The organism is Dyadobacter sp. SRI_021, assembly GCF_057586235.1.
Map to the genome: position 1 here is coordinate 56,498 of NZ_JBYCZM010000012.1, position 56,807 is coordinate 113,304.

56 protein-coding genes (2 of these 56 running past the window's edge) are annotated in these 56,807 nt (G+C 48.8%); 33 read left to right on the forward strand and 23 right to left on the reverse strand.

Features of this window, described 5'->3' with window-relative positions; all coding sequences use genetic code 11:
• The 3 genes in view from AC2YIT_RS27310 to AC2YIT_RS27320 are tightly spaced (at most 22 nt apart) and all read right to left on the reverse strand, a layout consistent with a single transcriptional unit that may run on beyond the window.
• Positions 1-299 carry the 5' portion of a hypothetical protein gene (locus AC2YIT_RS27310; protein WP_430846159.1) on the reverse strand. 106 nt of this gene lie to the left of the window's left edge, so 299 of the gene's 405 nt are visible here — the first part of the coding sequence; the start codon lies at positions 297-299; its stop codon lies beyond the left edge, outside the window.
• A 22-nt stretch (positions 300-321) separates the two neighbouring features.
• The gene (locus AC2YIT_RS27315) at positions 322-750 is read right to left on the reverse strand and encodes a hypothetical protein (RefSeq protein WP_487281302.1); all 429 of its coding nucleotides are present in this window, start codon (positions 748-750) and stop codon (positions 322-324) included.
• Positions 747-1,049, reverse strand: coding sequence for a hypothetical protein (locus tag AC2YIT_RS27320; RefSeq protein ID WP_487281303.1), 303 nt, complete (start codon positions 1,047-1,049; stop codon positions 747-749). The genes AC2YIT_RS27315 and AC2YIT_RS27320 overlap by 4 nt, the downstream gene beginning before the upstream one ends.
• Before the next feature lie 318 nt (positions 1,050-1,367).
• On the opposite strand from AC2YIT_RS27320, the gene ispG reads away from it, so the two are divergent.
• The 3 genes from ispG to AC2YIT_RS27335 are packed head-to-tail and all read left to right on the forward strand — an operon-like array spanning position 1,368 to position 3,915.
• On the forward strand, positions 1,368-3,371 hold the full coding sequence (gene ispG, locus AC2YIT_RS27325) for a (E)-4-hydroxy-3-methylbut-2-enyl-diphosphate synthase (protein WP_487281304.1): 2,004 nt from the start codon (positions 1,368-1,370) through the stop codon (positions 3,369-3,371).
• Positions 3,372-3,379: 8 nt separating this feature from the next.
• A complete protein-coding gene (locus AC2YIT_RS27330) occupies positions 3,380-3,559 on the forward strand; it encodes a DUF6728 family protein (RefSeq protein ID WP_090379576.1) in 180 nt (59 codons plus the stop codon).
• Complete coding sequence (locus AC2YIT_RS27335) at positions 3,556-3,915, forward strand: MmcQ/YjbR family DNA-binding protein (protein WP_430846152.1); 360 nt, start codon at positions 3,556-3,558, stop codon at positions 3,913-3,915. The genes AC2YIT_RS27330 and AC2YIT_RS27335 overlap by 4 nt, the downstream gene beginning before the upstream one ends.
• 50 nt (positions 3,916-3,965) lie before the next feature.
• Here AC2YIT_RS27335 and gldC read toward each other — a convergent pair whose 3' ends face one another.
• Both gldC and AC2YIT_RS27345 read right to left on the reverse strand, forming a co-directional pair.
• Positions 3,966-4,307 carry a gliding motility protein GldC gene (gldC, locus tag AC2YIT_RS27340; protein ID WP_106595357.1) on the reverse strand — a complete coding sequence of 114 codons (342 nt, stop codon included), beginning with the start codon at positions 4,305-4,307 and terminating at the stop codon, positions 3,966-3,968.
• A 35-nt stretch (positions 4,308-4,342) separates the two neighbouring features.
• The gene (locus tag AC2YIT_RS27345) at positions 4,343-5,068 is read right to left on the reverse strand and encodes a DUF4197 domain-containing protein (RefSeq protein ID WP_487281305.1); all 726 of its coding nucleotides are present in this window, start codon (positions 5,066-5,068) and stop codon (positions 4,343-4,345) included.
• Between the two features lie 107 nt (positions 5,069-5,175).
• On the opposite strand from AC2YIT_RS27345, the gene AC2YIT_RS27350 reads away from it, so the two are divergent.
• From AC2YIT_RS27350 to AC2YIT_RS27370, 5 genes are all read left to right on the forward strand, one after another.
• Positions 5,176-6,447 (forward strand): competence/damage-inducible protein A, encoded by a 1,272-nt coding sequence (locus AC2YIT_RS27350; protein WP_487281306.1) that lies wholly within the window; start codon positions 5,176-5,178, stop codon positions 6,445-6,447.
• A 64-nt stretch (positions 6,448-6,511) separates the two neighbouring features.
• Entirely contained in the window at positions 6,512-7,813 is a 1,302-nt protein-coding gene (locus AC2YIT_RS27355; RefSeq protein ID WP_487281307.1) for a dihydrolipoamide acetyltransferase family protein, read from the forward strand.
• Positions 7,813-8,346, forward strand: coding sequence for a 5' nucleotidase, NT5C type (locus AC2YIT_RS27360; protein WP_430846144.1), 534 nt, complete (start codon positions 7,813-7,815; stop codon positions 8,344-8,346). Before AC2YIT_RS27355 ends, AC2YIT_RS27360 begins: the two co-directional genes overlap by 1 nt.
• Complete coding sequence (locus AC2YIT_RS27365) at positions 8,343-9,020, forward strand: response regulator (RefSeq protein ID WP_291202765.1); 678 nt, start codon at positions 8,343-8,345, stop codon at positions 9,018-9,020. The genes AC2YIT_RS27360 and AC2YIT_RS27365 overlap by 4 nt, the downstream gene beginning before the upstream one ends.
• A 3-nt stretch (positions 9,021-9,023) precedes the next feature.
• Positions 9,024-10,406, forward strand: a complete 1,383-nt coding sequence (locus AC2YIT_RS27370) for a sensor histidine kinase (RefSeq protein ID WP_430846142.1) — start codon at positions 9,024-9,026, stop codon at positions 10,404-10,406.
• Between the two features lie 356 nt (positions 10,407-10,762).
• On the opposite strand, the gene AC2YIT_RS27375 is transcribed toward AC2YIT_RS27370, so the two are convergent.
• The 3 genes from AC2YIT_RS27375 to AC2YIT_RS27385 all read right to left on the reverse strand — a co-directional run bounded on the left by AC2YIT_RS27375 (position 10,763) and on the right by AC2YIT_RS27385 (position 13,180).
• Complete coding sequence (locus AC2YIT_RS27375) at positions 10,763-11,509, reverse strand: acyl-CoA desaturase (RefSeq protein ID WP_430846140.1); 747 nt, start codon at positions 11,507-11,509, stop codon at positions 10,763-10,765.
• A gap of 130 nt (positions 11,510-11,639) precedes the next feature.
• The gene (locus AC2YIT_RS27380; protein ID WP_430846138.1) at positions 11,640-12,299 is read right to left on the reverse strand and encodes a DUF4159 domain-containing protein; all 660 of its coding nucleotides are present in this window, start codon (positions 12,297-12,299) and stop codon (positions 11,640-11,642) included.
• A gap of 173 nt (positions 12,300-12,472) precedes the next feature.
• On the reverse strand, positions 12,473-13,180 hold the full coding sequence (locus AC2YIT_RS27385) for an RsmE family RNA methyltransferase (RefSeq protein ID WP_430846136.1): 708 nt from the start codon (positions 13,178-13,180) through the stop codon (positions 12,473-12,475).
• Positions 13,181-13,574: 394 nt separating this feature from the next.
• Between AC2YIT_RS27385 and AC2YIT_RS27390 the strand changes: the two genes are divergently transcribed.
• Positions 13,575-14,588, forward strand: a complete 1,014-nt coding sequence (locus AC2YIT_RS27390; RefSeq protein WP_430846134.1) for a glutamine synthetase beta-grasp domain-containing protein — start codon at positions 13,575-13,577, stop codon at positions 14,586-14,588.
• A 118-nt stretch (positions 14,589-14,706) separates the two neighbouring features.
• Here the strand turns inward: AC2YIT_RS27390 and AC2YIT_RS27395 are convergent, their stop codons facing one another.
• Together AC2YIT_RS27395 and AC2YIT_RS27400 are read right to left on the reverse strand one after the other, a co-directional pair.
• Positions 14,707-15,258: a hypothetical protein gene (locus tag AC2YIT_RS27395; RefSeq protein WP_430846132.1), complete on the reverse strand. Its 552-nt coding sequence runs from the start codon at positions 15,256-15,258 to the stop codon at positions 14,707-14,709.
• Positions 15,259-15,288: 30 nt separating this feature from the next.
• A complete protein-coding gene (locus tag AC2YIT_RS27400) occupies positions 15,289-17,475 on the reverse strand; it encodes a glutamine synthetase III family protein (protein WP_430846130.1) in 2,187 nt (728 codons plus the stop codon).
• A gap of 148 nt (positions 17,476-17,623) precedes the next feature.
• On the opposite strand from AC2YIT_RS27400, the gene AC2YIT_RS27405 reads away from it, so the two are divergent.
• On the forward strand, positions 17,624-19,459 hold the full coding sequence (locus tag AC2YIT_RS27405) for an LTA synthase family protein (protein WP_487281308.1): 1,836 nt from the start codon (positions 17,624-17,626) through the stop codon (positions 19,457-19,459).
• A gap of 36 nt (positions 19,460-19,495) precedes the next feature.
• Positions 19,496-20,824 carry a tRNA (N(6)-L-threonylcarbamoyladenosine(37)-C(2))-methylthiotransferase MtaB gene (gene mtaB, locus AC2YIT_RS27410; RefSeq protein ID WP_487281309.1) on the forward strand — a complete coding sequence of 443 codons (1,329 nt, stop codon included), beginning with the start codon at positions 19,496-19,498 and terminating at the stop codon, positions 20,822-20,824.
• A gap of 203 nt (positions 20,825-21,027) precedes the next feature.
• On the opposite strand, the gene AC2YIT_RS27415 is transcribed toward mtaB, so the two are convergent.
• The 3 genes from AC2YIT_RS27415 to AC2YIT_RS27425 form a co-directional block, all read right to left on the reverse strand.
• Positions 21,028-22,347 (reverse strand): ammonium transporter, encoded by a 1,320-nt coding sequence (locus AC2YIT_RS27415; protein ID WP_309985261.1) that lies wholly within the window; start codon positions 22,345-22,347, stop codon positions 21,028-21,030.
• Positions 22,348-22,407: 60 nt separating this feature from the next.
• Positions 22,408-23,604, reverse strand: a complete 1,197-nt coding sequence (locus AC2YIT_RS27420) for a porin (RefSeq protein WP_487281310.1) — start codon at positions 23,602-23,604, stop codon at positions 22,408-22,410.
• A gap of 346 nt (positions 23,605-23,950) precedes the next feature.
• The gene (locus AC2YIT_RS27425; protein ID WP_083769031.1) at positions 23,951-24,298 is read right to left on the reverse strand and encodes a 4Fe-4S binding protein; all 348 of its coding nucleotides are present in this window, start codon (positions 24,296-24,298) and stop codon (positions 23,951-23,953) included.
• A 129-nt stretch (positions 24,299-24,427) separates the two neighbouring features.
• On the opposite strand from AC2YIT_RS27425, the gene AC2YIT_RS27430 reads away from it, so the two are divergent.
• Complete coding sequence (locus AC2YIT_RS27430) at positions 24,428-25,453, forward strand: acyl-CoA reductase (RefSeq protein ID WP_487281311.1); 1,026 nt, start codon at positions 24,428-24,430, stop codon at positions 25,451-25,453.
• On the opposite strand, the gene AC2YIT_RS27435 is transcribed toward AC2YIT_RS27430, so the two are convergent.
• Positions 25,450-26,220 (reverse strand): alpha/beta hydrolase, encoded by a 771-nt coding sequence (locus tag AC2YIT_RS27435; protein WP_487281312.1) that lies wholly within the window; start codon positions 26,218-26,220, stop codon positions 25,450-25,452. The genes AC2YIT_RS27430 and AC2YIT_RS27435 overlap by 4 nt on opposite strands.
• Before the next feature lie 151 nt (positions 26,221-26,371).
• On the opposite strand from AC2YIT_RS27435, the gene AC2YIT_RS27440 reads away from it, so the two are divergent.
• The 7 genes from AC2YIT_RS27440 to AC2YIT_RS27470 all read left to right on the forward strand — a co-directional run bounded on the left by AC2YIT_RS27440 (position 26,372) and on the right by AC2YIT_RS27470 (position 33,838).
• On the forward strand, positions 26,372-27,085 hold the full coding sequence (locus AC2YIT_RS27440; protein ID WP_430846118.1) for an esterase family protein: 714 nt from the start codon (positions 26,372-26,374) through the stop codon (positions 27,083-27,085).
• 26 nt (positions 27,086-27,111) lie between these two features.
• Complete coding sequence (locus tag AC2YIT_RS27445; protein ID WP_487281313.1) at positions 27,112-28,443, forward strand: ATP-grasp domain-containing protein; 1,332 nt, start codon at positions 27,112-27,114, stop codon at positions 28,441-28,443.
• 28 nt (positions 28,444-28,471) lie between these two features.
• A complete protein-coding gene (locus tag AC2YIT_RS27450) occupies positions 28,472-29,572 on the forward strand; it encodes a carboxylate-amine ligase (RefSeq protein ID WP_487281314.1) in 1,101 nt (366 codons plus the stop codon).
• A gap of 122 nt (positions 29,573-29,694) precedes the next feature.
• Entirely contained in the window at positions 29,695-30,537 is an 843-nt protein-coding gene (locus tag AC2YIT_RS27455) for a type 1 glutamine amidotransferase (protein ID WP_487281315.1), read from the forward strand.
• Positions 30,530-31,723 (forward strand): hypothetical protein, encoded by a 1,194-nt coding sequence (locus AC2YIT_RS27460; RefSeq protein WP_487281316.1) that lies wholly within the window; start codon positions 30,530-30,532, stop codon positions 31,721-31,723. The genes AC2YIT_RS27455 and AC2YIT_RS27460 overlap by 8 nt, the downstream gene beginning before the upstream one ends.
• Before the next feature lies 1 nt (position 31,724).
• Entirely contained in the window at positions 31,725-32,954 is a 1,230-nt protein-coding gene (locus AC2YIT_RS27465; protein ID WP_487281317.1) for an aspartate aminotransferase family protein, read from the forward strand.
• Between the two features lie 5 nt (positions 32,955-32,959).
• Entirely contained in the window at positions 32,960-33,838 is an 879-nt protein-coding gene (locus AC2YIT_RS27470) for an aldose 1-epimerase family protein (RefSeq protein WP_487281318.1), read from the forward strand.
• Between the two features lie 115 nt (positions 33,839-33,953).
• Here AC2YIT_RS27470 and AC2YIT_RS27475 read toward each other — a convergent pair whose 3' ends face one another.
• The 5 genes from AC2YIT_RS27475 to AC2YIT_RS27495 form a co-directional block, all read right to left on the reverse strand.
• Positions 33,954-34,349, reverse strand: a complete 396-nt coding sequence (locus AC2YIT_RS27475; protein WP_430846104.1) for a type II toxin-antitoxin system HicB family antitoxin — start codon at positions 34,347-34,349, stop codon at positions 33,954-33,956.
• A gap of 4 nt (positions 34,350-34,353) precedes the next feature.
• Positions 34,354-34,539, reverse strand: coding sequence for a type II toxin-antitoxin system HicA family toxin (locus tag AC2YIT_RS27480; protein ID WP_487281319.1), 186 nt, complete (start codon positions 34,537-34,539; stop codon positions 34,354-34,356).
• Positions 34,540-34,648: 109 nt separating this feature from the next.
• Complete coding sequence (trxA, locus tag AC2YIT_RS27485; protein WP_090157505.1) at positions 34,649-34,981, reverse strand: thioredoxin; 333 nt, start codon at positions 34,979-34,981, stop codon at positions 34,649-34,651.
• A gap of 85 nt (positions 34,982-35,066) precedes the next feature.
• The gene (gene dnaE / locus AC2YIT_RS27490; RefSeq protein WP_487281320.1) at positions 35,067-38,717 is read right to left on the reverse strand and encodes a DNA polymerase III subunit alpha; all 3,651 of its coding nucleotides are present in this window, start codon (positions 38,715-38,717) and stop codon (positions 35,067-35,069) included.
• Between the two features lie 57 nt (positions 38,718-38,774).
• Entirely contained in the window at positions 38,775-39,446 is a 672-nt protein-coding gene (locus AC2YIT_RS27495; RefSeq protein ID WP_430846097.1) for a DUF2461 domain-containing protein, read from the reverse strand.
• A 116-nt stretch (positions 39,447-39,562) separates the two neighbouring features.
• Between AC2YIT_RS27495 and AC2YIT_RS27500 the strand changes: the two genes are divergently transcribed.
• From AC2YIT_RS27500 to AC2YIT_RS27525, 6 genes are read left to right on the forward strand one after another with little or no spacing between them, the layout of a single operon-like run.
• Positions 39,563-39,784, forward strand: coding sequence for a hypothetical protein (locus tag AC2YIT_RS27500; RefSeq protein ID WP_430846095.1), 222 nt, complete (start codon positions 39,563-39,565; stop codon positions 39,782-39,784).
• Positions 39,781-40,074 carry a type II toxin-antitoxin system RelE/ParE family toxin gene (locus AC2YIT_RS27505; RefSeq protein ID WP_430846093.1) on the forward strand — a complete coding sequence of 98 codons (294 nt, stop codon included), beginning with the start codon at positions 39,781-39,783 and terminating at the stop codon, positions 40,072-40,074. Before AC2YIT_RS27500 ends, AC2YIT_RS27505 begins: the two co-directional genes overlap by 4 nt.
• A 14-nt stretch (positions 40,075-40,088) precedes the next feature.
• Positions 40,089-41,066 (forward strand): tryptophan--tRNA ligase, encoded by a 978-nt coding sequence (trpS, locus tag AC2YIT_RS27510; RefSeq protein WP_430846091.1) that lies wholly within the window; start codon positions 40,089-40,091, stop codon positions 41,064-41,066.
• On the forward strand, positions 41,063-41,641 hold the full coding sequence (locus AC2YIT_RS27515; RefSeq protein WP_487281321.1) for a phosphatase PAP2 family protein: 579 nt from the start codon (positions 41,063-41,065) through the stop codon (positions 41,639-41,641). The genes trpS and AC2YIT_RS27515 overlap by 4 nt, the downstream gene beginning before the upstream one ends.
• A gap of 38 nt (positions 41,642-41,679) precedes the next feature.
• The gene (locus tag AC2YIT_RS27520) at positions 41,680-42,624 is read left to right on the forward strand and encodes a ribose-phosphate pyrophosphokinase (RefSeq protein WP_430846087.1); all 945 of its coding nucleotides are present in this window, start codon (positions 41,680-41,682) and stop codon (positions 42,622-42,624) included.
• A gap of 35 nt (positions 42,625-42,659) precedes the next feature.
• Positions 42,660-43,226, forward strand: coding sequence for a 50S ribosomal protein L25/general stress protein Ctc (locus AC2YIT_RS27525; protein ID WP_430846085.1), 567 nt, complete (start codon positions 42,660-42,662; stop codon positions 43,224-43,226).
• Between the two features lie 60 nt (positions 43,227-43,286).
• On the opposite strand, the gene AC2YIT_RS27530 is transcribed toward AC2YIT_RS27525, so the two are convergent.
• Complete coding sequence (locus tag AC2YIT_RS27530) at positions 43,287-44,300, reverse strand: 2-hydroxyacid dehydrogenase (protein ID WP_487281322.1); 1,014 nt, start codon at positions 44,298-44,300, stop codon at positions 43,287-43,289.
• 8 nt (positions 44,301-44,308) lie between these two features.
• Here AC2YIT_RS27530 and pdxA point away from each other — a divergent pair, with 8 nt between their 5' ends.
• From pdxA to AC2YIT_RS27565, 7 genes are all read left to right on the forward strand, one after another.
• Positions 44,309-45,415: a 4-hydroxythreonine-4-phosphate dehydrogenase PdxA gene (gene pdxA, locus AC2YIT_RS27535; RefSeq protein ID WP_487281323.1), complete on the forward strand. Its 1,107-nt coding sequence runs from the start codon at positions 44,309-44,311 to the stop codon at positions 45,413-45,415.
• A 33-nt stretch (positions 45,416-45,448) separates the two neighbouring features.
• Complete coding sequence (locus AC2YIT_RS27540; RefSeq protein WP_430846079.1) at positions 45,449-46,336, forward strand: YicC/YloC family endoribonuclease; 888 nt, start codon at positions 45,449-45,451, stop codon at positions 46,334-46,336.
• Complete coding sequence (locus tag AC2YIT_RS27545; protein WP_430846077.1) at positions 46,336-46,959, forward strand: DNA-3-methyladenine glycosylase; 624 nt, start codon at positions 46,336-46,338, stop codon at positions 46,957-46,959. The genes AC2YIT_RS27540 and AC2YIT_RS27545 overlap by 1 nt, the downstream gene beginning before the upstream one ends.
• Before the next feature lie 70 nt (positions 46,960-47,029).
• Positions 47,030-48,832 carry a tetratricopeptide repeat-containing sensor histidine kinase gene (locus AC2YIT_RS27550; RefSeq protein ID WP_487281324.1) on the forward strand — a complete coding sequence of 601 codons (1,803 nt, stop codon included), beginning with the start codon at positions 47,030-47,032 and terminating at the stop codon, positions 48,830-48,832.
• A 70-nt stretch (positions 48,833-48,902) separates the two neighbouring features.
• Positions 48,903-50,087 (forward strand): class I SAM-dependent methyltransferase, encoded by a 1,185-nt coding sequence (locus AC2YIT_RS27555; RefSeq protein WP_487281325.1) that lies wholly within the window; start codon positions 48,903-48,905, stop codon positions 50,085-50,087.
• 72 nt (positions 50,088-50,159) lie between these two features.
• Complete coding sequence (locus tag AC2YIT_RS27560) at positions 50,160-52,481, forward strand: efflux RND transporter permease subunit (protein WP_487281326.1); 2,322 nt, start codon at positions 50,160-50,162, stop codon at positions 52,479-52,481.
• Between the two features lie 131 nt (positions 52,482-52,612).
• On the forward strand, positions 52,613-53,995 hold the full coding sequence (locus AC2YIT_RS27565) for a M20/M25/M40 family metallo-hydrolase (RefSeq protein WP_487281327.1): 1,383 nt from the start codon (positions 52,613-52,615) through the stop codon (positions 53,993-53,995).
• 95 nt (positions 53,996-54,090) lie between these two features.
• On the opposite strand, the gene AC2YIT_RS27570 is transcribed toward AC2YIT_RS27565, so the two are convergent.
• Positions 54,091-54,813 (reverse strand): proteasome-type protease, encoded by a 723-nt coding sequence (locus AC2YIT_RS27570; protein ID WP_487281328.1) that lies wholly within the window; start codon positions 54,811-54,813, stop codon positions 54,091-54,093.
• A 106-nt stretch (positions 54,814-54,919) separates the two neighbouring features.
• On the opposite strand from AC2YIT_RS27570, the gene AC2YIT_RS27575 reads away from it, so the two are divergent.
• Positions 54,920-55,741: a maleylpyruvate isomerase N-terminal domain-containing protein gene (locus tag AC2YIT_RS27575; protein WP_487281329.1), complete on the forward strand. Its 822-nt coding sequence runs from the start codon at positions 54,920-54,922 to the stop codon at positions 55,739-55,741.
• A 72-nt stretch (positions 55,742-55,813) separates the two neighbouring features.
• Here the strand turns inward: AC2YIT_RS27575 and AC2YIT_RS27580 are convergent, their stop codons facing one another.
• A complete protein-coding gene (locus tag AC2YIT_RS27580) occupies positions 55,814-56,137 on the reverse strand; it encodes a 2Fe-2S iron-sulfur cluster-binding protein (protein ID WP_430846063.1) in 324 nt (107 codons plus the stop codon).
• 2 nt (positions 56,138-56,139) lie between these two features.
• Positions 56,140-56,807, reverse strand: the 3' portion of a protein-coding gene (locus AC2YIT_RS27585; protein ID WP_430846061.1) for an NAD(P)/FAD-dependent oxidoreductase. It continues 337 nt past the right edge of the window; only the last 668 of its 1,005 coding nucleotides appear in the window; the start codon falls outside the window, past its right edge; it ends in the stop codon at positions 56,140-56,142.

Genomic DNA, 56,807 nt, shown 5'->3' on the forward strand with positions numbered 1-56,807 from the left:
TAAGACATGGGCGATGAAAGCGACGGATTTTCAAAAGCGAGGTAATACTTATCTCGATACTGATATACCGCGACCCGTAACGGCCCCTGCTTGGGAACCTGGAAAAAGGCCAGTTGATCTTTTATCCAAGGCTCTGTTTCAAGCGACTCCTTTGTGAAGCACGATTCACCCGTCTCGAATTCCTTAATTTCAGTTTCTGTACAAGACGCGCCGATCAACAGAAGTGCAATCTTTATGAAGGCCACCGGCCTAATTATTAACGCATTCCGCCATATTTCAAATAGTCCTAATGCTTTCATAACTTTTGATTTTTAGTGTAGCTTAATGGTTTTTAAGATACTCCGTTAACTTACTCAGCAACAGTTCGATGAGATGCGGTTCCCGCGTAATCAGTCTTTCCCGAAACGCATTAATACGGTCCGCATCATAACTGCTTTCCAATATGTCAACACCTAATGAAAGCATCACCTTATCAAAGATGTAAGCACTAACCGCATCCGAAATGCCGCCAAATACATCCCGATACCGTTGCTTAATGGTCAACTGAGCATACAGTCGCTTCAAAAAGTCAATCCTCTCTTGTGTAGACAGTTGATTCAAAAGCGCATTATCGCTTATCATAATCTCTAAACCAATCCATTTCAGGGAATACGCACCCATTTCCGCGCTATCCGCAAAGGCCTCCATCTTGCTAAAATCTTCCCTGAAATAGATTTCGCAAGCGGCCTTCATTGCGTCAGGCCGCTTCATGAATTCTTCGAACCCATTGAACCCTCCAATGCAAATGCTGACCCTTCCAACGGACTGTCATGTGCTACATAGCTCCGAAAAAACGGATGCTCCATCGTAATCAGCAGCAATTCCTCCGTACTCAGCGTTTTCAGATCAATTCCCGTGATCTGGCAGGCATTCTGCCGTTCGGCGACAGACGTAAGCGCATTCCAGCATTCGGTTCCCGGCTTGCAGGGATAATTCCATTGCAAAGGTGTTTGCGCGGCGAGGCTGAATGAAATCAAAATAATGATCAGGCATAAACTGATTTTTTCCATATAGCTCTGGTTTACATGAGGAATAATACATGCGAGTGTCGCCCTCATTGGGGCGGGAAAACCGGAAAGTTGAGCTATTGATTTGCCGTAGACTGGCGGTGCCTGGCGTGACAAATATTTAACTTTTCAAATACAAAACATAACCATTCTTATCACCAATGAATAACCGGCTCGAATTAATATGGGAACGGTAATAAGATCGAATACCTACTACGCTTATCAGCAACGGTTACAAAGCCGACAGTGAAAATTGAAAAATGCACCATTGGCATTCCAATTGTGTTTTAGTTTTAAGACCTTTGTCGATATGACCATTCAATGACCGTGATCACAGCTTCTGAACAAAAAACCAATATTTACTGCCCATCGCTGACCGCCTATGAACGGCGCAAGACGATCTCCATTCATATCGGCGATATCCCGATGGGCTCCGATTACCCGATCCGCGTGCAGTCGATGACGACAGTGGATACGATGGACACGCAAGGCTCCATCGACGAGGTGATCCGGATGGTGGAATCGGGTTGCGAGTATGTACGCATCACGGCGCCGAGCGTGAAAGAGGCCCAGAATCTGGAAAATATCCGCAACGGACTGCGTAAGCTGGGCATTCAGGTGCCGCTCATCGCCGATATACATTTCACGCCCAATGCCGCCGAACTGGCCGCCCGCATTGTCGAAAAGGTGCGCATTAATCCGGGTAACTATGCCGACCGCAAGCGTTTCGAGGTGATCGATTATACCGATGCTTCCTATGCCGCCGAGCTGGAAAGAATCCGGGAGAAGTTTATACCCCTGGTCAAAATCTGCAAGGAATATGGCACTGCCATGCGCATTGGAACAAACCATGGATCGCTTTCGGACCGTATTTTGAGCCGTTACGGCGATACGCCGCTGGGCATGGTGGAATCGGCGCTGGAATTTTTGCGGATTTGTGAAGAATTCCATTATTACAATATCGCGTTGTCGATGAAGTCGAGCAACACGCAGGTAATGGTGGAAGCCTACCGCTTGCTGGTACAAAGGCTCGACGAGGAGGGTTTGAAGCCTTACCCGCTGCATTTGGGCGTTACCGAGGCTGGCGAGGCGGAAGATGGCCGCATTAAGTCGGCGGTCGGGATCGGGACTTTGCTGGAAGATGGCCTGGGCGATACGGTACGCGTTTCACTGACCGAAGCACCGGAAAAAGAGGCTCCCGTGGCCCGTGCGTTAATCGAACGGTATACAACGCGTGCGACGCACGCGCCCATAGAGCCGATCGACCATTGCCCGATCAACCCATTCCAGTATACGCGCCGTGATACCGGGGAAGTTTACAATATCGGTCATTTGAATGTGCCACGTGTGATTGCCGACTATTCCAATATCGAGGTCCAGCAATTGGATGACCTCAAAAGCATTGGCCACTTCTTCCTTCCGGTCCCTGATAAATGGGCCATGAACGACCAGGGGGCCGACTTCATTTACACAGGCCGAAAACCGGTGCCTTTCATGCTACCCAATGGCCTGCGCGAAATTCTTGACTATCCCCAGTGGCAGGTACACGTTGAAAAGCACATTAAATTCCCACTATTCGATGCAGCGGAATGGAATTCGGCAACGGAAGTTTCTTCCGAACTCAATTTTATTAAAGGAGATATCCACGCATTCGACGAAGCATTTCTAAATGCTATTTCAGACAAAAACAACATTGTACTCGTGCTTCACACGCATAATGCGCATGCGATGCCGGAAATGCGGAGGTTCTTCTATAAACTGACAGAGCTTCGCATTAAAACGCCGGTAATCATTAACCGGAGCTATGAAACAGACCTTGGCGACAAACTGACATTATATTCCGCAACAGACATCGGTGGTTTGCTCGTGGACGGTTTCGGTGATGGAACGTTACTTTCGCCTGAGTTTGCGGAAGGCACGGAGCACGCCGATAAACTGAAAGCCGCCGCTTCCTATAACAGCATTGCATTCGGTATTTTGCAGGCGGCGCGCACGCGGATGTCAAAAACGGAATACATTTCCTGCCCTTCCTGCGGACGTACCTTGTTCGATTTGCAGGAGACTACGGCGATGATCCGCAAGCATACGGAGCATTTGAAAGGTGTGAAAATCGGTATAATGGGCTGTATTGTAAACGGCCCGGGCGAAATGGCCGATGCAGACTACGGTTACGTAGGTATGGGCAAGGACAAAATTGCGTTGTACCGCGGGCAGGAAGTGATCAAGCGGTCGGTGCATTCATCCAAAGCGGTGGAAGAGCTGATCGAGCTGATCCGGGAAGATGGCCGGTGGATTGAGCCGGAGGAACGTGAAATTTTGGTTTAAACAATACAATGAAAAAATACTTTCAACTGGGCGAAGTGTTTTCCTACTTCATTCGCGTCTTCAAAAAACGCGACCCGAATAACCCCGATTCGTTCAACCTGCGCATGATGCACGGGATCAACCGTATCTCGATCGTCATGTTCCTGATTTGTGTCATTATCATGATTGTCAGAGCCTTAACACGATGAACCTTGAAACGCTGCGGGACTACTGCCTGAAATTACCCGGCGTAACGGAAGAACTGCCGTTCGGTCCGGACACACTGGTTTTTAAAGTAATGGGAAAGGTCTTCCTGCTCACACCGCTCGACACGCCGCAGCATCAGTTCAATGCGAAATGCGACCCGGAAAAGGCCGAAGAACTAAGAGAAAAATATCCCGACGTGAAGCCGGGATATCATATGAATAAAAAGCATTGGAATACCGTGTATGTGACGGGCAGCATTCCGAGTGATGAGCTGTTCAGCTGGGTGAAAGATTCCTATGACCTGGTAGCGGCCAGTTTGCCCAAGAAAACGCAGGAAGAATTGAAAAACATTGGCTGACAAACCTTTCCTACGGTGCGGAGCACCGCAATAATTGTGGTTGCAATTATCTATTTCGCCGCCTTCATCTCCTCATCCAGGCGCTTGCTCAAAGTATCGCAAACCCCTTCGATCATGTCAGCCATGCCGCGGTCGTTGGTAGCCGTCAGCAAAGTGTCCGCGATACCGCTCATAAGTTCGATATAGAAGCGCTTCATTTCAAAAACTTCCATATCCTTGGTCCAGAGGTCGATTTTCAGCGTTCCGCGGTGGTAATGGTCCCACACACCGATCGCGATCGCGCGGGTGTCGTTGATACCCTCGTTCGGGTTGTCGGTAGCGTCCCAAAAGATCTTTTCCGGTATATTTTTTTCGTCAAGTTCAACGGTGAAATGTATTTCTGACTTTTTCATATTGAGGTGTTAATTTTTACAAAAGTAAGCAAAACTCATTTGCCTGCCTGCTTGAACACTTTTTTCAGCAAATCGGTCACCCGGGCACCCGGATTTTCGCGGATTTTCTTTTCCTCCTGTGCAATCAGTACGTACAGGCCGTCGATCGTCTTTTGTGTAGCATACTGTTTCAAATCAGGATTCACCTTTTTGACCAATGGGATCTGGTTGTAAGTTTTGACTATGTCGGCGTAGTATTCAGTGGCCTTATTGAGATTCAAAGTACTGTCGACAACCGGAAAGAACGTTTTGAAAAGCTCATCGTTGGTCGATTTCTTCAAATACTGCGTGGCAGCATCGTCCTGGCCTTTCAAAATGCTCAGCGCGTCGGGTACCGTCATCGAAGTAATCGCTTTCACGAAAATCGGTTTGGATTTCTTGGCGGCATCTTCGGCAGCGCGGTTGAGCGACAATGTAAATTTATCGACCTCGGCACCAAGGCCCATTTTGCGCAATGCATCCGCAACTTTCTGCGCTTCCGGCGGTACCGCGATTTTGATCAGCTCGTTTTTAAAGAAGCCATCCACTTTTGAAGCCGACTCCGAACCGTTGCTGATGCCTACATTCAATGCCTCTTTCAAACCCAGAACAATCTCATTCTCACTGAGTCCGTCACTCTTTCCACTACCCTTGCCGAGCAGCTTTCCGAGGTTGAACTGAGCTTGTGAGGTATGTCCTAAAATGAGCCAAAACAGCGTTAACGAAAGGATTTTGTATTTCATTACAATAGAGTTTGTTAATATTTCACTACGGTTCAAACGTACTCAATAACGATTAATTTTACTTATTTTTGGGAAAATAACGGTCCCATTTAACCTGTTCTCAACCTATGATTTCCTCTGCCAGGGCTGAAATAATCACGATCGGTGACGAGATTCTTTTTGGTCAGATCGTCGACACGAATACACAATGGATTGGCACCCAACTCACTGACATCGGCATCCGTCCGGCAAGGAAAACATCCGTTGGCGACAATAAGCAGGACATTCTCGACGCGCTCACGCAGGCGAGCCAGCGGGTGAATGTAGTGATCGTAACGGGCGGCCTCGGGCCCACGCGTGACGATATTACCAAGCATACTTTCTGCGAATACTTCGGCACAGAACTGGAAATCAACCCGGAGGCCCTTGCATTGGTCACCGAGTTCTTCGCTAAACGCGGCCGCGCCATGACCGAAATGAACACTCAGCAGGCAGCTCTCCCCAAAAATGCTACCTACATCCCGAACCTTTGGGGTACCGCCCCAGGCATGTGGTTCGAAAAAGATCAGGTCATTTACGTTTCGCTGCCCGGCGTGCCTTATGAAATGAAGAACTTAATGGAGTTTGAGATTCTGCCAAGACTGAAAGCGCGGTTTTCGACCCATATTATCCAGCACAAGCAAATCCGCACAATTGGCATCGGCGAATCCTTCCTCGCCGAGAAAATTTCCGCCTGGGAAGACGCATTGCCCGAGCATATTAAGCTGGCCTATCTGCCCCATTTCGGCCAGGTAAAGCTCCGGCTTACCGGCACCGGAACGGACCAGGCCGTTTTGGAAAAGCAGCTGGACGAACAAGTAGCATTGGTACTCCCGCTGATCGAAGAATATGTTTTTGGCTATGATTCGGATGAACTGGAAACGGTGATAGGAACATTGCTGATGAGCAATAATGCAACCATCGGTACCGCGGAAAGCTGCACAGGCGGATATGTAGCCAATCAGATTACGAGCATTCCGGGCTCATCGCGCTATTACGAAGGCTCGGTGGTAAGTTACAGCAATGATGTAAAAATGAGTGTGCTCGGTGTCTCGCGCGAAACGCTGGAAGCCTATGGCGCGGTGAGCGAACAAACTGCCCGCGAAATGGCCGAAGGTGCAAGGCGTGTACTGAATACGACATTCGCTATTTCCACAACCGGTATCGCCGGCCCCGATGGCGGCACGGCGGAAAAGCCGGTGGGTACGGTATGGATCGCCTGCGCGACGCCGGAGGAGACATTTACCCAGCTCCTGACACTACGGAACAACAGAAAAATCAATATAGAACTAACCTGTTCTTACGCACTCAATCTGCTGAGAAAAACCATTTTAAAGACTTCTCTCGCGGTAAAAGGATAAACGAAGATCAGGACCACAGAGGTAACGAAAGCATGTTTTCCTTACCTTCGAAAAAACACCCAGTATGAAAATAGTTGAAATGGTAATGCCTCCGATGGGGGAAAGCATCATGGAATGCACCGTGCTACACCTGCTTGCAGAAGAAGGTGCAAAGGTGCGCATCGATGACTCCATCCTGGAAGTGGCTACCGATAAAGTAGATACCGAAGTCCCCTGCCCTTACGAGGGAACACTCACCAAATGGCTTGTCAAAGTCGACGACGTGGTGCCGATCGGCAGCGCTGTAGCACAAATTGAAGTGGCCGATGACGTAGTTGCACAGGATGCAGGCTCACCGGTGCTGGTAGGTGTAGAAGAAGACATTGACGTGGCTGCGACGGTAACCGCACTTGAAAAAGATTTCCAAACGGCTGTTAGCAGAACGCCAGAGCCGGCTTATGAATATGCTCCGGCCAATTCTGAAGTCAATTCGTTCTATTCTCCACTTGTGCTAAGCATTGCGCGTGAGGAACAGATTCCAGTCGATGAACTGAAGGTAATTAAAGGAACCGGGCTCGAAAACCGCGTTACAAAGGACGATATTCTGTCGTATGTCGAACATCGTCGAAAAAAAGGCCCTGCGATTCCCCCAGCTCCGACCACTTCGCTGAACGGCAGCAATGAGATCATCGAAATGGACCGTATGCGGAAGATGATTTCGCAACGGATGGTGGAGTCGAAACGGATTTCGGCGCACGTTACTTCATTCATCGAAACGGATATGACGCCGGTGGTAGGCTGGCGCGAGCACGTGAAGACCGAGTACCGCAAGAAGACTGGCGATAGCATCACCTTCACTCCTATTCTGATCGAAGCGGTGGTGAAGGCGATTAAGGATTACCCGCTGATCAACATTTCGGTGGAGGGCGACAAGATCATTAAAAAGAAAGACATTAATATAGGAATGGCTGTGGCCTTGCCGGATGGAAACCTCATCGTGCCGGTCATTCACAATGCCGACCGGTACGATCTGCCAGGTCTCGCGCGCAAGGTGAACGACCTCGCCAAGCGCGCACGGGAGAACCGCCTGAAAGCCGACGACCTTGCCGGAGGAACTTACACCGTTTCCAACATCGGTGCGTTCTCGAACCTGATGGGCACGCCGATTATCGTGCAGCCGCAGGTGGCAATAATGGCATTTGGGGCTATTAAAAAGAAACCTGCCGTGATTGAAACACCCCAGGGCGACCTGATCGGTATCCGCAGCATGATGTTCGTCTCGCATTCGTACGACCACCGCGTGGTGGACGGCTCGCTGGGCGGCTTGTTCCTTAAACGTGTGAACGATTACCTCGAAAATTTCGACATTAGCCGAACCATAATCTGATGCTGAGATTGACCCTCGACATGGACGATGTGCTGGCGAACACCCACGAAAAGCTGGTCGACATTGTCCTTGCCGATTTTTCGACCACATTGCACCGCGAGGATTTTCAAACCAAAGGTTTGCGGGAATTGCTGCATCCGAAACAGCTTTCGAAGCTGCATAAGATCATGGATACGCCCGGTTTTTTCGCAGATATCGAGGTAAAGGAAGGGGCTATTGAAACGGTTCACAAGCTTTCAAAGTACTATGAATTGTTCGTGGCGACGGCCTGCATGGAATTTCCGAACTCGTTCCGCGACAAGTTCGATTGGCTCAAAAAACACTTTCCATTTATCCCGTGGACGAATGTGGTTTTTTGTGGGTATAAAAGCATTATCCAGTCGGACTACCTGATAGACGACCATGTACGCAACCTGGCGGCGTTCAAAGGGAAAGGCATTCTTTTTTCATCCCCGCACAACCTCCGTGAAACAGCCTACAAGCGCGTTTCAAACTGGAAGGAAGTGTCGGAATTATTTTTGCACAGCGTATGAAACTGTTACTGATCGAGGACGAGCCAAAAACACTGCAGTCGATACGGCAAGGGCTGGAAGAGAATGGGTATGAAGTCGATATTGCCTACGACGGGCTGATTGGAAAACAGCTCGCGCGCAGCAACGTTTATCAGCTCATTATCAGCGACATTATCATTCCCGGTATTAACGGCATAGAACTTTGCCGCGAAATCCGCAGCTGGGGCGACGAGACGCCGATATTAATGCTCACCGCCCTCGGTACGACCGACGATAAAGTAACGGGCCTCGACGCCGGCGCGGACGATTACCTCGTCAAACCATTTGAATTTAAAGAACTCCTCGCACGCGTACGCGCCCTCACGAAGCGCGGCTCGACCGTTTCTCACACAGCGCAGGTGTTGCGTTTTGCAGACCTGGAAGTTTCGCTGGATGCGAAAACCGTTTATCGCTCGGGGAATAAGATCAATCTGACGGCGCGGGAGTTCAATCTGCTGGTGTATCTCATCCGTAATCAGGGAAGGGTTATCTCAAAGGTCGAGATCGCCGAGCAGGTCTGGGATATCGGTTTCGACACGGGTACCAATGTCATTGAAGTATATGTAAATTACCTTCGCAAGAAGATCGACAAAGATTATCCCGTGAAACTCATCCACACGCAATTTGGAATGGGTTATGTGCTCAAAGTAGAATAAGCTATGCAAATACGCACCCGACTTACGGTTCAGTTTTCCTTGCTGGTAAGCGGTATTTTGCTGGTCACCTTTCTGGCCGTCTACTTTTTTACCTATTATAATGTTACCGAGGACTTTTACGACCGGCTCCGCTCGAAAGCGAAGTCGCAGGCAGAACTTTTGCTAAAAGTACAGGTGCCGCTCATCAATGCGGAAGTACTCAAAGCCCTCGACGAAACCAACCGCGACCTCATTTACGACGAAAACATCTTCATTTTCGACGAAAAGAACCGGCTTATTTACAGTAACTCCACGACCCCGCAGCTCAAAGCACTGCACGTTTCCAATTACTGGCTCGACGAAATCCGCAAAGCCGGCCAGATCCGCTATAATGACGGCGATTATAAAGTGGTAGGACTTTACTACAAATACCCTTTCAACAAAGCCGTGGTTATGCTCGGGGCCAAGGACTTGTACGGGCAGGCGAACCTTTCAAACCTCAAAACGCTGCTTACCGTATTATACCTTGTCGTAACGTTCGTAGTGGCAATCGTGGGATGGATATTCTCCAAACGTGCATTAAGGCCTATTTCAAAGGTAATGAATGCGGTGGAAGGCATTTTGCCCCAAAAACTCGACACCCGCCTCAATGTACCCAACCAGAAAGACGAGATCGGACGGTTGACCATCACTTTCAATAAGCTCCTCGACCGCATTGAAACAGCTTTTCAAATGCAGAAAATCTTTGTCGCGAACGTCTCGCACGAACTGAAAAATCCGTTGACAAAGATTAAATCACAGCTGGAAGTGAGCATGCTCAAAGAGCGAAACCCGGCCGAGTACCAGATGACGATCCGCTCCGTATTGGAAGATATTCAGGAGTTGGGGCAGCTTTCCAATACACTGCTAGAACTTGCAAAAGTCAGCGAAGACCAGCGTGACCTGCTCACGGAGCTCATCCGCGTCGACGACCTCCTTCTCGACTGCCGCATGAACCTCGCCCAGGCTAACCCGACCTACAACATCCAGCTCAATTTCGACGAACTTCCGGAAGACGACACCTGGCTCGAAATCACCGGCAATTCAACGCTGCTTAAAACCGCGTTCCTGAACCTGATGGACAATGCTTGCAAATTTTCGGACGACAATGCTGTGACCGTCTGCCTGCTACCCTCCCGTGGACAACTGGGGCTTACGTTTTCGGACAGCGGGAAGGGTATTCCCGATAAAGACAAGAGTCTCGTTTTCCAGCCATTCTATCGCAGCGACAACACGGCGAACATCAAAGGCTACGGCATCGGACTTTCACTCGTAGAGCGCATCGTAAAGCTGCACAATGGCAGTATCAGCATTCAATCCAACGTTCCGAAAGGCACGACATTTCGCTTAACTTTTTTGCGCCTCTAAGGAAATTCTAACTTATTATTAACGCCTTTCTAAGTATTGTTGATCTTATTTGTAATGTCGACAGGGCGAAACAACCGCCGGACGACAAACTCAAAGGATTTCATTTTTTGTGGTGTTAATAAGCAAACTTGGCAGGTGTCTCTCACGCCTGCCAATTTTTTTGTCATTTGTGGTCAGGTGTTGTCATTGGGAGTCAGGTGTGGTGATTGATATAAAAAGAGAGGAGAAACTGGCCGACTGACCAAATTCTCCTCCCAACCTTTCAATGACTATTATATGATTATCAATGACAATACATGACTACCAATGACAACACCTGACCACTTCTGACCACAAAACGATCAGAACATCATGCATTAGTGCTTCTTTCGGATTTCGATAATCTTCAACTTGTTCAACAGCTTGATCACCGGGTAAGTCGGGTCGACTTCGAACCACTTGGAACCGAAGTTGATCGAATTCGGGCGCTTGTGGTGGTTGTTCTGGAAGAGCTCACCCATCATCAGGAAGTCGAAGATCAGGGAGTTTTTAGACTTATCGTCGTTATCGAAATTCTGGTAACCATATTTGTGTCCGCTCCAATTGACGATCGCTCCATGGATCGGGCCCATCAGGAAATGGATCGGCAGCAGGAAGAAAAACGCCCAGTGCATATCCAGATAGATGTAAGCCAGCACATAGAACACGATGTACAAAATACCCCAGCCCACTCTCGAAATCCAGGAATCGCCCAGCTTTTCTACAAAATTCCATTCAGGATAATTACGCTCGAAACGGCTCTCGATGGCACGCTTGCGGTTCAATACGGCATTGTAAATGTTTTTGGTCTCCCACATCATCGTGAACACGTTTTTCGTGTGGTGCGGTGAATGCGGGTCTTTATCGGTATCGCTGAACGCATGGTGCATGCGGTGCAGGATCGCATAGGCACGGGGGCTCAGGTAAGAAGAACCTTGTGAAAGATAAGTAAGCAAATAGAAGAACCGTTCCCACGGCTTGCTCATGATGAACATTTTATGAGCGGAATAACGGTGCAGGAAAAAGGTTTGACAGAATAGTGACAAATACCAATGTACAACAAATACAATCAGGACTATATACATGGAATGGCGGAAAATGATAATATGCTAAACTTTGCACAAAAGTAAGTGCCAAAGGTTAGAAAACCGAAATTTCCCAAACTAAATTTGGAATATAACCATAGAACTTGCTCCGTTTGTAACCGTCACGCACCTACTCGACCATAAAAGCGTAACTAAGGAGGTTAGCACCCATTTGCAGTGCCTTGCGGCGCATTTCCTCGGGGTCGTTGTACACGCTCTGATCCTCCCAACCATTACCCAGATCGGTTTCGTAGCTGTAATAGCAAATCAGCCGGCCCTGCCAGATCAATCCGAAGCCCTGTGGCTGTTTGCCGTCATGCTCATGAACTTTCGGCAGACCGTCGGGAAAATTGTACTTCATATGGTAAACCTGGTGATCATACGGAAGCTCTACGAATGACAGTTCGGGAAAGACTTTTTTCATTTCCCGGCGGATAAACTGGTCGAGGCCGTAATTGTCGTCCACATGCAGGAAACCGCCCGAAAGCAGGTAATTCCTCAGGTTTTGTGCCTCCGCGTCGCTGAAAACGACATTCCCATGCCCGGTCATATGAACAAACGGGTAGGAGAAAATATCCGGACTGCCTACTTCGACCACATCCTCTACCGGGTTAATGTTCATTTTCAACTCCGCATTACAGAACTTAATCAGGTTCGGCAGCGAGGTTTTATTGGCATACCAGTCGCCGCCGCCGCCGTATTTCAGCTTCGCGATTTTGAGCGACGACTGCGCAAACGACACACTCGAGGCGCACAGTAATAGGGCAATAACGAGGAGGCGGATGCTCATATCAATGATTGAATGATTGAATGATTGAATGATTGAATGTGTGATAGAAAAGTCAAATGTGGTCAGGAATGGTCAGATATTGTTCAACGATTCCCACGAATTCTATGACTACTTCTGACGCAATGACTATAAAACCTATTCAGTCATTCAGTCATTCAGTCATTCAAAACCCATTATAAAACCTGCGCCAGGTTAATCGCATGGCAACCTGCAACCGCAGCCGTTTCAGTACGGAGCCTTGTTGGACCTAACGACACCGTTTCGAAACCGCTTTCCAGCGCTAATCCCACTTCCTTGGGGCTAAAATCACCTTCCGGACCGATTAGTAGCGTCGTATCGCTGCCCTTTTTTATTTTACTGAAAACGTGTTCCACCATATTTTGTTCCGGAACGTAAGCGATAAGCCGGACTGCGTCGCCCACGTTTTTAATAAACGGCTCGTACCTGTTATTTACTGTAATGACCGGCATATAATATTGCTGCGACTGCTTCATGGCAGCGGCGGCAATACGGTTCAGCCTTGTCAGGTTCACCACGCGGTTCAAAGTTTCGGGGTTGGTATGCTCGGTCACAACGAAATCAATACGCTCCACACCGATTTCGGTCATTTTCTCCACCATCCATTCGTTTCGCTCGGCCTTGCGTGTGGGCGCGATAGCCATATGGACGGCGAAATTTCTCCGGTCCGTCATTTTGGATTCTATCACTTCGTAACCTACTTTTCGTCCGTGAACGTTGAGCCGGCATTTTTGGAGCAATCCCTGGCCATTTGTGACGTAAATCATGTCGCCGGTACCCAGCCTCAAAACCTTCGAACTATGCCTTGCTTCCTCCTCGTCGAGTTCAAAAACGTGAGGGTCAGGCTGGTAAAACAAATGCATTTTTCCAATATTGTGATAATGTGAGCAAATACCGCTGAAGCCTCCAAAAATATACAAAATATCGGCAACGGCACAAAATTTAAAATCCCCGCAGAATTCTATCCAGTCGCGACTCCAAAAATGACAGTTTATTGGATATTCTCGGTATTTTATGTTTTCAAAGGCATATTTTTAACCTGTTTCAGACTTTTTAGCAAAAAAATTTCACAAAACGCCATTTTTTGAATCTCACTCATTTTATTGGAATAGTACATTTTTTACTGACAATACTACCACGAACACAATAATATTTTGTCGATGGCTAATTTTTCCTAACATTTATTTTTTGTAAATACATTTTTGCATTAATATTGTGCCGTTATAATTATTCGTCACCACTTTATCTAGTACTATTATGTCAAAGTCCAAGCTGGAATATATTTGGTTGGATGGCTACAAGCCGACCCAAAGTTTACGCAGCAAAACCAAAATTGAAAACGATTTTAGTGGAAAACTGGAAGATTGCGCAATGTGGTCGTTTGATGGCTCGTCAACTGAGCAGGCTCCTGGCGGTTCTTCCGACTGTTTGCTGAAACCGGTTTACATTATCCCCGATCCACAGCGCAAAAATGGCTACCTGGTAATGTGCGAGGTATTGAACGCTGACGGAACTCCTCACGAATCAAACGGTCGCGCAACTATCGAAGACGACGATAACGACTTCTGGTTCGGATTTGAACAAGAATATTTCCTTTGGGACAACGAAACCAACAAACCGCTTGGCTTCCCTGCCAATGGCTACCCAGCTCCACAAGGACCCTACTATTGCTCAGTAGGCGCGAAAAACGCTTTCGGTCGTGAAATCATCGAAGAGCATTTGGACGCTTGCCTCGATGCCGGCCTGAACGTTGAAGGTATCAACGCTGAGGTGGCAGCAGGACAGTGGGAATTCCAAATCTTTGCAAAAGGTGCGAAAGAAGCTGGTGACCAGATCTGGTTGGGCCGTTACCTTCTCGAAAGAATCGGCGAAAAATACGGTGTATCTATCAACTGGCACTGCAAGCCGCTCGGCGCGCTTGACTGGAACGGTTCAGGTATGCATGCTAACTTCTCGAACTCTACTTTGAGAACTGCCGGAAGCAAAGATACTTTCGATAAAATCTGCGAAGCATTCCGCCCGGTAGTGAAAGAGCACATCGAAGTTTACGGTGCTGACAACCACCTGCGTTTGACTGGAAAGCACGAAACTGCTTCTATCCATGATTTCAGCTACGGCGTTTCTGACCGTGGTGCTTCTATTCGTATCCCTGTTGTCGTTCCTGCAAAAGGATGGAGCGGATACCTCGAAGACCGTCGTCCGAACTCTGCTGCTGATCCTTACAAAGTGGCAGCCCGTATCATCAAGACTGTAAAATCTGCTGTTATCTAATCCGCAGAATGTCATAATAAGCAAAACGACCACCCAAAAGGTGGTCGTTTTGCTTATTATGACATTCTGTAACCCAGCCTTTAAAGGCTGGGTAGGCCAGGGCCAGTATCTGTACCGATCAATCTTCGTCCTCGCTGCCCATGAAAGAGTATAAGGTGGGATCAAGCTGCACATTGCCTGATGTATAGGCGTTGATGAAGTCGCTGATCACCTGCTCATCGATCTCCGTTTTATTCAAACCTACTTCCAGGCCCACGCCGTACTCAAACTGATCGTCTACTTCGATGTGCTCACGGACGGTAATCTCCTCCCCTTCTTCGATTTCTTCGATAAACTCGGTGAGCAGCAATTCGGCTTCGTCCTCCTGCTCGTCGGAGATCTTATAGTTGGCCGGACGCTCATCCGGCGACAAATAGCCCGGCATTTCCTTTTTCAACCGTTCCAGCGCCTCGTCGTACACGAGCGTTGAATGGTGCAGGCGCAAAGTGTAAATCAAGGCATCATAAATAACCTCCTGATTTTTATAAGTACCGACAAACTGCACGTGTGCGTGCTCGTTATTGTCTCCTTCATCCTCAAATTCGTCCTCTACATATATAAAGTTCGAATTCTCGGCCTTGCATTCGGCTTTGAGCTGCGCGATTTCTTCTGGATCAAATCCGGGATTCATATTCTTCTGTTGTTTGATTCAACTGTAAAACTACTCTAAAAATAGCATTTCGCGGTATTTAGCCAATGGCCAGTCCTCGTCGTCGATCAACAATTCCAGTTTATCGACGTGGTAACGGATCTCGTCAAAATGCCCCTTCACCTCTGAACCGTAGCATTTCGCACGCTCGAAAAGCTCCTCGATGTTGTTGGCCTTCTTACGGCTTTCGGTCATTTCGTGCACCAGCTTTTTGATGACTACCACATGCGAAGAAATATCGCGGATAATCTCTTTGATCGGCTCGGCTTCTTCGAGCATTTCCAGATCGGTTAGCGAGCGGGCGGTTTGTGCGAGTTTGAACTGGTATTTTACCACCGTAGAAACAATGTGGTTCAATGCCAGGTCACCGATCACGCGCGATTCGATCTGCAATTTTTTCACATAGTTTTCCAGTTCGATCTCGTAACGCGCGTGCAGTTCGCGCGAGCTCAACACGCCTGTTCTTTCAAAAACAGCAATGGTTTTATCAGTCTTATAGGCATACAACGCATCGAAAGTCTCGCGGATATTACTCAAACCACGCTTGGCCGCTTCCTCGATCCATTCGTCGGAATATCCGTTTCCTTCAAAAAGGATGTTTTTAGATTCGAGGTAGTAGCGTTTCAAAATCTCCACGGTCGCCACTTTCTTCTCTTCACCCGCTGCCAGGCGTTCATCCATTTCGCGTTTGAAGTCAATCAACTGATTTGCTACGATCGTATTCAGGATGATCATCGGCGAGGCGCTGTTTTGCGAGCTTCCCACGGCGCGGTATTCGAATTTGTTTCCGGTAAAACAGAATGGCGACGTTCGGTTACGGTCGGTGTTATCGCGTTGAAGGTTCGGAATGCGGGAAATACCGAGTTTATAATAGAAGTTCTCGCCTTTTTCCAGCGTGATCTCTCCCTTGCTTACAAGCTCTTCCAGCATATTAGTAAGGTCCCCCCCTAGGAATACCGACACAATCGACGGCGGCGCCTCGTTCGCGCCCAGGCGATGCTCGTTACCTGCAGACGAAATGGACGCGCGCAGCAAATCGGCGTGGTCATGCACAGCTTTCACAACATTCATCAGGAAAGTGAGGAAGCGCAGGTTTTCTTTCGGTTTTGAGGTCGGTGCGAGGAGGTTAATGCCCGTATCGGTCGACAGCGACCAGTTGTTATGTTTTCCGCTTCCATTAATGCCTGCAAATGGCTTTTCATGGAAAAGAACCTGGAAATTATGCTTGTCGCCGATTTTCTGCATAAGATCCATCAGCAATGCATTGTGATCGATGGCAAGGTTGACTTCTTCAAAAGTCGGGGCACATTCGAACTGGCCGGGTGCTACTTCGTTGTGACGGGTGCGAACCGGAATCCCTAATTTCAACGCTTCAAATTCGAAATCCACCATGAATGCGTTCACACGCGGCGAAATGGATCCGAAGTAATGGTCGTCGAGCTGCTGTCCACGGGCTGGGTTATGCCCAAAAACAGTCCGGCCTGCCATCAGCAAATCGGGACGAGCGTAATACAATGCCTTATCTACCAAAAAATACTCCTGCTCGATCCCGAGCGTAGGTGTAACCTTGGAAACATCCCGGTTGAAAAACTGGCAAACGCCCGTAGCAGCCTTGTCGAGCGTCATGAGCGAGCGCAGGAGTGGCGCTTTGTAATCCAATGCCTCGCCATTGTAGGAAATGAATACGGACGGGATACATAATGTCTTTCCCCCTGCCCCATTGTCCATCAAAAACGCCGGCGAGCTTGGGTCCCAGCCTGTATAGCCCCGCGCCTCGAACGTCGCACGCAAGCCTCCGCTCGGGAACGAAGAGGCGTCCGGCTCCTGCTGCACCAATGCGCTGCCCTTGAATTTCTCGACAGCCTTTCCGTCCATGGTGAGGTCAAAAAACGAATCGTGTTTCTCGGCGGTCGTTCCTGTCAACGGCTGGAACCAGTGGGTATAGTGGGTTGCACCTTTGGAAATGGCCCACGATTTCATGGCTGCCGCCACTTCTTCGGCCACTTCCCGGTCAATCGTCAAGCCGGAACGGATCGAATTGGAAATCTTGGCATATGCCTCTGCCGAAAGCAGGGTCTTCATCACATCATCACTGAATGTATTGCTACCATAAAGGTCGGCTACTTTTTCTGTGGGAGGGGTCAAAACAGGCGAGACGCGGCCTTGCGCGATCTCAAAAGCTTTGGAACGAAACGTCATGTATTTACTGATTTATATTAATTCTCCTCAAAATTATCTATTTACCGATACGAACCGCAAATCGTGCGGACATTTTCATATTAGCTGTCCATCGGTTACCACAGGTTAGCGCATTTTTAAGAACTTTGCAAATTGTTCATAGACACCAATGCGTAAAAGACTTGAATTTATCGCCCTGTACGGGCTGGCCTGGGTCGTCATCTTCCAGTTTTTCCGGGTCATTTTCCTGGCATACCATTATAAAAAGGCACTCGAACTTCCCTCTTCGCTATGGGTGGCTAGCGCATCTCACGGGTTACCGATGGACATTTCCTTCGCGGCCTATATCCTGGCGATTCCAACATTATTAATGATGTTCACCGGCCAACGCTGGGACTGGTACCGCAGGACGCTGGCCATCTATACCATTATTATTGTATCCCTCATCACGCTGCTCACCGTTGTTGATCTCGAACTGTTCCGCGCATGGGGCTTCCGCATCGACGCAACCTCCCTGCATTACCTAGAAACACCCGCGGAAGCGATGGCGTCGATGGGTGCGGCACCGGTATGGCAACTGGTTTTGTTACTTATTGTATTGATTTTTTTGGTCAACCGGGTATTGCAAACCATTATCCGCCGTGTTACAGGATCATTTCGGCGATCACCGCTTTTATACACGATACCCGCGTTCCTTATCCTGGCCGGTAGCCTCGTCATTCCTATCCGCGGCGGCTTCCAGCTCGCGCCAATGAACGAAAGCGCAGTGTTTTTCAGCGACAAGAGCTTTGCTAATTACGCTGCAGTGAATGTGCCGTGGAATTACATGCGCTCGGTTTTGAATGCGAGTTATTCCAATAAGAACCCGTTCAAATACACAGAAGATGCGGAAGCAAACCAAACTGTCGCGGATCTGTACAAATCAAATGGCAAGACGGATCAGGTTATTGACACGGTCGGTAAAAAGAATGTGCTGGTGATTATCTGGGAAAGTTTCACAGCAAAGGCGGTGGGCTCACTCGGCGGTTTAAAAAACATCACTCCCCAGTTTGACCAGATTGCCAAAGAAGGGCTGCTCTTTACCAATATATATGCAAGCGGTAACCGCAGCGACAAGGGAATGGTAGCCATTTTGAGCGGTTATCCAGCCCAACCTACCACTTCCATTATTAAAATACCTAAAAAAACCGCATCGCTTCCGTCCCTGCCAACGATTTTCAAAACCAACGGCTGGCAAACATCCTTTTACTACGGAGGCGAAACCGAGTTTGCCAATATGAAATCCTACTTCCTCCAACAGGGTTTCGACCGGATCGTCGATATTAATGATTTCGATTCCAAAGACATGAATTCCAAATGGGGGGCGCACGACCATGTGGTTTTCAAACGATTAATGCACGACCTTGATCAGGAAAAGCGGCCGTTCTTCTCGACGATGTTTACATTAAGCAGCCACGAACCGTTTGAAGTACCCACCAAAACCGTAATCGCCGGCAACGATCCGGAGCATTTGTTCCTGAATGCATTACATTACACCGACGAATCCCTGGGCGCATTCCTCCGCGAGGCCCAAACCAAGCCTTGGTGGAAAAATACGCTCGTCGTCATCATCGCCGACCACGGTCATCCATTGCCCGAAACGCGGAAAGACAAGCCCTCGGAGTTTCATATTCCCATGCTCTGGCTCGGAGGCGCACTCACTGCTGCGCCTGCACGCGTGGACACGCTCGCATCGCAAACCGACCTCGCCGCCACGATTTTGAATCAAATGCACCTTCCTTCCGGAACTTTTGCATGGAGTAACGACATTTTCAAAAAAGGTCGCCAGGATTTTGCCTATTTCGCATTCAACAACGGCCTCGGCTGGATGCGCCCGGACGGATTTCTTGTCAGGGACAACATCGGAGGGAATATCACCGAGAAAAGCGGCGCTTTATTACCACAGGAAGAAGACCTTAGCAAGGCTTACCTGCAATCTTCTTTTGGAGATTATTTAAAGCGTTGATAATAAAGGTGTAATTTTGCAGGATATTTGAAAACAATGAAAAGAGTCGCTTTCTATACATTAGGGTGCAAGCTGAATTACTCAGAAAGCTCTTCCATCGGACGGATGTTCGAGGATAAGGGTTATACCAAAGTGGAATTCAACGAAAACCCGGATATTTTTATCATCAACACCTGCTCGGTCACAGAGAATGCGGACAAGAAATGCCGCAAAATCGTGCGCGAGGCCCAGAAGATCAATGCGGACGGCTATGTGGCCATCATTGGTTGCTACGCGCAGCTGAAACCGAAGGAAATCTCCGAAATACCCGGCGTTGACGCCGTTTTAGGCGCTGCCGAGAAATTCCGGTTGGTAGAATTGATCGATACATTTGAAAAAGCGCCGTCAGGCCAGCCCGCACAGGTAATCGCTTCGACGATCGACAATGCGGTTGAGTACCATACCTCCTACTCGCTCAACGATCGCACGCGCACGTTCCTGAAAGTGCAGGACGGCTGCGACTACCCATGCGCGTATTGCACAATCCCGCTCGCACGCGGGAAGAGCCGGTCCGACAGTATTGAAAATATCGTGAAGGCCGCGCGCGACATTGCCGCACGTGATGTGAAGGAAATTGTACTTACCGGTGTAAATATCGGCGATTTCGGCTTGCGCAACAGCGTTCGCGAAGAAACTTTCCTGAATCTGATTAAGGCATTGGACGAAGTGCAAGGCATTGAGCGTTTCCGCATTTCATCCATCGAGCCTAACCTGCTTACCGATGAGATCATCGAGTTTGTAGCGCAATCCAAACGATTTGCCCCCCATTTCCATATTCCATTGCAATCAGGGTCCAACAAGGTGCTTGGCCTGATGAAGCGCCGCTACAAACGCGAACTGTATGCCGAGCGCGTGGCGAAAATCAAATCGCTGATGCCTGATTGCTGCATTGGCGTGGATGTGATCGTAGGTCATGCGGGTGAAACGAAGGAGCTGTTTGAAGAAACTTATCGCTTTTTGAATGAGTTGGAGGTTTCGTATTTACACGTATTTACGTATTCGGAAAGAGAAAATACGACTGCATTAGCCATTCGGCCTGTTGTTCCCAAAGCGGAACGGGCGGAACGCTCTAAAATGCTGCATATTCTTTCGGATAAAAAGAAACGGTTCTTTTATGAAAGCCAGATCGGCAAGGTAGGCAAAGTGCTGTTTGAAGATGAGGTGCAGAACGGGCAGATGCTTGGGTTTACAGGTAACTACGTGCGCGTGGCTGTGAAGTACGATCCATTGCTAATCAATGAAACCAAGGATGTGCGGTATGATCACATTAATGCAGAGGGGTTGATGGAAGTTACCGAGACTCAGGAAGAGATTTTAGTGCATTAGAATAGATTAGAAGCTGGCTCTGAGAAGCAATTTTAATCTATTACCGTCGACTTAAGTCGACGGCAAGGGACTAAAAAATCCTTTGCCCCCCCGGATTTTAACCAGGGATTTAAAGGGAAAGGAATCTGGAAATTTTAAAATCTGGAAAATAAAGAAAGCCCGACCATTTGGCCGGGCTTCTTCATTTATTCTTATAGTTTAGATTAAGCCTCTACAAGGAACTCGTCGTGCTGGCTCACATCCAGACCTGCTTTCTCATCTTGCTCAGACACACGAAGTGGCAGGATCAGGTCAGTGATTTTCAGCAGCAGGAATGAGCCAACGAATGCGAATACCGATACACCTACCAGGGCAATTACATGGTTGATGAACAGTTTGGTTTCGCCGAATGCCAGACCTTGATCTACTACCAGTGAGTTAACACCGCTGGTTGCGAAGATACCGGTCATAAGCATACCTACCATACCACCTACACCGTGGCAAGGGAATACGTCGAGTGTATCGTCCAATGTCGAACGTGTACGGAGGTGAGCGATATAGTTAGAAGTGATCGCAGCGATAGTACCGATGAACAACGAAGCAGGAACCGTTACAAAACCGGCAGCAGGTGTAATGGCAACCAGACCAACTACTGCACCGATACAGAAACCAAGTGCAGATACTTTTTTACCTCTTGCAGCATCGAAAAGGACCCATGCCAAACCAGCAGCACCGGCAGCAGTGTTAGTAGTAGCGAAAGCTGAAACTGCCAATGGAGAAGCTGTCAGAGCAGAACCGGCATTGAAACCGAACCATCCGAACCAAAGCAAACCTGTACCCAACAATACGAATGGAATGTTTGCAGGAGGAAGCACGTGATCTTCGAGGAGCGACTTGCGGCGTTTCAGGTACAATGCACCAGCGAATGCAGCCCAACCGGCCGACATGTGAACAACAGTACCACCAGCGAAGTCAAGTACCCCCATTTTGAAAAGGATACCGTCTGCATGCCATGTCATATGACAGAGCGGAGTGTAGATAAACACACAGAAAAGGATAATGAAAAGAACGTAAGAGCGGAAGTTGATACGCTCAGCCATCGAGCCGGTTACAAGCGCAGGAGTAATTACCGCGAACTTCAACTGGAACATTGCGAACAAAGCGAAAGGAATGGTTCCCCAAATCGGACCGTCCAATACGCCTTTGAACATGAAGTGCGTAGTTGGGTTGCCGATGAAACCACCGATATCCTCACCAAACGCAAGACTGAAACCGCAAACTACCCACACCACACTGATTACTCCCATTGCGATGAAGCTCTGGAGCATCGTGGAAATGACGTTTTTGGTGTTGACCATTCCTCCGTAGAAGTATGCCAGACCAGGAGTCATGAGCAATACCAGTGCGGATGAAACAAGCATCCACGCTGTGTCGCCCGAATTGATGCCCTCCGTCACGATCTGCGTCGGAACATTGGGGACGAAGGCACCGAGGATGCTGATTACCAGGAGGATAATCAGTGGGATAAAGTTACGTTTTTCCATTGTAGTAAATTATTGTTATTGTATTAGATTAAGAAGGTATTCGTGTGAAATGCTGTTGTGTCAGAATTTGTAAATGAATGCGAGTCCGAAAGTGGTTTGACTGTTTTTTGTCCATCCGCCGTCCGAATCCTGGAACTGCTGCGCTTCACCACCTTTTTGTTTAGGATATGCGTCGAGGCGGAATTCAGGTTTAACCAGAATGTGCCCGTCTGCAAGATTGATATTACCGGTCAGTGTGACCGAGTTTACTTTGGTACCTGTACCGGCAGGAGTCAGCAAACCGCGCACACCATTGTCGTTGTTGAAGTACTCGTAGCGTGCACCGATTCCGAAGTTATCTGTGATAGCCGTATTGGCGTACACTGCAAAACCACCCCATGACTCAGTATCAACCGGACCACCTGCACCCTGATAATCACCTTTTTGAGATCCGTAAGCGGCATTCAGACCCAAGAGGAATTTCTCAGTCACCTGGAAGCTCGTGGTAATATCGAACACCTGGTAGAAACCGTCCGGCTGCTTACCCAGTGAATCCGTATTTGCTTCGTTGCTTCCGATATAGTTCAGGTAAACGTTCCAGTTGTTAACCGGCTTAAAGTACAGCTGGCTGATAATCCCCTTCGCGCGGTTATTGTCGCCCAGACCATCTACGTTGTTCACAACACCCACCATCAACGACGCCTTGTCGGAGAATGCGTAGGTCGCTTTCAAACCGGCATGGTAGAAAGGGCCATTGTTGAACAAGTTGGAAAGCGAGTAGTTGAAGTTGGCCGGTGCGTCGATCACTTCGTACCCGATATGCGTACCGAACTGTCCAGCTGTCATCGAGAACTTGTCGGTGAATTTGTATGTAAAGTATGCTTGCTTAATGGCGAGCGCAGTGCTGAATAGCGAGTTGCCGTAGTTACCGAGGTTGGCGTTAGGTCCGAAAGTAAGGTCGACAACCGCTTCCGACTTGGCATTGGTATAAGCGACTTTCGCCTGAACCAAACCCAGCGAGAACTGGCCCGATTTCTGGTCGAACACCCGTGCGTTGGTGGCGCCCATATTGGAGCGGGATGCAGGTTTGTTGAAATTAGCCATGTAATAGGAATCCAGATAACCCGAGAAAGCGAACGCTCCTTTGGCCTCCTCCTCGTCCTTAGCCTCTGTTACCACCGCAGTATCGGCTTTCACCGCCTTCTTATCATCTTCCTCCTTCGCAAAACCCAAAAAAGGAACCATCAAAGATAATACTGTGCAATAGACTTTTTTCATAATTATATTCTGTTTAAGTTAATATTACTCTCCGGCTGCATTACTGGATCAAATATTGTACTTAAATTATATTTATCAAATAATATAGCCAAGATTTATATCAAAAAATCCAATTTTCTAATTTTTATCATGTTTTTTATCGTTTTTGAAACACAAAATCGACAAAATCTAACTTTTATTAAAAAATTGAAAATTCTGCATATAAACACCAAAACAGAATTTTCTTCAAAAGACAGTATTGCAGTTATTAAGAAATTTTATTATTATAATGCCATTTCCAGAACCGACAGGGCACAAAAAAAGCCTGCTGTGCAGCAGGCTTTGCATTTTTTATATTCAGCAGGGTCTATTCACCGTGCATCCATGCTTTTTTGGCAAGCAGTGTTTCTTCCTCTTCCTCGTTGTCGGGATCTGGTACACAGCAGTCGACCGGACAAACCGCGGCACACTGGGGTTCTTCGTGGAAGCCGACGCACTCGGTACATTTATCTGTAACTATATAATAAAATTCGTCGGAAACAGGGGACTGCTTTTCTTTACCACTTACGATGGTGCCATCACCGAAGTCCACTTCATCTAAACTCGTTCCATCCCCCCAAGTCCATTCTACACCTCCCTCATAAATTGCTGTATTCGGGCATTCTGGCTCACACGCCCCACAATTTATGCATTCATCGGTTATCATTATAGCCATAGTCGCCGGATTGTTTATATTTGTTGCTATTCTTCTGTATTGGGTAACAAATATAACTATTTATAGTTTCCCAACAATCAGAAAAATAAAAACGGCACTTGCCATTTAACTTTTTAGAGTCAGAGTAGAATGATATCAAGAATTCGGAGAATAAATGCATTCATCCGTCTGGGCCAGTTCATCAGCGACACGGCAAACGAGGAAACGATCGGGGAATGGGTGGCGGGCGCCAAAAGCAGGAACAACTGGTTTACTCCTGCCAATGTGAGGCTATCACTGCATGCGATTGCCGAACATTATTTGAATGAGGAAAAGCTGAAAAGCTGGGCCGGAAGCTACCCCGAACCCTCGCAATCGCGCAAAATAGGCGTAGTAATGGCCGGAAACATCCCGGCAGTAGGCTTCCACGACGCCCTTTGCGTACTCGTGAGCGGTCATACATTACTCGCCAAACCCAGCTCCGACGACCCGCTGCTGATCCGTGCCCTGCTCGCCCAGCTGATCGAAATCGAGCCGGAGTTTAAGGAGTATATTCACTTCGCGGAAAGATTAAACGACTCCGACGCCTACATCGCGACCGGGAGCGACAACACAGCTCGTTATTTCCACTATTATTTCGCCAAAAAGCCTAATATTATACGTAAAAACCGGACTTCGGTGGCCGCGCTTACAGGACATGAAACGCGTGAAGAACTCAGGGCGTTGGCGACTGATATCCTGCAATATTTCGGGCTCGGCTGCCGCAATGTTTCCAAGGTATTTGTTCCGTCGGGATATGATTTTACCGGGTTTTATCAGGCGATCGAAGAAATGACGGACGACTACGTGAACCATCACAAATACTTCAATAATTACGAATACAACAAATCCATTTACCTCGTAAACCGCATCGCGCATTCGGACAACGGCTTTTTGCTCGCGACCGAGAGCGAAGCATTGGTTTCTCCCATCAGTGTGCTGCATTACCAACCGTATGATTCAATAGAAGAGCTAAAAGCATTATTACAGGAATCGGAGGAGAAAATTCAATGCGTGGTAGCTAGCCCGCAACTGCATTTACCAGGAGCCCTACCATTCGGCGCCGCACAGGCACCCGGCCTTTCGGATTACGCCGACGGTATCGACACAATGGCCTTCCTGGCGGAAATAGCCTAGCACTTCCTTCTCCTTCCTGATGCCCAGATGAGGAAATCAGGAAGGGCTTTTGCCCACGTTTCGGGATTGTGCATCCCTTCTTTTACTTCCAGGTAACGAATCTCCCGGCCCCAGCCATATCCTTTACGTTCCAGCTCCGCAATGCATTCCAGCGTATCCTGAATGGAATCGATAACGCCGTCGCCGTCACGGTCGTCGTACTCGTCCCAGGTACCGCATTGAAACCAGAAGCCGAGCGGGGCAATCTGTTTTCTATCGCGTATTTGGCGGTGCATAATCCGGTCGCTTTCGGAATAGCCTTCGTTCAGCGCTTTCTGCCGCCACCACAGCGAGCCGGAGAATATACCTGCATTTGAAAACACATTGGGATGGTTCCACACGGTGTCCAGCGCCATCAACCCGCCCAGGGAGCAGCCAGCATAAGTAATGCCAGTGGTAGCCGTATTGTAACGATGCGCCAGATAGGGCACCAATTCTTCCAAAACAAATGCTGTGGTAAGCCCCGCCTTGTCCCCACGGCCTGCATAATCGGGCTGGCGAGCCGTCCCGTACTCGTATATGCGTGCGTCGTTAGCGTGTATGCCCGCAATCACGCACGGGGCGATGCTTCCGGCCGATTGTAACGAAGCCGCCATCTCAGCCATTTTCAAGGCTTCAAAATCCTGGCCATCATTGAAAAGCACCAGCGGGTAAGTTTCCGAAGCCGAAAAACCCTGCGGAAGCAATATCGTCACGGTCACATCCCGTGCCAGGAAAGATGAATGCAAGGCAATTTCAATGGGTGCTATTGGAATGAAGGAATTGATTGGATTCACTGCAAATACTCGGCTACGGACGAAAATAAAACCCGAAAGTTAATAATTTGCTTCCTATGATTTGTTTTGTATATTTCATTTATCAACTATAAACCGTCTTTGTTTGGAAGAGAAGCACATTAAATACTACTCTCATCATCTCGACAAGGACGTGGAGATGCTTGTTTTCGGCAACTGGGGCTATCCTATTCTGCTTTTCCCGACGACGCTTGGCCGGTACTACCAGGCCAAGGATATGGGGCTGATCGAATCCGTACGATGGCTGGTGGAGTCCGGCAAGTACAAGATCTATTGCGTCGATACGATCGACGCCGATTCGTGGTACGGGAAACATCTCAACCCGGAGTACCGCGTCAAGAACCACATCCAATACGACAAGTTCCTGACCAACGAGCTTGTACCTTATATCCGGAATGAATGCAATGTCGGCAAGATCGGCGTTGCGGGTTGCAGTTTCGGCGGGTTTCACGCCGCTAATTTCGCATTCCGCCATCCCGACCAGGTGGCCTACCTTGTAAGTATGAGCGGAGCATTCGATATCCGTGGCTTTCTGAATGGCTTTTATGACGACGCGGTGTATTTCAATAACCCCGTCGACTTTATGCCGAATGAACAAGGCTGGCGTTTCGGACATATGAAAATCGTGCTGGGCACTTCCGACTGGGACATTTGCCTGGATAGCAACCTGCGGATGTCCAACATCCTTAACAACAACGGCATTGAACACTGGCTCGATATCCGCGGCTGGGAAAAGCATGACTGGCCGCTCTGGAACAAAATGTTTCCCGACTACCTGTCGCGCATTGTATTGCAATAGTCAAGAACACAACTCAAAACCTGAATATGAAAAAGATTGGAATCCTGTTTGGAATGGAGAACACCTTCCCGAACGCATTTATTGAAAGAGTCAACAGTAAAGGTGAAGATGGCATTATCGCAGAAGCCGTTACCATCGATAAAGTCATACAAGCCGCCCCCAACGAGTACGCCGTGATCATCGACCGCATTTCGCAGGACGTGCCTTTTTACCGCTCCTTTTTGAAGAATGCCGCGCTGACCGGTACAGCGGTGATCAACAATCCGTTCTGGTGGAGCGCCGATGAGAAATTCTTTAACAATGCATTGGCCGAAAAATTAGGGATCCCTGTGCCAAAAACGGTGCTGCTGCCTTCCAAGCAACGTCCTGACAATACCACTGAGACCTCGTTCCGCAACCTCGCATTTCCGATGGCCTGGGAAGAGATATTTCAATATGTAGGCTTCCCCGCGTACATGAAACCGCACGACGGCGGCGGCTGGAAGAGCGTCTACCGCGTCGTAAATCCGCAGGATATGTGGATCAAACACGAGGAAACAGGCCAGTTGGTAATGATGTTGCAGGAAGAAATTGTGTTCGACGACTATGTGCGCTGCTATTGCATCGGCCAGAAGGACGTGCTGGTAATGCCGTATGAGCCGCGCAACCCGCACCATTTGCGCTACGCCGCCGATTTGAAAGCCCAGGGCGAAGAGCGCGAGAAACTGCTCGAAACGATTAAAGATTATACCTTGAAACTCAATATCGCATTGGGCTATGATTTCAATACGGTAGAATTTGCCGTGCGCGGCGGCATTCCTTATGCCATCGACTTCTGCAATCCTGCACCCGATGCCGATATTTACTCGGTAGGCAGGGATAATTTTGAATGGGTAGTGGAAGCAGCAGCAAATATGGCCATCGAAAGGGCGAAATCACAGGTTCCGGGGCAGATTAACCTTACATGGGGCACATTCATTAATCAGGCAGTCAATGGTATTCCAGCAGGAACGCAAGCCGAAGCGGCACCCGAAACCCCGGCGCCCGCTGCCAAACCTGCTGAACCGGCCAAAGCAAAAGCGCCCGCGAAACCTGCCAAAACAGCTGAAAAAGTGCCTGCGGCAGGGAAGGCCCCGGCAAAAACCGTAGCTCCCGCGAAAACGGCAAAACCTACGCCTGCCAAACCCGTAAAAGAAGCGGCGCCTTCCGCCACCGAGGTGAAGGTAAAGGCGGTAGCGCCGAAAAAGCCGGCAAAATCCCTGAGTGCCATTGTTACCGAGCCTATCGCCGTTGCCGAACCGACCGAACCCAAAATCCCGACTACCAAGGCAGCCGCGACCAAAGCACCAGCGAAAAACTCGAAGTTGAAGAAATCCTGATGAACTAAAATTCAGCCGCTTTTACACTATGGCAACTTTCACCCTGGGAATTGAAGAAGAATTTCAAACCATCGACCCGGTTACGAGAAACCTCCGGTCGCATATGTCAAAGCTGGTTGAAGATGGAAAAATAACGTTAAAGGAGCGTGTGAAAGCGGAAATGCACCAGGCGGTGGTGGAAGTGGGAACCAATATCTGCCATAACATCCAGGAAGCGCGGGAGGAAGTGACCTACCTGCGCAGAATGATCCTGGATTTGGCTGAAAAACAGGACCTGCAAGTAGCCGCCGCCGGCACACACCCGTTTGCCGACTGGGTGGACCAGCTCATTACCGACGATCCGCGTTACGACCAGATCATCGATGAAATGCGTGACGTGGCGCGAGGGAACCTCATTTTCGGGCTGCATGTGCACGTAGGCATCGAGAGCCGGAACGAGGGAATCCAGATCATGAATGCGGTACGGTACTTCCTGCCGCACATTTATGCGTTGTCGACCAACTCGCCATTCTGGTGCGGGCGCAATACGGGTTTCAAATCGTACCGCTCAAAGGTATTCGATAAATTCCCCAGAACCGGCATTCCTGATTTCTTTTCGAGCGCAGCAGAATATGACGAGTACCTAGCCCTGCTGATCAAAACCAATTGCATCGACAATGGCAAGAAAATCTGGTGGGATATCCGCTTGCACCCGTTTTTCAATACCATCGAGTTCCGTATGTGCGACGTGCCCATGCGCACAGATGAGACCATTTGCCTGGCGGCGATTATGCAGGCACTCGTGGCCAAAATCCACAAGCTACACAGCCAGAATCTGAGCTTCCGTCCCTACCGGCGAATGCTCATCAACGAAAACAAGTGGCGTGCCGCGCGGTATGGTATCAGTAGTAAATTGATCGATTTTGGGAAACAGGAGGAAGTGGAGTACAAAATCCTGATCCACGAACTGCTCGAATTCATCGATGATGTGGTCGACGAGCTTGCCAGCCGGAAGGAGATCGAGTACATTCATCAGATCCTCGAAATGGGTACCGGTGCCGATCGCCAGCTGGCCGTTTTCGAGGAAACCGGCAGCTTGAATGCGGTTGTAGATTATATTGTTTCGGAAACCAAAATCGGGATTTGTTAAGAATAAAATCAAACTTTCAGCTCAAAAACCGAACTAATCAGGAACACATTTGTTTAAAATAGGTTACCCGATTCTATAACTTAAAGGCCGGTTTCACTGACACGAACCGGTCACCGACTAAAATGACCACTCATGAAAAGCATTTCCGGATTGCGATCCTGGACATGTACAACGGCCACCCCAACGAGGGAATGCGATGCATCAAAAAGATTATCGCCGCATTCGGAGAGCAGGAAAGCGTGCCCGTTGAATTCACTGTTTTTGATGTAAGACAAAAGCTCGAAGTACCGGGAATGGATTTCGATGCATACATTTCTACCGGCGGACCTGGCAATCCCGCGCCGGTTGGCGAAATCTGGGAAAAGAAATTCTTTGGCTTCCTGGATAAAATACTCGCGTACAATGCGAAGCGCCAGAACCGCATCAAAAAGCATTTGTTCCTGATCTGCCATTCGTTTCAAATGGCTTGCATTCACTGGGAACTGGCGGCCGTGAGTAAGCGGCGTAAGACTTCGTTCGGCACATTTCCGGTACACAAAACGTCGGCCGGTCGCAAAGACCCGCTGCTGAATGCATTGACCGACCCGTTCTGGATCGTCGATTCGCGTGATTTCCAGGTTACCCAGCCTAACCAGTTTGCCTTCGATGCATTGGGGGCCAAACTACTTTGTCTCGAAAAAATCCGCCCACATGTGCCGCTTGAACGCGCGGTAATGGCTATCCGGTTCTCCAACGAGATCGTGGGGACGCAGTTTCACCCGGAAGCCGACGCGGAAGGAATGCTGCGGTATTTTTTGAAAGAAGAGAAAAAAGAAGCCATTATCAAAGCGCACGGCGAGCAGAAATACAATGATATGATCGGGCATTTGAACGATCCGGACAAGATTTCTATGACAGAGGCCGTCATTATCCCCACATTTTTGAAAAACGCATTTAACAAAACTTTCCAGCCAGCCTATGCATAAGCAAGCCCGGGAAGCGTTCAACAATTCCTTCACGGAGAAAGGATACGAGGAATTCGTCGAATCACTCAGTTCGGCGTTTCCCGGCCAACTGGATTTCAGGGTTGCCGAAACACCTGTTTTTGTTCCCAGGGAACTGACGGAAAAAATCCTGCGGGCGTCGGATGAAATCATCGGCACATTATTATCGCCCGATTTTCGTACAAAAACCGACCGCGCCGTGCCATCGAACCAACATGTGCCCGGCGAGAATGCACATACTTCCTTTCTCGCTATCGATTACGCAATTTGCCGGAATGCAGCCGGTGAGCTCGTTCCGCAGCTAATTGAATTACAGGGCTTCCCGTCGATATTTGGTTATCAGGCGTTTTTATCCGAGACGTTCAGAAAGTTTTTTAATGTTCAGTCAAACTTTGGATACCTGTTTGGCACGAACTCGTTGGATGAATATGTATCAAAACTAAAATCACTGATCCTCGGCGACGAGCAGCCGGAGAATGTGGTTTTACTTGAAATCTTCCCTGAAAAGCAGAAAACGCGGATCGATTTTGCAGTAACGGAGCAAATGCTGGGCGTCCAGGCCATTTGCTACACCAAACTGATCCGCGAAGGCAGACAGTTATACTACGAAAAAGAAGGCCGGAAAATTCGGGTCAAACGCATTTACAACCGCCTGATTTTCGACGACCTGCTCAACTACCCCGACTTACAGACCAGCTACCATTTCACCGACGACGTCGATGTGCAACGGGTGGGACATCCTAACTGGTTTTTCAGGATCAGCAAATTCGCCATGCCCTTTCTAAACGGGGAATTTGTACCCGAAACACGTTTTCTGAGCGACTACCAGGGTAATTTCCCGTCGGATCTTCAAAATTATGTATTGAAACCGCTATTCTCGTTCGCGGGCTCTGGTGTGCAGCTGCACCTCACAAATGCGGACCTGGAAGCCATTACCGACCCGGAAAATTATATATTGCAGCGAAAAGTCGCCTATGAACCGGTGATCCAGGCACCCGACGGCCTCGTGAAATGCGAAATCCGCATGATGTACGGCTGGCCCGACCATGCCGAAAAGCCGGAACTGCTGATCAGTCTCAGCCGGTTAAGTCGCGGCGAAATGATCGGGGTCCGGTACAACAAGGATTTTACCTGGGTAGGCGGCAGTGCCAGTTTTTTTGAAAAATAGAATGCATATTTCACACCGCCAGCACTTTTTCGACCATCTGGCGCAAACTTCCGATTTCCCGCTTGCCCTTGAAATTGAAAAGGCAGAGGGCGTTTACATGTTCGGTCCGGACGGGAAGTCGTACATGGACCTGATTTCCGGCATCGGTGTGAGCAGCGTCGGCCACCGGCATCCAAAAGTCCTCGAAGCCATTCACGCACAGCTCGGCAAGCACATGCACCTGCTCGTGTACGGCGAATACGTGCAAAGCGCACAGGTGCAACTCGCGAAAGCGCTTGCGGATACGCTACGCCTCGATGCCCCCTACCCCTCTCCTTTCGGGCTGATCGATAACATCTATTTCACGAACTCTGGTACCGAAGCTGTGGAGGGGGCCATGAAACTGGCGAAGCGATTTACCAAACGCCGTGAATTCATTTCCTGCTATAACGCTTATCATGGTGCTACTCAGGGCGCATTAAGTCTGGCCGGTGCGGAGTTTTTCAAACGAAATTTCCGTCCGCTGCTGCCTGGTGTAAAGCATATCCGGCATGGACATTTGCCTGATTTGGATAAAATTACATACCAAACTGCCGCTGTGATCATTGAAGTAATCGGCGGAGAGACGGGCGTACGCGTGCCTGCGGCAGATTACCTGGTTGCGTTGCGCCGTAAATGCACCGAAACCGGCACTTTGCTCATTTTGGATGAAATTCAAACAGGCTTCGGGCGTACCGGGAGTTTCTGGGCATTTGAGCAGTATGGCATTTACCCGGATATTTTGTTGAGTGCCAAAGGAATGGGTGGCGGCATGCCGATCGGGGCTTTTATGGCATCGCAAAAAATCATGAAAGTACTGAAAACCAACCCGATACTGGGGCATATTACTACTTTTGGTGGCCATCCGGTAAGCTGTGCAGCCTCCTTGGCAGCATTACGTGTAACGATTGACGAGCGCCTCTCCGAAGCCGCCATCGCGAAAGGTGAGCTGTTTAAGACACTGTTAATTCACCCTGAAATCAAGGAAATCCGCGGAAAAGGCCTTATGCTTGCAGCGGAAATGGAATCGTTCGATAAACTGAAGGCGACCATCGATCAATGCATCGAGCTGGGCGTAGTAACCGACTGGTTCCTGTTTTGCGATAATTCCATGCGCATTGCGCCTCCGCTTACCATTACTGATGATCAAATTCGCGAAGCCTGCTCCATCATCCTTAAAGTGTTGAATTCCCGAACGATATTGAATTCTTGAACGATATGAACTACTCCATTCAAAACGACCATTTGAAAATCGCCGTGCAGGAAACCGGCGCCGAACTCTGCCAGATCCAGTCGACGATAACCGGCAAGGATTTCCTTTGGAACGCCGATCCGGCCGTTTGGGGTAGTTATGCACCGGTGCTTTTCCCAGTGATCGGGGCGGTTAAAAACGGGTTTGTAAAATATAATGGCAATGAATATGCGGTGCCACGCCACGGCATGGTCCGTAACAATGCCAATGTAAAACTGACAAGTCAGACGACTGATAGTCTTACATTTACATTGAAATATAGCGGAGAAACGCTGGTCATTTACCCTTTTGAGTTTGAATTTCAGGTTACCTACCGGCTGAATGGCAAGAAGGTGATGATCGATCATAAAATCATCAACCACGGAGGTTCCGAAATGCTTTTTTCCCTCGGCGGCCACCCCGCATTCAAATGTCCTCTACATGAGGACGAAGTTTACGAGGATTACTATCTTGAATTCGAGGCCATTGAAAACGATTCAACCTGGCTGCTCGAAAAGAACGGGCTCGTGAGTAACACCACCAAACCGGTGCTCGAACATACCAATGTGCTGCACCTGAACATCCACTTGTTTGATAACGACGCACTGATATTCAAGCATTTGATTTCGAAACAGGTAAGCCTGAGAAGTACCAAATCCGGGCAGGTAGTCACGGTTTACTACAAAGATTTTCCCTACTTAGGCATCTGGGCCAAGCCGGGCGGCCATTTCGTTTGCATTGAACCTTGGCTAGGTATAGCCGACGCCGCCGATTCGGACCAGAACTTCGAAACGAAAGAAGGAATTTTGAAACTGGAAGCGGGCGGGACTTTCGATGCGGGTTTTGCGATTGAAATCAATGAATAGCCTGTCGCAGGGGTTTGCTACCAATGTTACATCGCGACGCGACTTGACCTGGCAACACCGAATTCCTCAATTTGCGTTTTAAAACAAAAGAACTCAAATGCCGCCAGGCATTGCGCTACAACTCAATAGCCAGCAATTCCCCACCGAGCTTGTGCAAAGCATTCTCAATTTTTTTTGCCTGCGCGGGGCGCGGCTTTTTAAGCCCGGACGCGTAGTGATTCAATTGCTTTTCATTGATACCAGTCAGCCGGGCAATACCGGTTTGGCTGAAAATGCCTTTATAATACTCCAAAAGACTTTCCACATCGAATTTCCAGACGATCTCATACTCGCCTTTCAACGCCGCCGGGATATTTTTGTCGTCAAATGATTTGACGATTTCGATACATTCGAGCACGTTCTTCTTTACGTCTTGCACTGTATCGCCAATCCCATAAATTTTCCTGGCATTCTCCGCGTAAGCACTATACCCGTCTTTCCCTCTTTCAATCAATACCCTGATTCGTTTCATTTCTCTACCAATTAGTCAATTTCATTTCTTTAATAATTGTCCTTCTCAAACCCTCATTCATTTCCTTGGAAGAATGGTACGGCACACAATAGGTTACGCCGTTTTTACTGTACATATAGTGGCTACCTCGTGTACGAGCCAGAATCCACCCGTTACGTCGGATGACACGATGAAATTCCGAATATTTCATAGCGTGAATATAGTGATAAATAGTATATAATTATATACCCTAACAGAGGGCATATAAATAAAAAAGCCCCGTCACCGGGGCTTTTAACTCTTTTACAAATCAGCGATTATCAAACGGTCGCTTCGATCTGCGCATTCAATTTATCTTCAAGGGTTGTTTTGGGAACAACTCCTACTACTTTATCTACCAGTTGGCCGCCTTTGAAGATCATCAGCGTAGGGATACTGCGGATACCGAATTTTGCAGGTACCGAAGAGTTCATATCTACATCCATTTTACCGATAACTGCTTTGCCATCGTATTCACCGGCGAGTTGTTCAACAACCGGACCGATCATTTTACAAGGCCCACACCACTCAGCCCAGAAGTCAACCAGTACTGGCTTATCGCCCTGGATCAGTTCGTCGAAGGTGCTATCGGTAATTTCAAGTGCTTTTCCCATGTTTTAAGTGTCTAAATGTTATTTATCAATCTGGGTTAATAAGGAATATTACTATCTAAAAGTTCCTTGTTTAATTTAATACAAATCAGTTTAGGGAGAATTTAACGCCCAGAGAGCCCCTCAGCACCTTAAATAGCTCATTACTAGGCGCTACGCGGTAACCGCGCGACAGCAATTCTACTTCCAGATGGGTCTCCGGATCTTTCACCGTCATGCTTACCTGGCATCCGCCGGGATAGCTTCCGAAGGTATCATTAAGCACATGGATGAATTGTGCGTCGATCTGATCGAGCGTAAGGTTAATTTTGATTTTCTTACACATTTTCTCCATGATCTCCGGCAGCAGTTGTATTTGCGAGATTTTGAATTCGAATTGATCTTCCTGCTTCCAGCGGTTCTGCACTTTGCCTTTAATGTACAGGAACTGCCCCACTTGCAGGTAATTTTTAAAGCGGATGTAATCCTCTCCGCCGATCAGCATTTCCATGGCACCCTGGTAGTCTTCAATTTTAAAGATCATAAACAAGCTGCCATTTTTCGACATCCGTTCCTGTGCGCTGGTGACTATGCCTGCGACGTTGATTTCCTTCCCGTAATACTTCGGTGCGCGCTCCCCTTCCTGTATTTCCATCACCTTATCGAGGGTACAGTTGCAGAAGTTGTCCAATTCCGCACGGAAGGTATCGAGCGGGTGGCCTGAGATATAAAAACCTACCACTTCCTGCTCATACCGTAGCTTTGCGAGATCATCCCACGGTGCTATGTCGGCAGCTTTCGGCTTCGCCAACGTGGAACCGGCGTCGCCTAACATGCCGAAAAGCGAAGCTTGTGCAGATGATTTCTCCGCGTGGTAATTGTTGGCGTAACGGATCAACTTTTCAATAAATGTCCCGGTTTCTCCGGCCTCGGCGGTAAAATACTGTGCGCGATGGTAATCGGTGAAACAATCGAAGGCCCCGGCGTAAGCAAGGCTCTCCAATGTCTTTTTATTCACGGTACGGAGGTTCACCCGCGTCATAAAGTCGAACACGTCCTGGAACGGGCCGCCTTTTGCACGTTCTTCTATAATTGATTCGACCGCCGCATCACCGCTACCTTTAACACCCGCAAGCCCGAAACGGATTTCACCTTTCTTATTTACACTAAATTGGCGCTCCGATTCATTGATATCCGGGCCAAGAACCGGCAGACCGAGGTTTTTACATTCCTCCATGAAGAAAGTAATCTTATCGATACTGCCCAGCGAGCTTGTCAAAACCGCCGCCATGTATTCGGCGGGATAATGTGCTTTGAGATAGGCAGTCTGATAGGCCACGAAAGCATAGCAGGTCGAATGGGACTTGTTAAATGCATAAGATGCAAATGCCTCCCAGTCGGTCCATATTTTTTCCAGCTTTTTCGCGTCGAGGCCCTTTTCTGTACCGCCTTTCATGAAGTCGTCTTTCAGCTTGTTCAGCGTTTCGATCTGCTTCTTACCCATCGCTTTCCGCAGTGTATCCGCCTGACCTTTCGTAAAGCCGGCCAGCTTCTGCGACAAAAGCATTACCTGCTCCTGATACACCGTAATACCATAAGTATCAGCCAGGTATTCTTCTAATTCAGGTAAATCGTACGTCACTTCCTCCTGCCCGTTCTTCCTGCGGATGAAGTTGGGGATGTACGCGATCGGCCCGGGGCGGTACAAGGCGTTCATCGCGATCAAGTGCTCGAAACGGTCAGGGATGAGGTCGCGCATATACTTCTTCATCCCGTCGGATTCGAACTGGAATATTGCGTTGGTCTCACCGCGCTGGAACAGCTCAAACACTTTCGGATCATCCAGCGGCACATCGTCGATCACAATATCAACCCCGTAGTTATTCTTGATCATCCTGAGGGCTTCCTTAATAATCGAAAGGTTTCGAAGCCCTAAAAAGTCCATTTTGATAACACCCGCGTCTTCGATGATCTTTCCCTGGTATTGGGTAATCAAAAAGTCGGAGTCTTTGGAGGTACTGACCGGAATGATTTCCGTCAGGTCGCTCGGAGCGATGATGATACCGGCCGCGTGAATACCGGTGTTCCTTACGGTACCTTCCAATCTTCGCGCCTCCTGCAACACACTGGCTTGCAAATCATTACCCATTGCAATGGCGCGCATCCGCTTCACATTTTCCAATTCATCCGGCGAGATACCCTCCTTTTTCATGAGGCTCCCCTCTCCTTCCAATGGCGCCGTGAAAATGCGGTTCAGCGTCATATTATAAGTAGGCTTGTCCGGAACGAGCTTTGCCAATGCATTCGCTTCGGGTAATGGCAGGTCCATTACCCTCGCCACGTCTTTAATCGCCGATTTGGCGGCCATCGTACCATAGGTTACGATCTGCGCAACCTGGTTATAGCCATATTTTTTTACCACATAATCGATCACCTTCTGACGGCCGTCGTCGTCGAAGTCGGTATCGATATCGGGCATGGAAATACGGTCGGGGTTGAGGAAACGCTCAAAAAGGAGGTCATATTTGACCGGGTCGATGTTCGTGATCCCTATCGCGTATGCCACCGCGGAACCCGCGGCCGAGCCACGTCCCGGGCCAATGAAAACGCCCATTTTGCGTCCTGCATCAATAAAATCCGCCACAATAAGGAAATAGCCTGGAAAACCCATATTCCGGATCGTTTGCAGCTCGAAATTAAGCCGCTCCTCGATTTCCGGCGTTACCACTTCATATTTCTTCCGCGCGCCCTCGAATGTAAGGTGCCGCAAGTATTCCCATTGGTTCAGAACATCGGCGGTAAGCTCCTTTTTACCTACCATCTCCGACAAGGTATGCGTCTTAAACTCGTCGGGGATCGGGAAGTTGGGGAGTAGAATGTCCTTCCGGAGATCAAGGGTTTTGATTTTGTCTACGATCTCATTGGTATTGTCCAGCGACTCAGGCAGGTCGTTGAACAGTTGCAGCATTTCGCTGGTGTTTTTGAAATAGAACTGATCATTATAGAATGCGAAACGAGAGCCCTTCGGGATACCTTTTTCGTCGTCGAAATCTTTGGCAGAAGGCGTGCTCTGCTTATCTCCGGTATTGATACACAGCAAGATATCGTGCGCATTCCAGTCCTCGCGATCCACATAATGGGAGTCGTTTGAGCAAATGATCTTTACGTTATATTTGCGTGCGAACTTTACAAGCACCTCATTCACAATGTACTGATCGCGAATGTCGTGGCGCTGCAATTCCACATAAAAGTCGTCGCCGAACAAATCCAGCCACCAACGGAATTCCTTTTCCGCCGCCTCTTCGCCCTGGCGCAGGATCGTTTTCGGGATCATCGCACCGATGCAACAGGTGGTTGCGATCAGGCCCTGGTGATATTGAACGATAAGCTCCTTATCGATCCGCGGATATTTACCATACATCCCCTCAATAAAGCCCAGTGAACACATTTTCACCAGATTCTTATAGCCAATTTCGTCTTTGGCTAGCAGCAACTGGTGAAAACGGACGTCCTTTTTGTCTTTGGTAAACTGCCGCACATGCCGATCTTCCACGACATAAAACTCGCAGCCGACGATCGGCTTGATACCTTGCTTGTTCCCCTCGGCCACAAACTCAAACACCCCGAACATATTACCATGGTCGGTAATGGCGACGGCAGGCATATTGTCTTCCTTTGCCTTTTTGAACAGCTTTTTAATATCGGCAGCACCATCCAGCAGCGAAAACTGGGTGTGACAGTGCAAATGTGAAAATTGCATATTTAATGGGTTGTAATGGCTATTACAGTCTCGCCAAGCGGTACGCAGCGTATCAGATCAATGCTCCTCCGCTTCTTCGTATAATACATAATTCATATAATCGGTAAAGGGTTTCAGCAATTGAATGCCTTTCAGAACCCGGTCTCCAAAGTCTTTGGAAGCCACCTCCTTATCGGTGTAGCGGTGCATAAAAAAAAGTTGCTTACGTTTCAAAAGCTCGATTTCCGGATGGTCTTTGGAATAACCCTTAGGAACGGTTTTCAGGCTTTCCCCATGAATTTCAGGGAAATAGCTGCGAAATTCCTTTTCTTCAATGATCGATTTCAGCTCATGCGCATTGTAATCGATTTCCTGCCGGAAGCGGGCCAACTGCTCGGCGGTCACCTCCCACATCCCACCGCCAAGGAAGGTCTGGTCGCCTGGCTGTACTTGCAGGTAATAGTCGATTTTCCCCGAGCTCTTCCCGCCCGGGCCAATACCCGCCGCCAGATTTTTTTTGTAGGGATCCTTGTTTTTGGAAAATCGGACGTCCCGGTAAATTCGCAGCATACAATCCTTCACTTGCACATTTCCCAGGTCTTCAAACTTCCCGACCTCGGTGATCAGGTAACCGACCAGCTTTTCCATATCCGCTTTCGCGGCTTCATAAAGTTTCTTATTTTCCTGAAACCACTCCCTGTTATTGTTTTCGGCTAATTGACTGAGAAAGTGCAGCGTTTTAGAATCCATGTCGTGTTGGTGAAGGTATAAAATTCAAATTTACTACGTTTTCTGGTTCAATTTAACGAATTTTGGGATTAAGAAAAGGCTAATGCCCACCAGAAAACGCTAACCTGTTGATAGCTATGAATGTGCAGTATTTGTCGAATGAAAACGGAGAGAGAACTGGTGTTTACATCTCCATGAAGGACTGGGAAGAAATACAGAAGAAGCTGGAATACACCGATTTTTGGGATGACCTCCCTGATCATGTGAAAGATAGCATCGACGAAGGTTTGAAGCAATCTGAGGCAGGTCAGACCAAATCTCACGAAGAGGTAATGCAAAAATTCAGCAGGTATCTATGAACATGCCTATTCGCTGGACGGCGAAGGCAGAAAAAAGCTTTACCGACATTATCGCACACTTGGAAACCGATTGGTCCGAAAAGGAAGTCAGAAAGTTTATCAGGAAAACCAGAGATGTCCTGAAACAGATAGCGGTATTTCCGCTTATGTACGAGGCCTCTCGATCGAAGCCCGGCTTGCGGAAAGGTTTTGTTACCAAGCAATGTTCATTGTTTTACAAAGTGAAGAAAGATCATATTGTTTTGCTTTCATTTTGGGACAATCGCCGTAAACCAACATCACGTAACTAAGTATCAAGTAATAAATGGCCAGAATCCTAACAGGCATTCAAAGCAGCGGGCGACCTCACCTGGGTAACATCCTGGGAGCCATCAAACCTGCGATCGAACTCTCTAAAAATCCCCAGAACGAATCTTTCTTCTTCATTGCCGACCTCCATTCGCTGACGACGCTGAAAAACGGTATCGAACGCGGCGAATATGTCCGCGCCATTGCAGCTACCTGGCTCGCATTCGGATTCGATTACAAAAAAAATGTTTTCTGGCGCCAGTCGCGGGTGCAGGAGCATGCTGAGCTTAACTGGTACCTGAACTGCTTCACGCCGTTCCCGATGCTGGCCAATGCGACTTCTTTTAAAGATAAGTCGGAGAAACTGGCGGATGTGAATGCAGGGCTTTTTACCTACCCTGTGTTGCAAGCAGCTGATATTCTGCTGTATAATGCCAATATCATCCCGGTGGGCAAAGATCAGAAACAGCATCTTGAAATGACCAAGGACATTGCTAACCGGTTCAATATACTGGCCGGTGAAGATATCCTGGTACTCCCTGAGCCTAAGATCGACGAACGCATCATGACGATTCCCGGGCTCGACGGGCAGAAAATGAGCAAGTCCTACCACAATTATATCGACATTTTCCTACCGGAGAACGAGCTGAAAAAGGTCACAAAAAAGATCCTTTCCGACTCCAAGCAGCTTGAAGAACCCAAAGATCCGGATAACGACATCACATTCCAGCTTTACAGCCTGGTCGCAAAAGAATCGGATGTAGAAACCATGCGCCAGAACTACCTGAACGGCGGCTACGGTTATGGACACGCCAAGCAAGCGCTTTTTGAATGCTTTATGGAAGTATTCGCTGAGCCGCGCCGCATTTTCAATTATTATATGGAAAATACGGAGGAGCTGGAAGGGATTCTCGTGGAAGGAGAAGCCAAAGCGCGCGAAATAGCCCAGGATACAATCGGCAAGGTAAGAAAAGTGCTCGGTTTCAGTTCATGACGGATGCGGTACATAGCATAGTCCGCGCTGACCAGGAGCTGTTTTTATGGCTCAACGGCTTTCACACGCCCTGGCTCGACACGGTGATGTACTGGGTTACCTACAAATTCACCTGGGTTCCGCTGTACATTCTGCTGATCGCACTAACTATCCGCGCCGAAGGTTGGAAAAAAGGTGGTTTCATCGTGATTGCCGTGGTGCTGGCGGTCGCCTTGGCCGACAAGGTTACTTCCGGGTTTATGAAGCCCTACTTTTTGAGATTAAGGCCCTGCCACGATCCCACGATCACCACGGTAATGCACCATGTGACCGACTGCGGCGGCTTGTACGGCTTTGCATCATCGCATGCGTCCACCAGTTTTGCATTGGCGATCGCCTGGTTTAATCTGTTAAAAAATAAGGTGCCGCAAATGGCTTTTTTGTTCCTCTGGGCGGTCGTTTACGCTTATAGTCGCGTATATGTAGGCGTACATTACCCGCTCGACATCCTCGTAGGAGCATTGGTCGGGCTGCTGGTCGGATACTGCGTCGTACAGCTTTATTATATTTTTTTAAAAAGATACTATCTTAATTAACTGGTTTTATTTAATTTTGCGCAAATTTTAGTTTGGCCATGGGTTCATTCAATACAGTAAAAATATTTTCGGGGAGTCAGTCCGAATATTTGGCCAAAGACATTGCCAGGTATTATGGTAAGGAACTGGGAGGCTACACGTTGCGGAAATTCAGCGATGGTGAGCTGTCACCAAGTTTCGAGGAGTCGATCAGAGGTTGCGATGTTTTTTTGATCCAATCTACATTCCCTCCTGCCGATAACCTGATGGAGTTGCTGCTGATGGTGGATGCGGCCCGTCGTGCTTCGGCGCATTATGTGACGGTGGTGATCCCCTATTTCGGCTATGCACGCCAGGACAGAAAAGACAAGCCACGCGTGGCGATTGCAGCGAAAGTCGTTGCGAACCTCCTTACGGCAGTGGGAGTTGACCGCGTGATGACCATAGACTTACACGCCGGACAGATCCAGGGCTTTTTAGACCTGCCTGTTGACCACCTCGAAGGAACCTCGATTTTTGTTCCTTATATCAAATCCCTGAACCTTAAAAATCTGCTGATCGCATCGCCTGACGTAGGCGGCGCCGCACGCGCACGGAATTTCGCCAAATTCCTGAACGCGGACATGATCCTGTGCGACAAGCACCGAAAACGCGCCAACGAAATCGCGAGCATGCAGGTGATCGGAGATGTGGAAGGGATGGACGTAGTGCTGGTAGACGACCTGATCGACACGGGTGGTACGCTTTGTAAGGCAGCCGAGATTATCATGGAAAAAGGTGCGACATCCGTCCGAGCGATCAGCACGCACGCGATCATGTCGGGCAAGGCGCATGAAAATATTGCCAATTCGGTGCTGGAAGAGCTGATAGTAACAGATACTATCCCTCTAAAGCAACAGAATGATAAAATCCGCGTACTGTCTGTTGCAGAAATTTTTGCAAAGGCAATAGGCCGGATCCGCGATCACGAATCTATTAGTTCATTATTTATAAATTCTCAGTAAATTTTCTTTTTATTTAACTTTCTTATAAAAATCTTATGAAAAGTCTTGAGATTGTAGGGTTTAAAAGAGCGAATCTCGGCAAGGTGGAATCACAGAACTTGCGCGCTCAAGGATATGTTCCATCTGTGTTGTACGGAGGAGCCGAACAAGTGCATTTCTATGCTCCGGCTATGTTGTTCCGTGAATTGCTTTTCACACCAGATATTTTTAACGTTACCCTGAACATCGAAGGTACCCTGTACAATGCGATTCTTCAGGAAAAACAATTCCACCCTGTGAATGACTCGTTGATCCACGCGGATTTTCTTGAAATCATTCCTGGCAAGGAAATAAAAGTTGAAGTTCCTGTTAAATTGACAGGTACATCCGCCGGCGTTATGAAAGGTGGTAAAATGAACCAAAAATTGCGTAAATTGCGCGTACAGGGTCTTGCGGAGAACATCCCTGACTATGTAAATGTTGATGTAACTGAACTGGATTTAGGAAAATCTGTGAAGGTTGGTGCACTCAAAGCTGAAAATTTTGTTATATTGACAGCGGCAAGCAACCCGATCGCATCAGTTGAAATTCCACGTGCGCTTCGCGGTACACTTGGCAAGTAAGTATTTTATTTTTCATGGCTAATAGATGCAAACGTGCCGACCATTGGTCGGCATATTTGTTTATAGCCAGTTCCGGATTTGCTCAACCAGTACTTTATTGATCCGGACATAACTCTCATGTGTCCAGCCTCCGATGTGCGGTGTAAGCACCACGCGATCCGACGCACATAAATAATCAAAAACGTCCTGTTGCTCCGCCGTCAGCTTCCCGATCTTCTCATTTTCAAGCACATCCAGGCAAGCACCTCTGATTTTACCACTCTCTAGTGCCTCGGTTACCGCCTTTAATTTCACCACTTCACCTCTGGATAAATTCAATAAATAAAATGGCTTGGCGAAGCTGCGAATAAACTCGTCATTAACCAGGTAGCGGGTAATGTCGGTCAATGGAATATGCAGACTGAGAATGTCGGCTTCGCGCTGGATTTCCTCTATTGACGATTCGGTCGCGAATGCGTCGCCGTAATTGTCACGGTATTTATCATACGCAAGTACTTTGCAGCCAAAACCGCTGAGCCTCTTCGCAGTAGCAGAGCCATTATTTCCGTAGCCGATCAACCCGACAGTTTTGCCCATCAACTCCACTCCCCTGTTGCCTTCACGGTCCCAGATTCCGTTCCGTACCTGCCGGTCGGCGCGCAGAATGTTGTTAAAAAGCGCCAGCAGCATACCAACTGCCTGTTCTGCAACGGCGTCACGGTTGCCTGTACCCGCATGAAATACCTCGACATTCAGCGCTTTGGCCACGTCCAGGTCGATCAGATCGAGCCCCGCGCCTGCCCGTGCGATGAAGCGCAGGCTTTTCGCATTTTCGAGCATTTCACGATCCAGGAAGGTCTTACTGCGGATCATAAGTCCGTCGTATCCGGGCAGTGCGTTCTTTATGTCTTCTCTTTTGTATTCTGGATGGTAATCGTATTCCCACTTTTGCTCGGCCAGCATCTCGAATAATGACGGATGCATGGAGTCTGCGATCAGGATTTTCATAGTAGCACAGGATTTTTTGTAACTTGCCGGTTGAACCGTCCGGCAAAAGTAATACAGAATTACGCAGGAGAACACATAGAACAGCATTTACCTACATGAGCGAACAACACAGTGATAAACCGGTTATCGGGATCACAATCGGCGATTATAACGGCATTGGCCCGGAAGTAATCCTTAAAGCATTAGAGGGGAACCAGTTATCAAAATTGTGCACACCAATCATTTACGGCTCCCTGAGAGTATTGAACCAGTACCGCAACCTGCTTGAAATGAAAGACTGGAACCTGCACGGTATCCAGAAACCCGAGCAGGCCAACCATAAACTCACGAACGTCATCACCTGCTGGCACGACCACCAGACAGAAATACAGCCCGGCAAGATTACCGCAGAAGCCGGCCAGGGTTCTTTTGCCTCATTAAAACGCGCCGTAGAAGACCTGAAAGAAGGGAAAATACAAGCCCTCGTTACCGGCCCTATCAATAAGGACAACATTCAGAACGAAGATTTTAAATTCCCCGGCCACACCGAATTCCTCGCGCAGGCATTCGGCAAGGATGATGCGCTGATGTTCATGGTGGCAGGCGACCTGCGCGTAGGCGTTCTCACCGGCCATATCCCCTTGCAAAACGTTCGCGAACACATCACGGCGGAAAAACTCACCGCCAAGATCGAGCAGATTTTACAGTCGCTGAAAGGGGATTTTGGTATTAAAAAACCTAAACTGGCAGTGCTCGGCCTTAATCCGCATGCCGGCGAGAATGGCTTGCTGGGCTCGGAGGAAATCGAAATCATCCAGCCGGTGATCAAGCAGTTTAAAGAAAAAGGCCATTTGGTAGTAGGGCCCTTCCCCGCTGACGGCTTCTTCGCTGCCGGTACTTACCGCCAGTACGACGCCGTGCTCGCGATGTATCACGACCAGGGCCTGATCCCATTTAAAACACTGGCATTCAACGAAGGTGTGAATTTCACCGCCGGACTTTCGGCCGTGCGCACCTCGCCCGACCACGGCACAGCTTACAATATTGCAGGCAAAAATATCGCAGAACCCGGCTCGTTACTCCAAGCGCTGTACCTGGCCTGCGACGTATCCAGGTTCCGTATTTTCAATGCCGATATGGAAAGGAATGCACTGATCTCGAAGCCGCAACCATCTGAAAGTCAACATCCGGCGAAATCGGGTGGCAAGCAGCGATTTAATTAACCCGTTCCTTAACCGGAACCAACGCACATTCTTATGTTAAAATCAATGACCGGATACGGTGTATCCAACATCGAATCCGAATCGATCAATGTCACGGTGGAAATCAAGACATTGAACTCTAAATTCCTGGATATTTATTGTCGCGTACCACGCAATTACTCCGAAAGGGAGATCGAAATCCGTAACCTCATTACCCAGTCGCTGGAACGCGGTAAAGTGGAGTTTACGCTCACTGTCCAGCCAGTGGGGAAGACGGTCGCTTCGACTTCGGTGAACAGGGCGCTAGTCAGCGCCTATTACCAGGATCTGTCGCAAACCGCGACCGACCTGGGCTTTACACCGGATTCGACAGAACTGCTTCGCATTGCATTGCAAATGCCCAATGCATATAACAACGAAACGGTGGACGAGACCAGCAAAGAAGACGACTGGGCGCAGATCAAAGTGGCCGTGATGGAAGCGCTCCGTAAATGTTCTGTTTTCCGCGAGCAGGAAGGCCGCATGACCGCCGACAAATTCGCCGAATACATTGCTACCATTCAGAATCTCCTCGACCAGGTGGCCGAACAAGACAAAACCCGCATTCCGGCTGTCCGTGAACGCATCGAAAAACAGATGAGGGATTTGCTGACCGACGATAACTTCGACCCGAACCGTTTCGAGCAGGAACTGATTTATTATGTCGAGAAATTCGATATTTCAGAGGAGAAGATCCGTCTGGCAAACCACCTTACTTATTTCATCGAAACGATGAAAGCTTCGGAAAGCAACGGTAAAAAGCTCAATTTCATCGCGCAGGAAATCGGCCGGGAAATCAACACCATCGGCTCGAAAGCCAACGACGCCACGATCCAGCACCTGGTGGTCCAGATGAAGGACGAGCTTGAAAAAATTAAGGAGCAAACGATGAACATTATCTGATGCCCGGAGAGAAGCTTCCTCTTTCCTTCTTCTCCGATTATGATACCCGCACGCTCGCGCAGAAATTGTTGGGCTGCGAACTGGTGCATGAAAGCCCGGACGGCCTTACGAGCGGCATAATTGTCGAAACGGAGGCCTATTTGCAGGATGATCCTGCGTGCCATGCATTCAACCGGCGCACTCCGCGCACTGAGCCGATGTATGGCATCGCCGGCACGGTATATGTCTACCTGATTTACGGGATGTACCAATGCTTCAATATTGTCAGCAATGCCGAAGGTACCGGGGAAGCGGTGCTGATCCGTGCATTGCAGCCTACGGCCGGTATCGAACTCATGGAAATGCGCAGGCTTATCCGGCCCGGAAAAACACCCGGTATGTCCCCGACCGGTAAGATAGCCCTCAAAGAACTTTGCCGCGGCCCGGGCAAACTGGTGCAGGCCATGGGCATTGAGCGTGACAAGCATAATGCGACCCTTCTCACCGGCGAAGCATTGTACCTCCGCGCACCAGTCGCTGCTCCTCAGGCGATTACAGCCGGCCCTCGTATCGGCATTAATGTCGGCCGCGAACTTCCTTACAGATATTACATAAAAGACAATATTTTTGTAAGTAAAGGCTAATGGCCCGCGTCTTATTAAACCAGCCTTCGACAACCCGCTACGCACCTAACTATCAAGAGATCAGTGCTATATGAATGAATTCTACAAACTAGTTCTCCTCTTCTCGTTAGGATGCATTCTCTCTTTTAGCCAATGCACTTCCACCGGACAGGGCAACGGCGCAAAAAGAAGTACCGAAGTAGTGGAATCCAAGCCACAGGAAGGCTTTGCCGAAGACACTGTCCTAATTCGCAAATACCATAAGCTCGCTTCCGAGTATTTGTTTCAGGATGCGGAAAAGTCAATGTTCTATTCCAAACATGTACTGCGCCTTTCTCAAAAACACCAATGGGCGAAAGGGAAGCTGCTTGCCTACAACCTGCTGAGTACCTATTATTTGCTGGATGGCAGCTACGACGTTTTGCGGGAGCTTTCCAATGAAACGATTACCCTCTCGAAACAGTTGAATATGCCGATGTTCACTGCTCATGGCAAACGTTTCCTGGGTGAAAGCTACTCCGAATACCGCCAATGGGACTCTTCCCGGATCAACTACGAGCATGCCATACAGATTTTCACCCAACTGAAAGCCGATAGCTCGCTCGCGTTGAGCATCGAGAACCTGGGTAACTGCTACCGTGAGAAAAGTAGGTACGATGTGGCCATGAAGCTGTACAACCAGTCGTATAAGATGTTCGATAAAATGAACTCAGACTGGGGCCGTGCTACGGTTCTGCAAAGCATCGGCTACATGCACGTGCGCACGGCCAACTATACCGAGGCCGAGAAATACTTTTTGCAAAGCATCGCACTGTTCCGAAAAATACAGAACCGATACGGAGAGCTGAACTGCCTCAATGACCTGAGCAATACTTATTACTACCAGAAAAAATACGACGAGTCCATCGAGGCAGGCCTCAGGGCATTGACCTATTCTAAAATCTACCATTCGACCCAGCAAACCAACTGGGCGCTCGTAACGCTTTCCCGCTCCTACAAGGCAAAAGAGATGTATGATGTTGCCTTGAATTACAGCCAGGCGGTCAACTATACACGCCGGATGATCCATGACGAGACGATCAAGCGCCAATACACGATGTACCAGCTGATGTACGACAACGAGCTGATGGACTCCGAGATCCAGCAGAAAATCATCAGCGAGCAGCGCACCGTGCAGCGGTTCCTGATCGGCTTCTCCTGCCTTGTTATTCTGTTTGCAATTTTCCTTTGGTTCAATAACAAAAAGCTCCGCAGGAAAAATGCTGAAATACAGGCCGCACTCATTGAAGGGCAGACAATCGAAAGAAAGCGCGTCGCAGCCGAACTGCACGACCATCTGGGTGGCACATTGGCATCGCTGAACTGGTATTTGTATGGAATTGATAAAAAAGTACTTTCCGCAGAAGAACAAAAAATCTACGAAAGCGTACACCAGATGGTCGGGGCCGCTTATAAGGAAGTAAGGAGCCTTTCCCACAACCTGATGCCTGCTGAGCTCGAAGAACACGGACTGATCATGGCCCTGCAACGGCTTATCAGCAAACTGAACGAAAACAAGAATATCGCATTTACATTCAACCAGAAAGGGATGAACAACCGGCTCAACAACAAGATCGAGTTTGAGCTTTACAGCATTGTATTGGAATTGACCAACAACATCATCAAACACTCCGGCGCCACCGAGGCAACAGTTGACCTGACTGAAAACCTCAAAACGATTGTCCTCGTGGTGAGCGATAACGGTACCGGGATGATCGAACCGAGCCGACAGGGAGTTGGTTTGAGAAATATCAAAAGCCGTGTGGAAAGTCTGCACGGTAAAATACAGATTCACAGCGAGGACCAAAACGGCATTCGTGTCGAAATCGAGATTCCCAAAGTGATCATCAAGTGATTTCCCCCCGCAACGAGACTGTAACGGCACATTTGCTCGTTACTTTTATAGAAAAGATTGAAGCACCCTCATGAATGTTACCGCAAAGGCTCAGGAATTCATTACCGAGAGCGAAAATAGTCTCCATAACCGCTCGTTCGTCAAACTCTCGCTCGGCAACTACCACGGCGCCGACGAAAGCCTGAAAAATATCTATATCAAGAAAGTCCTTATCAAGAAAGAGCCGCGGTTAAGCCTTACTTACCGCCACAAAACACGGGACATTACCAAAAACCACACGTACGAAGAGGTGATCGGGATGCTTGCGCAATGGCTCGGCAGCGATTTCCGCGTGGCGACTTTACAAATGACGGATTCGGACGTGCTTTTTGAAATGCACCCCAGCGGCAAGGCTACCTTGAAGAAAAAGGCCGTCGCCAACCGGGATGCGCCTTCTCTGAGCCACGACAAGAACAAAAACCGGCTCATTTCATCCAACGGCAAAAGCTACCTGTTCGATCTCAAAATCACCGATCAGCAGGGTAATGTGTTCCATAATGCCCAGGACAAATTCCGGCAGATCAATCATTATATCGACATTCTGAGCAGCCTGATCAGGGAAATCGACCCGCAAAATACAGTCAGGGTGGCGGATATGGGCTCGGGGAAGGGTTATCTCACATTTGCCTTATACGACTACCTTAAAAATGTACTGAAACTCACGCCGGAAGTGACCGGCATCGAGTTCCGGGAGGATCTGGTGACATTATGCAACCAGATCGCTCAAAACGCCGGTTTCGAAGGACTGTCATTCCGGGAAGGTACGATCGACCAGTTTGATGCTGCCGGCACGAATATCCTCATCGCGCTGCATGCCTGCGACACAGCCACCGACGACGCCATATTCAAAGGCATCCAGGCCGAATCCGATCTGATCGTAGTCGCCCCCTGCTGTCACAAGCAAATCCGCAGGCAGATCGAGAAACATAAGACTGAAAATGACGTCAGTTTTCTGACCCGGCACGGTATTTTCCTTGAAAGGCAGGCGGAAATGGTAACCGACGGTATCCGCGCGCTGGTACTGGAATATTTTGGGTACAAAACGAAGGTGTTCGAATTTATTTCCGATGCCCATACCCCTAAAAACGTCCTGATAGTGGGAACAAGGGGCAGCCGGACGGAAAAATCGCAGGCGGCAGCGCTCGAAAAGATCCGGGAAGCCAAGCGGTTCTTTGGCATTGAGTACCATCATCTTGAGAGATTGACCGGCATTTGAAGCGTCAAAAATGCCCCTTTTTCCCTTCGTAGTAGCTATATTTGCAACTTTTTGTGAACTGAATAATTAATTATGTGGAATAAAATAGCAACTTACATCATCCGCTACCGGCTTTTGTGGGTTGCATTAGTGTTAGTATCGACGGTCTTCATGGCCTATGAAGCCAGCAAAATTGAACTCTCCTACAATTTCGCACGCATCCTGCCCTCCAACGACCCCGTAGAGAAAGAATACCAGGACTTCCGCAAGCTTTTCGGCGAAGACGGCAGTGTGATGGTGATCGGCTGGCAGGACCCGCAGCTTTTCGAGATCAACAAATTCCGCGACTGGTGCAAACTCGCGCAGCAAATTAAGGAGACGGAAGGGATCAAGAACGTGCTTTCGTTGGCCAATGTTTACAAAATCGCCCGCAACGACAGCCTCACCCGTTTCGATTTTTCCCCGGTTATCCGCGATATTCCCAACACCCAGGCAGAGGCCGACAGCATTAAAAAAGAGATTGCCAACCTCCCTATCTACGAAGGGTTGGTACTCAACAGCAAAACTAACGCGACGCTGATCGTTATCACCTTCAACGATAAGGAGCTCAATTCGAAACGCCGCCTGACGATCGTCGACGACATTGAAAAAATGTCCGAAACGTTCGCCGCCAAATACAATACCGATCTGCATTATTCCGGGATGCCTTATATCAGGACAGTGAATATGAAAAAGATCTCCGGTGAAATGGAGCTTTTCATGGGGCTGGCGGTATTCGTCACGCTGCTCATTCTCTGGGCTTTTTTCCGCTCGTTCCGCCTTACTTTGCTCTCCATTGTAGTAGTGCTCATCGGCGTGGTATTCTCAGTGGGAATTTTGCATTTATTTAACTACAAAATCACCGCCCTTACCGGCCTCATACCGCCACTGCTCATCGTCATCGGGGTCCCCAACTGCGTATTCCTGATCAATAAATACCAGGCAGAGCTCGTGTCGCATAACAACAAGGACGAGGCATTGCGCGAAATGATCCGGCAAATCGGGTTATCGACGTTCCTGGCGAATATGACGACGGCGATTGGTTTTGGCGTGTTTTATTTCACCAATAGTATTCTGCTTGTGGAATTTGGTGTGGTGGCAGCCATCAGCGTGATGGTCACTTATGTGCTTTGCCTGGTGCTACTGCCGATTACCCTGCATTACATGAGTACACCCAAGCCCCGCCATTTGAAGCACCTTGAAGGAAAATGGGCATTCGGGTTCCTTAGGATGGTTAACAGCCTGGTCCACAACCGCCGGAAAGAGATTTACATTGCCATGGTGGTATTGATCGTCGTTTCGGCGTTCGGTATGACCAAGATCCAAACGATCGGTTATGTGGTGGATGATTTACCCAAAAAAGATGTGGTGTACACCGACCTCCGCTTTTTTGAGAAGAACTTCAATGGCGTATTGCCTTTCGAGGTGATGATCAATACCCAACAACCCAACGGCGTGTTTGCGGACCAGGCCAGGACTTTGTACAAGATCAAGGCTTTGCAAAACGAAATGGCGAAGTTTCCCGAGTTCTCGAAACCGGTTTCCATTGTCGAGGCATCCAAATTCCTCTACCAGGGCTACCGCGGCGGCGATGCCAAATATTACGCGCTGCCCGGCGTATTGGAGCTGAATAAAATGGCCCCTTATCTGCAAAGCCAGCAAGGCGCAGCAAAGCAGCTGACTTCATTCCTGAACGAGGATAAAAGCGTTACCAGGGTTAGTTTTCAGATGGCCGATGTTGGTTCTGAGCGCATTAAGGAGCTGATGGCCCGCATCCGTCCGAAAGTCGATTCGATTTTCAGTCCAGAGCAATACAAGGTGGGCCTCACCGGCCACAGCCTGGTGTTCCTGAAAAGCAACGATTACCTGCTCAGCAATTTGTACGAGAGCCTCATCATTGCGATCGTCCTGATCGCGATTGTGGGCATGGCGCTTTTCCGCTCCATTCCCATTATCCTGCTATCCAAACTCCCCTGCCTGATCCCGCTCGCGTTGACGGCCGGTATCATGGGCTATTTCGATATTTATTTCAAACCGACGACGATCCTCATTTTCAGCATTACGTTCGGTATCGCGTCCGACGGAACGGTTTACTTCCTGACACGCTACCGCGAGGAGCTGTACAAAAAAGGCCTTACCCCATCGAAGGCCGTAACGGCGTCTATTTTCGGGACCGGTTTGAGCATGATTTACACGGCAGTGATCCTTTTCTGCGGGTTCTCGATTTTCGCGGCGTCCAGCTTCGGCGGAACGGCTGCGATGGGTGTCATGGTGTCGATCACTTTGCTGGTGGCGATGTGTACCAACCTGATCCTTTTGCCTGCATTATTGCTGTCAATTGCCAAACGTCAGGGAAAAGATGTGAAACCGAGCTAAATGGAGTTTATGAGTTTAGAGTTTAAAGTCTGCGAGTCTATAGTTTATGAGTCCAAAGTTTAATTATGTTTACTTTAAACTCATAAACTTTGAACCTATAACTCTAACAACTCCAAAACTCCTGTCACCAAATGAAGAAATTCTTTACAGCGCTATCCCTTTCCATTACGGGGATAGCGTTTCCCGTTTCGGCCCAAACCGACTTCGAAGCCGACTCTATCTTTATCCGTAAAATTTACAACACGGCACTCGGGGAAGGCAAATCCTACGAATGGCTCCGGCACCTGACCCAGCAGGTCGGGCCGAGGCTGAGCGGCTCGGAAGGTGCTGCCAAAGCTGTCGTTTATACCAAATCGGTGATGGAAGGCGAGCGTTTCGATCATGTGTTCCTGCAAAATGTGATGGTTCCGCATTGGGTGCGCGGAGCGAAGGAGAAAGCGCAGATCATTGTTGGCAAACAAAAAACGGAGGTTCCCATAGCGGCACTGGGCGGTTCGATCGCTACTCCCAAAGGTGGTATCAAAGGCAAAGTAATCGAGGTGAAGAGCTTCCAGGAGCTTCGCGACCTGGGCACCGAGAAAGTAAAGGGTAAAATTGTGTTCTTCAATCGCCCGATGGACGCTACCAAAATCAATACCTTCGAGGCCTACGCAGGTGCGGTAGAGCAACGCGCTGCGGGCGCGAGCGAAGCCGCCAAACTGGGTGCGATAGGTTCCATTACCCGTTCCATGACAACGCGCCTCGACGATTTCCCACACACAGGCAGCATGCGCTACGCAAGCGGCGCGCCGATGATCCCGGCGGCGGCCATCAGTACCAACGGTGCCGAACTGTTGTCCAGTACATTGAAAACAAATCCCGAAACAGAATTCTACTTCGAACAAAACTGCGAAACGCTTCCCGATGCGCCGTCGCACAATGTGATCGGGGAATTAAAGGGGCAAACCACTCCCGACAAATACATTGCCGTAGGTGGTCACCTCGATTCGTGGGACTTTGCCCAGGGCGCGCATGACGACGGCTCCGGCTGCGTGCAGTCCATCGAGGCGGTGCGCATTTTGAAAGCATTAGGCTACCAGCCCAATAACACGTTGCGTGCGGTTATGTTCATGAACGAGGAGAATGGGATGAAGGGTGGCGTTACCTACGCCGATTCTGCCAAATCCAGAAAAGAGGCCCATATCGCGGCCATTGAATCGGACCACGGGGGGTTTTCACCCCGCGGCTTCGGGATTGTAGGTACACCAGAGCAAAAAGCTAAAATCCAGCAATGGACAAAACTATTCGCGGCTTACGGGGTTCACGAACTGGGACCCGGCGGCGGCGGTGCGGATATCGGGCCGCTGGCGCAGCAGGGTACGGTGCTATTGGGATTAATGCCCGATACGCAGCGGTATTTCGACTACCACCATGCGGCCAACGATAAGTTTGAGACTGTCAGTAAGCGTGAACTGGAGCTGGGAGCAGCGGCCATGGCTTCTATGCTGTACCTCATCGACAAATATGGCCTTTAGGCCATCCCTTGTCCCAGGGACTGAAGTCCCTGGATCGAAATGTGTCGGGCCGCTGGCCCTTGTTAATGGCAAAGGGGACTTTCGGTTCCCTTTTGCTATTCCAGTTTTTCGAAAGTCTTTTCCATCCATTCTTCGGGGATATCGTCCAGCGCCTGTTTAAGCTTTTCGGCCCAGATTCTGGATATCTCTTCCATATCTTTTTGTTCGTAACGATGTTCGGCGATGGCGAAGCTGTCCTTTTTGTACAATACCACGTCGATTGGAAAATCGACATCGTTGTTGCTCACGCGCGTTGAATCGAATGAGAGGAACCCGGCTTTCAGCGCCTGCTTCATCGTCGAATTTTCATTGAGTACGCGATTCAATATAGCCTTCCCCTGACCGGAGTTACCGATGATTACATACGGCGAGCCTTCGTCAAGCTCCACCCAGTTGCCTTCCGAATAAAGGAGAAACAGCTTGTGCTCCTTGTCGTCTTTCAGCTGGCCGCCCACAATGGTATTAAGGTTAAATTTCAAGCCCGACCTTTCCAGGCTGGCCTTATCTTCTTCGGCTACCCGTTTGATCTGCTCTCCAAATGCGTTTACAGCCTTGTACAGCTTGTTGTAAACGACGCCTTCGCTGATCAACTCTTCAAAATAATGCACCGCTTTGTCGCGTACGGACCTCAACCCGCTGGTCATAATGAACATCGAATAGTTGTCCTGCTGGGTGACATACATCTTCTTTTTAGTAGTGGTATTGGTACCTGCGGTGATCCGCGTATCGGCCAGGGCAACGAGGCCTTCTTTTACTTTTATTCCTAAACAATAAGTCATTTTTCTGCACTTTGAACCGGCCCAAAAATACCAAATCACATTCTGAACATCACAACAAATCCCTTTTTCATCGATATTTAAGGCCAAATAAGTCCACACCGCCGCCATGATCCACACGGTTCACCTGTTTGCCGAGCTCGACGAACACCTTATTGCATTACTTAAATCCCTCAAGTCCGAAGATTGGGAGAAACCGACCGTCGCCCGCCTGTGGAAAGTCCGCGACGTCGCCGCGCATTTGCTCGACGGCAATATACGTGTAATCTCCATGTACCGCGACGGCCATTTCACCGCGCCCGACCGGGAAATCAACAGCTATGACGATCTGGTAGCTTATCTGAACCAGTTGAATGCGGATTGGGTAAAAGCCTCGAAACGAATGAGCCCTGCCCTCCTTACCGAATTGCTCGAAAGTACCGGCAAACAATATTCACAAATCATGGCAGAACAGGACCTGGAAGCCGATGCGATTTTTTCGGTATCCTGGGCTGGTGAAACCGTTTCCAAAAACTGGTTCCACATTGCCCGTGAATACACCGAGAAATGGCATCACCAGCAACAGATCCGCGATGCGGTAAATAAACCCGGCATTATGACGCCCCGGCTGTTTCGTCCGCTCATCGAAACCTTCCTGCGCGGGCTCCCGTACACGTACAGGCACACGCAGGCGCCCAAGGGCACGGCCATACGCATACGAATTGAGCTGGACGAGCAGTTTGAATGGTTTTTGATTAAAACAGAAAATGGCTGGATAATCGATGAAACTTCCGGAAAAGCACCCGAAGCATCGCTTACCCTCGACGCCGATACCGCCTGGAAGCTTTTTACCAAAGCCATTAAACCGGACGAGGCATTAACAAATGCACATTTAACTGGAAATAAAGAACTTGCAGGCATTACATTAAACCTTATTGCAGTAATGGCCTGAAAACTAAAAACCTCCGCTGGCCATTCAGCGGAGGTTTATGTACTATTATTCCAAAATTCTAATAACCTTATTTCAAGCTTCCTGCAATGCTTTCAGGCGAAACACCAACCCGTCCATTTCGTCGGACGGCCGGAGCTGGCATGAAAGCCTGCTGTTACTGTCGGCATTCGGCAATGTATCCAGCGTATCGAGCTCCTGGTCATTGGATTCCGGCAACTTTTCCTTGCCTTCCAGCACTTCGATATGGCAGGTTGCACAGAGGGCCATTCCGCCGCAGGTAGCCTGGATGTCGTATTCGTATGCTTTGAGGATTTCCATCAGGTTGAAGCCCATATCGGTGGGTACTTCCAGCGCCTGGCGCTCTCCTAAATCGTTCTCTATGAATATATTGATCATGGCTAAAATGGATTAACACCGTTAACAGTGGTGTATTTGAAACTTAATTTCTGATCGGGGTAAACGTATTTGAATGCGCTCTGCATCATAATTGCCGCTTCATGAAAACCGCACAAAATGAGTTTCAGCTTACCCGGATAGGTATTGATATCACCGATCGCGTAAATGCGCTCGACATTTGTGGAATAATCGAAGGTGTCCACAATCACCGCCGACTTCTCGACGCCCAGACTCCAGTCGGCAATCGGGCCGAGTTTGGGACTAAGACCAAAAAGCGGGATGAAATCGTCGGTGGGAATCGTGGTAACTGATTTATCATTTCCCAAAATGGATACCTCTTTAAGCACGCCATTACCCCCGAGTTTGTTTACCTGTGCTTGCAGAATGAGGTCGATTTTGCCCTTTCCGGCCAGGTCATACACTTTTTCGGCCGAATCCGGCGCGCCGCGGAAGGTATCACCCCGGTGTACGAGCGTAACGCGGGAGGCGATATCAGCGAGGAAGATCGTCCAGTCGAGCGCGGAATCACCGCCACCGGCCAGCACCACATTCCGTCCGCGGAACTGCTCCGGCTTTTTCACCATATAATGCACGCCCTTACCTTCGAAATATTCGAGTTGCTCCACGGCCGGCTTCCGCGGCTCGAAGCTCCCGAGCCCTGCCGCAATAA

Excerpts from the sequence above, each read along its gene's own strand:
- AC2YIT_RS27470 (WP_487281318.1), top strand. The coding sequence starts at position 32,960 with ATGAACTACTCCATTCAAAACGACCATTTGAAAATCGCCGTGCAGGAA.
- AC2YIT_RS27550 (WP_487281324.1), top strand. The coding sequence starts at position 47,030 with ATGAATGAATTCTACAAACTAGTTCTCCTCTTCTCGTTAGGATGCATT.
- ispG (WP_487281304.1), top strand. The coding sequence starts at position 1,368 with ATGACCGTGATCACAGCTTCTGAACAAAAAACCAATATTTACTGCCCA.
- AC2YIT_RS27320 (WP_487281303.1), bottom strand. The coding sequence starts at position 1,049 with ATGGAAAAAATCAGTTTATGCCTGATCATTATTTTGATTTCATTCAGC.
- AC2YIT_RS27465 (WP_487281317.1), top strand. The coding sequence starts at position 31,725 with ATGCATATTTCACACCGCCAGCACTTTTTCGACCATCTGGCGCAAACT.
- AC2YIT_RS27495 (WP_430846097.1), bottom strand. The coding sequence starts at position 39,446 with ATGGATTCTAAAACGCTGCACTTTCTCAGTCAATTAGCCGAAAACAAT.
- AC2YIT_RS27560 (WP_487281326.1), top strand. The coding sequence starts at position 50,160 with ATGTGGAATAAAATAGCAACTTACATCATCCGCTACCGGCTTTTGTGG.
- AC2YIT_RS27480 (WP_487281319.1), bottom strand. The coding sequence starts at position 34,539 with ATGAAATATTCGGAATTTCATCGTGTCATCCGACGTAACGGGTGGATT.
- AC2YIT_RS27360 (WP_430846144.1), top strand. The coding sequence starts at position 7,813 with ATGCTGAGATTGACCCTCGACATGGACGATGTGCTGGCGAACACCCAC.
- AC2YIT_RS27525 (WP_430846085.1), top strand. The coding sequence starts at position 42,660 with ATGAAAAGTCTTGAGATTGTAGGGTTTAAAAGAGCGAATCTCGGCAAG.
- AC2YIT_RS27330 (WP_090379576.1), top strand. The coding sequence starts at position 3,380 with ATGAAAAAATACTTTCAACTGGGCGAAGTGTTTTCCTACTTCATTCGC.
- AC2YIT_RS27345 (WP_487281305.1), bottom strand. The coding sequence starts at position 5,068 with ATGAAATACAAAATCCTTTCGTTAACGCTGTTTTGGCTCATTTTAGGA.
- AC2YIT_RS27520 (WP_430846087.1), top strand. The coding sequence starts at position 41,680 with ATGGGTTCATTCAATACAGTAAAAATATTTTCGGGGAGTCAGTCCGAA.
- AC2YIT_RS27370 (WP_430846142.1), top strand. The coding sequence starts at position 9,024 with ATGCAAATACGCACCCGACTTACGGTTCAGTTTTCCTTGCTGGTAAGC.
- trxA (WP_090157505.1), bottom strand. The coding sequence starts at position 34,981 with ATGGGAAAAGCACTTGAAATTACCGATAGCACCTTCGACGAACTGATC.
- AC2YIT_RS27400 (WP_430846130.1), bottom strand. The coding sequence starts at position 17,475 with ATGACGTTTCGTTCCAAAGCTTTTGAGATCGCGCAAGGCCGCGTCTCG.
- dnaE (WP_487281320.1), bottom strand. The coding sequence starts at position 38,717 with ATGCAATTTTCACATTTGCACTGTCACACCCAGTTTTCGCTGCTGGAT.
- AC2YIT_RS27515 (WP_487281321.1), top strand. The coding sequence starts at position 41,063 with ATGACGGATGCGGTACATAGCATAGTCCGCGCTGACCAGGAGCTGTTT.
- AC2YIT_RS27500 (WP_430846095.1), top strand. The coding sequence starts at position 39,563 with ATGAATGTGCAGTATTTGTCGAATGAAAACGGAGAGAGAACTGGTGTT.
- AC2YIT_RS27405 (WP_487281308.1), top strand. The coding sequence starts at position 17,624 with ATGCGTAAAAGACTTGAATTTATCGCCCTGTACGGGCTGGCCTGGGTC.
- AC2YIT_RS27335 (WP_430846152.1), top strand. The coding sequence starts at position 3,556 with ATGAACCTTGAAACGCTGCGGGACTACTGCCTGAAATTACCCGGCGTA.
- AC2YIT_RS27505 (WP_430846093.1), top strand. The coding sequence starts at position 39,781 with ATGAACATGCCTATTCGCTGGACGGCGAAGGCAGAAAAAAGCTTTACC.
- AC2YIT_RS27385 (WP_430846136.1), bottom strand. The coding sequence starts at position 13,180 with ATGCATTTGTTTTACCAGCCTGACCCTCACGTTTTTGAACTCGACGAG.
- AC2YIT_RS27315 (WP_487281302.1), bottom strand. The coding sequence starts at position 750 with ATGAAGCGGCCTGACGCAATGAAGGCCGCTTGCGAAATCTATTTCAGG.
- AC2YIT_RS27390 (WP_430846134.1), top strand. The coding sequence starts at position 13,575 with ATGTCAAAGTCCAAGCTGGAATATATTTGGTTGGATGGCTACAAGCCG.
- AC2YIT_RS27430 (WP_487281311.1), top strand. The coding sequence starts at position 24,428 with ATGATATCAAGAATTCGGAGAATAAATGCATTCATCCGTCTGGGCCAG.
- AC2YIT_RS27565 (WP_487281327.1), top strand. The coding sequence starts at position 52,613 with ATGAAGAAATTCTTTACAGCGCTATCCCTTTCCATTACGGGGATAGCG.
- AC2YIT_RS27460 (WP_487281316.1), top strand. The coding sequence starts at position 30,530 with ATGCATAAGCAAGCCCGGGAAGCGTTCAACAATTCCTTCACGGAGAAA.
- AC2YIT_RS27445 (WP_487281313.1), top strand. The coding sequence starts at position 27,112 with ATGAAAAAGATTGGAATCCTGTTTGGAATGGAGAACACCTTCCCGAAC.
- AC2YIT_RS27580 (WP_430846063.1), bottom strand. The coding sequence starts at position 56,137 with ATGATCAATATATTCATAGAGAACGATTTAGGAGAGCGCCAGGCGCTG.
- gldC (WP_106595357.1), bottom strand. The coding sequence starts at position 4,307 with ATGAAAAAGTCAGAAATACATTTCACCGTTGAACTTGACGAAAAAAAT.
- AC2YIT_RS27450 (WP_487281314.1), top strand. The coding sequence starts at position 28,472 with ATGGCAACTTTCACCCTGGGAATTGAAGAAGAATTTCAAACCATCGAC.
- AC2YIT_RS27355 (WP_487281307.1), top strand. The coding sequence starts at position 6,512 with ATGAAAATAGTTGAAATGGTAATGCCTCCGATGGGGGAAAGCATCATG.
- AC2YIT_RS27365 (WP_291202765.1), top strand. The coding sequence starts at position 8,343 with ATGAAACTGTTACTGATCGAGGACGAGCCAAAAACACTGCAGTCGATA.
- mtaB (WP_487281309.1), top strand. The coding sequence starts at position 19,496 with ATGAAAAGAGTCGCTTTCTATACATTAGGGTGCAAGCTGAATTACTCA.
- AC2YIT_RS27420 (WP_487281310.1), bottom strand. The coding sequence starts at position 23,604 with ATGAAAAAAGTCTATTGCACAGTATTATCTTTGATGGTTCCTTTTTTG.
- trpS (WP_430846091.1), top strand. The coding sequence starts at position 40,089 with ATGGCCAGAATCCTAACAGGCATTCAAAGCAGCGGGCGACCTCACCTG.
- AC2YIT_RS27350 (WP_487281306.1), top strand. The coding sequence starts at position 5,176 with ATGATTTCCTCTGCCAGGGCTGAAATAATCACGATCGGTGACGAGATT.
- AC2YIT_RS27375 (WP_430846140.1), bottom strand. The coding sequence starts at position 11,509 with ATGTATATAGTCCTGATTGTATTTGTTGTACATTGGTATTTGTCACTA.
- AC2YIT_RS27545 (WP_430846077.1), top strand. The coding sequence starts at position 46,336 with ATGCCCGGAGAGAAGCTTCCTCTTTCCTTCTTCTCCGATTATGATACC.
- AC2YIT_RS27380 (WP_430846138.1), bottom strand. The coding sequence starts at position 12,299 with ATGAGCATCCGCCTCCTCGTTATTGCCCTATTACTGTGCGCCTCGAGT.
- AC2YIT_RS27570 (WP_487281328.1), bottom strand. The coding sequence starts at position 54,813 with ATGACTTATTGTTTAGGAATAAAAGTAAAAGAAGGCCTCGTTGCCCTG.
- AC2YIT_RS27555 (WP_487281325.1), top strand. The coding sequence starts at position 48,903 with ATGAATGTTACCGCAAAGGCTCAGGAATTCATTACCGAGAGCGAAAAT.
- AC2YIT_RS27415 (WP_309985261.1), bottom strand. The coding sequence starts at position 22,347 with ATGGAAAAACGTAACTTTATCCCACTGATTATCCTCCTGGTAATCAGC.
- AC2YIT_RS27475 (WP_430846104.1), bottom strand. The coding sequence starts at position 34,349 with ATGAAACGAATCAGGGTATTGATTGAAAGAGGGAAAGACGGGTATAGT.
- AC2YIT_RS27395 (WP_430846132.1), bottom strand. The coding sequence starts at position 15,258 with ATGAATCCCGGATTTGATCCAGAAGAAATCGCGCAGCTCAAAGCCGAA.
- AC2YIT_RS27575 (WP_487281329.1), top strand. The coding sequence starts at position 54,920 with ATGATCCACACGGTTCACCTGTTTGCCGAGCTCGACGAACACCTTATT.
- AC2YIT_RS27540 (WP_430846079.1), top strand. The coding sequence starts at position 45,449 with ATGTTAAAATCAATGACCGGATACGGTGTATCCAACATCGAATCCGAA.
- AC2YIT_RS27455 (WP_487281315.1), top strand. The coding sequence starts at position 29,695 with ATGACCACTCATGAAAAGCATTTCCGGATTGCGATCCTGGACATGTAC.
- AC2YIT_RS27425 (WP_083769031.1), bottom strand. The coding sequence starts at position 24,298 with ATGGCTATAATGATAACCGATGAATGCATAAATTGTGGGGCGTGTGAG.
- pdxA (WP_487281323.1), top strand. The coding sequence starts at position 44,309 with ATGAGCGAACAACACAGTGATAAACCGGTTATCGGGATCACAATCGGC.
- AC2YIT_RS27530 (WP_487281322.1), bottom strand. The coding sequence starts at position 44,300 with ATGCTGTTCTATGTGTTCTCCTGCGTAATTCTGTATTACTTTTGCCGG.